Here is a 57671-nt window from a genome sequence, read left to right on the forward strand (position 1 = left end):
TTCAGATTCGCGACGAAACCGAACTGCCCCGCCTGGAATACCTGCTGGCCACCCGGATTGACGACAATCACGGCGCCCTGCGACACATCGACGTGCAAGCCGTTCTGTGGAGTCGAACCGCTGGTGGTCGGCACGCCGCCGCAATCGTTCTGGCAGAACAGCGCACCGAAATTGGTGCCGCGAATACCGATGGTCGCCGTCGGCGTATTGAAATTGACCGCCTCATGATTGCGCTTGCCGACCAGTCCGGTCACCGCACGCAAACCGCCCTTGACCAGATTGATGGCGACGTTGTCGTTCTCCGGTTTTTGCTCGTCGTAGAGATATTTCGCCACCTGGATTTCCGATCCGGGACGCAACACGATTTCCGCGTTGTCCATGAACTTGACCCGGGTGTAGGTTTCCTTCTCGGTGATCAGGGTGTCGCCTTCCAGAATCGACGACTTCAACGCCAGCACCACACGCTTGCCATCCGCATGCTTGGCCGACAAGACGCCCGACAGGTGCGTGACGGTGCCGACCACCTTCGATTGCGCGTGCGCGCTGGCGCCCGCGGCCGCCAGCAACAGCAGCATGAGGAAATGTCGCAGCAGCGCCGCTGGCGCGGCTTGTGTGCGGAGTCTGAAGAGTCGTTGCATGCTGCTTCCCAAAATGCCCGGCCGTGTAGTGGATTGCGGTTTGAATTGCGTTGCGTTCACGTTGTTCATCCTCAACTGCAATACATCTTGGCGCTGGACTTCGCCCGGCTGTCGCCGGCTTCGGTATCACCGCCAAAGGTGCCGCTGCTGCCGCCGACGGTCTGAGCCGGCGTTGCCGTCACAGGAACGACCGGAACCGGAGAGACCATCACCGTCTGCGTGACCGGATTCGAGAACAGCACCGGCGTGGTCGTGACCTGATTGGTCGATACGGCCTGCTGTTGCGATGCGTTATTGATCGCATTCACGATCACCGGCGAGGTCGCAGTCGTCGAACTACCGACCGGCACCGGGATTCTGGTGCCATTCGCGTCCGTAATCGTCACACCCTGCGCATAGGCAATCGGGATATTCGGATTGTCGACCGAGAAGATCGCGATGCCCGGCGGCGAGGTCGAGATGTTGGCGTTGATCGTCAGGCTGTTGCCGGCGCTCAGATTGATGTTGCCGCCCGCAGATTGCAGCAGGCCGTTGATCACCAGATTGTCCGAGCTGGAACCGCTGTTGCCGGCCGTCAGAGTGATATTGCCTGCCGCATCGAGACCGCCGCTGCCGATGGTCAATGGGCTATGCGTCACCAGGCTGATACTGCCGGTCTTGGACTGCACCTGGCCGGTGGTGTTGATGCCGAGCAGCGCCAGCCTGCTGGCGGCGCTGGCGCTGTTCGTCGCCGGCAGATTGCCGAGGAAGTCGGCATTCGAACCGATCGCCTGCGTGATCATGCCGCCGGTGTTGCTGATCGATACATTGCCGCCCGCATTCGTCACGCCGTTCAAGGCCACCACCGAAGTATCGGCAGTATTCAACGAATTGGTCAGCGAGATATTGCCGCTGCCGCTGTTGTTGGCGGCAAAGGCTGCGATCTGATTGCCGCTATTGTTCAGCGCGGTGCCGGTGACGGAAGAAGTGATCAGCTGCTTTTTCACGCGCAATGCAGTGCCGGACTGCTGCGCCACGGAAGCGTTCTCCGACTGCAGCACCAGATTGTTGGCGGTCACCTGCCCAACTGTCAGTGTGCCGCTGGCCTGGTTCAGGGCCGCATCATCCAGCGTCATGCTGCCGCCGGTCTGGGTGAAAGATTCGGACACGTTCAGCTTCGATCCCGTCAGGCCGGTGACCGTGCCGGAACTCAGGGACAGGCTGTCGAAACGGGCGTTGCCGGCCAAGGTCAGGCCGCCGGACAGCACGCTCACATTCAACGAGGAAAGCGCATTGGCGATGGTCACATTGGCGCTGGAGGCCTCACCAGTGCCAACGCGCAGATTGCCGCTGCCGGTGGTGCTGCCATTGAGCGTGAGCGCACCGGATGTCACATTGATTGCACCGTTGTCGGTGGTCGCCGAACTGACTGTCAGGTTGCCGCCATTCACATTCAGCGCACCGCCCGAATTGACGATCAGCTTGTCGATCGTATCGTTGCCGTCGCCATACACCGCGCTCACGCTGCTGTTGACCACCACCGTATCGATCTGGGTCGGCAGATAATTCACGACGTTGCCGTCAGCGTTTCGCCATACGTTGCGATCGCCCCAACTCCAACTGCCGTCGATGTTCCTGGCATAGAAAGTGTCCGATCCCATCAGGGCCAGCCGCACGCCAAATTCACCGTAAGTAGCCTTGACCATCTGCTTGGCGCCATCCACCGTGAGTACATCGCCGGTGACATAACGGAAGTAGCTATTACCCATCGCGCCGGTGCCCTGATTGAAACTGAAGGGCGTAAAACCGATATCGGATGCTGGTATGTAGCCATTCAACAGCTTGGTCTGCAAGGTGCCGCCAGTAGAGCCGCCAAAATTGACGGAAGCCCCTCCGAAAGTGATCCGGTCAAAACTTTCGTCACCGGCAATATCCACCATCACAATACCGCTGGCGCTCTGCGAGAAATTGCCATTGATGGTCATGCTGCCCACCGTGCCATTGCCGCCGGGCGCCAGGGTACCGCTGTTGTTGAAGCCCTCGCTGCCGGTACTGGAAATTGTGCCATTGCCGCCGATGAAGCCACCGACGTTATTACTGATGCTGCCGAACGTCATGGAGCCGCCGTTCAGCGTCACGTTGCCGCTGTTGCTGAAGCTGCCCGAGCTGCCGACGCTGGCGCCAGAGGCCACCAGCACAGTGCCGCCGCTGTCATTGACGAAAGAACCCGCCCCCTTCAACTGGCTCGCCGCGAGGAAATTGATGCTGCCGCCGTTCTTGTTGCTCAGCACCGAAGAGGAACCGGTCTCGAAAGTCCCGTTGACGCTCACGCTGCCGTAGTTGTCCCAGGCTGAATAATTGTCCAGCAGCAGCCCCAGCGTTCCGCCCTTTACCGTCACATTGTTATAGGTGCTCAGCTTGTTGGAGTGCGCTTCGTCGGCGCCTTGCAGGATCACCGCCGAACCGTTGCTGCCGTCGAGCGTCAGCGACGGGCCGTTGGCGGCCAGTGTCAGCGGCGCACTCAGGCTCATGTTGCCGGTCCAGGTCATGTTGCCGGCGCCGGTGAAGGCGGTGCCGCTGTTGAGCTGCATGTAGCTCAGCGTGACATTGGCGCTATTGGCAATGTCGACGTTGCCGCTGAGCTGCCCGCTGGTCAAGCTCAGCGCACCGCCCGTCACGCTGATATTGCCGCTGCTGTTGATCTGATCCACGCTCAGCGAACCGGCGCTCAGGCGCAGCGTGCCGGTGTTGGAAAATCCGTTGCTGTCCGTAATGGTCTGGCCGGAGCCGCCGACATTCATGGTGCCCGAATTGAGCATCGCAGATGTGCCGGAGACGCTCAGTGTGTTGCCGCTGCCGGTGATGTTGGTGGTGCCGCTATTGCTGAACCCGGCGCCGCCTTCAGACTGAACTCTCACGGTATTGCCGCTGCCGCCCAGTGCCAGCAAGCCGGCATTATCGAAGCCGTTACTGTTTTGCGCCTGCAGCGTGTTGGACGAGCCGCTGAGGTTGATCACGCCCGTGGCCGAGTTGGACAGCCCGCCGATACCGGCCGCCAGCGTGTTGCCGGTGCCGCCCAGATTGATCGTGCCGGTGTTCACAAACTGCTGGCCGCCGCTGATGCTCAAGGTGTTGCCATTGGCGCCGATGGTCAGTGTGCCGTTGTTTTCCAGAGCACGGATGTTGGCCGTGGTTTGCGCAGCGCTCTGGCTGATGTTGGCGTTGTTGACGATTTTCCCGGCGCCGTCACCTTCGCCGTAGGCATTCAGGTTCACGGTCTTGCCGGCGCTGCCGAGCACGATGGAGCCGGCGCCGTTGTTGATGATCGCCGCAGCCGTGGCCAGGTTGGTGCCATTGATCAGCAGGCTGCCGGTATTGGTGGTGGTGCCATTGAGCACCATGCTGCTGCTGGTAATGTTGAGCGTGCCCGAATTCGTCACGTTGCCGTTGACGTTGACCGTGCTGCCGTTGGCGTTGACGGTACCGGCATTGCTGAGATTGGCAGTGAGCGTGGCCAGATCATCCAGCGTCAGAACGCCGGATGCGGAATTATTCAGTCCCAGGGACGCCGTCACCGTTGCGTTGTACAAACTGAATTGCCCGCTGTTGGTGATCTGGCCGCTGGCGACGCTCACATTGCTGTTCTGCAGAGCCAGGGTGCCGGAATTGATCAGACCCAGGGCCGCGATGATGCGCGAATTGATCGCCGTGATCTGGCCGTTGCTGTTGTTGACCACCTGCCCGCTGGCGGTGGTCAGATTGCTGTTCTGCAGCGTCAGCGTTCCCGAATTGCTGAAGCCCTGCGCAGCCGAAATGCTGGAAACGTTGGTCGACAGTTGCCCGCTGTTGATGACTTGCCCGCTGCCGGCGGTCAGCACACCGTTTTGCAGCACCATCGTGCCGGCATTGTTCAGTCCGTGGGTCGCCGTCAGCGAGCCGTCGGTCAGGCGCAAGGTGCCGGTGCTGGTGACTTGCACACTGTCCGCAGTCAGACTGGCCTGCGTCACGTTCACGGTCCCGGCATTGTTGAGCGATCCGCCCAGGATGACTGAGTAGGACGTATCGCCGGTCAGCGTACCGCCGCCCAGCACCACCAGATTGCCCGCCTTCAGGGAGCCGTTCGATGCCAGGTTCACGGTCGAACCGGAACCGATGGTCAGGCCGCCGTTGCCATTCCCGTTCACACCTTCGCTGGCCGTCAGCACGCCTTTGTGCAGCATGATGGTGGCGCCGTTACCGATAGTGGCGGCATGCGATGTGCTGCTGCCGGTGCCCAGATAATTGCTGTTCAGATTCAGGCTGAGGGCGGAATCGCCATAGCCTGCATCCGTGATATCGGCATTGATGTTGATATTGTTGATGGCGTTCAGCGTCAGGCTGGTGGAGCTGTTGCCGGTCTTGACGATGGCGCTGCTGACCGTGATGTTGCCGGCGCCGGTGCCGCTCTGACCGGTTGTGAGGGTCACACCGATACCCTGATTCAGCTTGGCGGTGATGGTGTCGGCGCCGATCTTGGCGTTTTCGCCCACCGACGAAATCGCGTAATTGACCTGGCCGCCGTCATTGCTGGTCGACACGTTTGCACCGCCGGCGACGACTTCGATGTCATACGGATCGATATACCATTGGCCGCCGGAACTCAGGGTCGGTGCGTTCACCACATTCAGCGACCTGAGGCCTGAAGTTTCGACGAACCCGCCCTGGCCCGGTGCGCCGGTGGCAGAAACCGAGCCGTCGATGAAGGCGGCGTTGTCCGCATACAGCGTAATATTGCCGCCCTGCGTGGCGCCGTCGGCGCTGATGCTGGACGTGGCCGAAGTCGTCAGATTGCCGGAAGCGCGCAGGAAAATGCGACCGCCTTCCTTCACCGCACTCGAAGCGCTGATGATGCCGCTGTTGTTGATCAGACCTGCCGCAATGCCGATACGGCCGGCCGATGCCGTGATCTCGCCCAGATTGGTCACGCTGCCGGCGCTGCCGGTCACGGCCACGCTGACGCCCGGCGTTGCGGTATCCACCAGTTTCACGGTTTCGCCTGCGGCCAGCAGCACTTCGCCGTTCGGACTGCGGATGATGCCGCTGTTTTCGACACTGCTGCCGATCAGATAGACGCTGCCGCCGGTGGCGCTTTTGATGGTGCCCTGATTCTGCACCGCGCCGGCGATGTCGCCCTTGGTGAACGTAAGGCGGCCCGCCAGAAAATCGCTGTCGCTAATCGCCAGCGTGCTGGCGATGAAGCGGCCGACATCGATGCTGCCGCCGGGTCCGACCAGAATGCCGTTGGGGTTGATCAGCGCCACGGTGCCGATGGCGCCGCGCAACTGACCGTAAATCTGGGTGACGTCGCCGCCGGTCACGCGCGCCAGAAAGGCCGAGGCCGAACTGAGCTGGCTGATGTCGACGATCGCATTCGAGCCGATGCTGAAGCTCTGGAAATTGGCGATGGCTTGCGGCGTGAGCTGGTTGATGTTCAACACGTTGCCGTTCTGGCTGAAGACCACATTGCCGTTGACCACACTCCAGCCGGTCGGCAAGGTATTCGGCGCCGGCGCGGCAGCCATCACCGGCGCATTCCAGGCGCCGCACACCGCAGCAGTTGCCAATGAAACACGCAAGGTAGATGCCAGCATCGAACGCCAGGAACGGCGCAGCAGACCGCTCAGCAGATTCGGCAAGGGCTTGCGCGGACGCCAGCTCAGCGTCAGGCGGCGATTGCCGACGCGCATGGTGATCGAGGGCGGCAGCAATTCAATATTCGGAGCATACGATGTGGCCGGCCGGCGTGAAGCGTCCTGCGCTTGCATGGTGTCTTTGGCGTGTTGTTGATGTGAGTTTTGCATGTCAGAACCCCAAGGTCGCGCTGAGGTGGGCGTTCCAGTCGCCGCGATTTTCAGTCGTCGAGGCCCCCGGCAAACTGACGCGTGCGATGTCCAGCTTGATGCTGAAGGTGCGTCCCATGGTGTAGCGCGCGCCAACGCCGGCGCTGGAGACGGTGGTGCTGGAAAAGAAAGAACTGCCGGCGGTTTTGTTGTTGTAGCCGCGACCGATATCGTAGAAGGCCAGCAGGCGCAGATTGCCGGGCAAGCCGTCCTTGTTGGCCAGCTCCGGCGTATAGACTTCGGCGTTGACGATCATGCCGCTGTCGGCCGCCACCGCGCGCTCGGTGAAGCCGCGCACGGTGGTCGAACCGGCCAGGCCGAATTGCTCGGAAGAGACCAAGGGATCCGGTGCATATTGCGCACTGGCGGCCAGACGCATCTGCCAGTCGCTCTTGAAACCTTTGGCCCAGCTGCCGCCGCCGCGCAGGATCATGAAATTGTCGGTGGTGTCGCGATTGCCGGCGATATAGGAATAGCGATCGCTGCGGCCGCTGCTGCTGGTGTAGCTGGGGCCGGTGGCCCAGTTGCGCACGATGCCGATGTTGTAGTCGATGCTCTGCGCCACGCTCTGATGCTGGGCGCTGTAAGTCAGGCTCATCGGCAAGGTGGAATAGCTCTGGCAACTGCCGCTCTGGATTGCCAGGCCGACGAAATTACATGTGGAATCGATCTTCTTGTAGTCGAGGCCTGCCACCAGCTTGCTGCTGCGTTCGCCTTCGCGCGGAAAGAAATGATTCCAGCGCAGGGCATACACGTCGCCTTTGCCGGTGAAGCCGAACAGGCTGCCCAGCGTAGGCGAGGAGCCGGTGCTCACACTGGACTTACCGTAAATGAAATCCAGACTGTCGCCCAGCGCATACAGCGGCACGCGATAACCCAGCGAGTACAGATCGACCTTGGCGCCGCTGGGGCTGTCGGGCGATGTGGTGTAGGCCAGCGTCGCTACCTGATCGCGGTCGAACAGATTGCCGTATTGCACCGCGACGCCGGTGCGCCAGTTGCCGCTGTCGGCGTTGCCGGTGTTGTCCAGCGTGAGGAAGGCGCGCAGCGGATTGTTGTCGGTGACGGCGATTTTGGCATCCACCTCGCCTTCTTTTTCGCCGGACTCCAGCGTCACCGCGATCTGCTTGGCCGGGCTGTCATTGGCCAGTTGCACCGATTGTGAAATCGCGCGCAAATTGGGCGATGTACCGCTTTGCAGCGCCGGCACGCTGGCGCGGATGTTGGCTTCGCTGAAGTGTTTGTTGTCGGTCACGATGACCTTGCCGATGATGTTTTCGGTGACCTGAATCCGCACCACGCCGTTGTTCAGTTCCTGCTCCGGCACGTAGACCTGCACCGCGCTGAAACCGGCCTTGCGGTAGGCCAGCTCCAGCGCTTCCAGCGCCTTTTGCACGTCGCCATAGACGCGGCCACGGCCGGTCAGCGGCGCCACCGCCTGCTGCACGGTCTGCTCGCTGAGCAAGCTGTTGCCGTCGATCTGAAAACGAGTAATGTCGAAGCGCTCTTCGGTTGATGCCTCCGCTGTCACAGCGGTGCCCGTCTCTGGCGACGCCGGCGCCGCCATCTGCGCGCTCACGCCCAAGGACGCCGTCGCCAGCGCCATCCCCATGAAAACCTGCTGCACACCTGATTTCATTTTATGGTTCCAGGCAATGCTCGTCGGCATGCCGTTTTCTGCTTGTTGCTCCCCGCTCCTACGCCGCATTCCATCCCGCGCGGCGTTCTTGCGCCCTGAATTGTTCTTGCTGCCCGGCAGCAGCTTTTTTTCTGTTGTTCTGGCTGCCGGTTTTACTGGCCTTGTCCGATACCGCCCGCTTGATACTCCTCTTGGTTCGCAGTCGGCCGCGCGCGATCAAGCCGCTGCGCGCACAAACGGGCGCGCGCAGTACGCGCTCCGTTCTTGACAGATGCAAATGACAAAAAGAGAGAATTCCCCTGAAGCTGATGCTTGTTGCGCCGGCAAACCCCTTTGCCATGGCGCCTTCCGCATGCGAGCAAGAAAGCCGTCCGTCACCCTGAAACGAAGGCATCTTGATGGCTGTAAAGTATAGAGATTCGGCTTCTCAGCGTCGATAGAAATCCATTCCGGCACGGGTTTTAGACGCTGCGCCGAGAAAAATCACAACGAATAATTCCTCACGGGAAATATCATTCTCGCCAAACGGGAATATGACATGAACGCCCCGTGCGACGGCGCAGAGCCCGCCGCAGCACTCGCCTCCGATCATTGCCGCGCGGAAATTTATTTGGTCTCGAAAGTCGTCACGCCATCCCAGTCGGCCGGCGGCGGATCCTGACGGAAACGCGCGATGCGTTCCAGATACAAGCCATACAGACCATGCGCCTGTTGCGCCTGCAAGGCGAGAATCGCCTGTTCGGCGGCATCCCATTGCTGGCTGCGCACCATTTGCAAGGCCGCATGCCATTGCTCGCAACGCGCGCGCGTGTCGGCATCGATTTCGTCCTTGTGCGCCAGCGGTTCGTAGATCGGCACCGGTTCGTTCTTGCCCTTCACGCGCACCCGGTCGAGTTCGCGATAGATGAATTCCGGCGCGGCGTCGCGCGTGACCTGGCCCACCAGAATGCCGACGCCGTACACCTTGGTGATCGACTCCAGACGCGAGGACAGATTCACCGCATCGCCCATCACGGTGTAAGCCTTGCGGATCTTGGAGCCCATGTCGCCCACGCGCATCATGCCGGTGTTGAGGCCGATGCCGATCTTCAGCGGCGGCCAGTTGCGCTTGACGAAATCGGCGTTCAGCAAGACCGTGGTCTGCTGCATCTTGAGTGCGGTGGCGACCGCCCGTGCGGCGTGATCGGGCAGCGTCAGCGGCGCGCCCCAGAAAGCCATCACGGCGTCGCCGATGTACTTGTCGAGCGTGCCGCGGTTGCCGCGAATATCTTCCGACATGGCGGTCAGATAGGCATTCACGTATTCACGCAATTCGTTCGGCTGCAGGCCTTCCGAAATCGTGGTGAAGCCGCGCACGTCGGAGAACATCACGGTCAGTTCGCGGCTCTCGCCCTCCATGTTGTAGCTCTCCGGATTGGCCGCCATTTCCGCCACCAGCTCGGGCGCCACGTATTCGCCGAACAGATTGACGATGGCCTTGCGGTTGCGATATTCGAACAGATAGCCCCAGCCCAGATTGAAGATGAACAGCGCCGCCACCAGGATCAGCGCCATCGCCAGCGGCAGCACCAGGCCGCCGGCGTTGTACAGCCAGAAGTTGAAGGCGCCGATGGCCAAGGCCGATGCGCCGGCAAACAGAATCGCCCATAGCGGGCCCATCAGCGGCAGCAGCAAACCCAGCAGCAGACCGATCACCACAATTTGCACCAGATCGAAGCCGACCGCGAATTCGGGGCGCTGCTTGAAGTCGCCGTCGAGAATGGAGGCAATCAGATTGGCGTGAATTTCCACCCCCGGATAGTTGGGGCTGACCGGCGTCGCCCGCAAGTCGTACAGACCCGGCACGGTGGTGCCGACCAGCATGATCTGGTGCGACAACTGCCCGGGCTTGATGCGCTCCTTGAGAATATCCACCGCCGGGATATAGCGGAAGGCGCCGCCATGCGGACCGCCGCGTCCGCGATAGGTCACCAGCGCAGTCAGATGGCGCTCGACCGGAATGAACAACGGCTCCGGTTTCACATCCATGGCCAGCGAGTCAAGCGCGCCGTAGTCGCGCAATTGCGCGTCCGACATTACCGCGTCGTTTTGCAAAAACACCGGCTTGATCTGCTTGCCGTTGAGCGCCACGCGCGCGCTGGCCAGCGCCAGCGATTCGTAGAAACCGTTGCCGACCTGCGCCAGCAGCGGCACCCGGCGAATCAGGCCGTCGCTGTCGAGCAGCGGATTGAAGAAGCCGCCGGAACGCGCCGCCTGCTGCAGTTGCGGCAGATTGGCGCCATAGGCTTTCCAGCTGATCACGTCGAGCCGGCGACCGCCCAGATCGGCGGTGGTAAACACCGGCCTGGGCAACTGGCCTTTGGCGATGGCATCCTGTTCATTCGACAGGTTGTAGCCCATCACCACCGGCTGCCCCTGCAGCGCTTCGGCAAAGCGCGCGTCATAGTCCATCTGCGATTTGAGCTGCTGCAACTGGCGACCGAATTGCGGCAGCGATTTCAGTTCGCCCTGCGCCAGTTGCTCCAGCCGCGCATAGCCCGAGCTGTTGTCCGGCTCGGCAAACAAGACGTCGAAACCCACCGCCTGAGCCTGATAGGTCTGGGTCATCTTGCGCACCAGCTCGGCCACCACGTCGCGGCTCCAGGGCCAGCGGCCGATTTCATCGATGCTCTTTTCATCGATGTCGACGATGACGATGCGCGGATCAATCTCGACCTTGGCGATGCGCATGCGCATGTCGTAAAAGAACAGATCGATGCGATCGATCAGCGCCCCCACGCCCGGCAGCATGCCCACCGTCTGTGCTCCGGCCGCGCCTGTCAGCACCAATGCCAGCAACCAGCGCGCCCCGTGTTTGGCGAATATCCGACGCAATCGACCCACGTTTTCCCCCTGCAGTTTTGTTTGCAGCGATGATGCCAGCAGTCGGGGCTTCTCACAATCGTGCAGCCTGCGATGGCGAAGGGAAATGCACTATCGATCTCGGATCACCACAGAAAATTTCTCCACGGCATTTATTTCACTGCGATTTACCGGTGCTCAGTCGGCGATGGCGCAGTCGTGATCGAGCAGGACTTCGGCGCTGCCGCGTTCGCCGCGCTCGAAGTTGACCGGCATGTTGATCAGATAAAAACCTTCGCTGCCATCCTCGAAATAAGCGCCGGTCAGCAGCAGCGATTGCGCGCCCATCATGCGCGCGGCCTGTGGCGTCGTTGCTGCAGCCAGCCTGAAAGGCGACAAGCGCTCCAGCGCATCGGCCGGCAGCCGCATGATGAAATACTGATGCCCCTCAAGCATAAAGGGCATCCAGCGTTCGAGCGGGTCGGCCGCATGCGCGCGCAATTGCCCGGGCAGATCGGGGCGCATGCAATCGATATGGATATGCAGTTGCAGCTGGCTGCGCGCCGCCGCCGAGTTGATCTCAAGACCGATCTGTTCGCGCGCCAGCGAACGTCCCAGCGCTGCGCCGACGCGCGCGCGCTGTTCCCAGGCATGACGCCAGTAATTCGGAATGGTCTCGCTTTGCAGTTGCGGACTCTCGATGCCGCTCAGGCGTTGGGTAGGAATCAGCAAGAACTGGCCGCGCCCGACGATGTCTTTCAGAATGGCGAAGCCATGTTCGCGATCCACCATGCTGCAGGGCGCCGGGTGGTTATGGGCGATGCTGTTGGGCAGGCATTCCTGACTGATGATTTCCCACAGCTTGTCGGGGTTGGCCGGTTTGGCCACAGCCGATGTTGAACGACCGGCAAGGCCAATCACACAGCAGGACAGCAACAGAATGAGAATGCGGTTGTGATTGAGCATGGCATGAGCAGCAAAGACAAACAGCTGAAGACGAACGGGCGAAAATACCGGAGTCGCTCAGCATAGACAGTCCGCATGTCGGCACGATGACAAGCGGCCCGGCGGCGGCAAACAAGCAGGCCGGACTTGCGCTACAGTGCCGGACGGAAACCGGCTACCCGACTACCGCAAATGAGGAGAACGCAGATGAAAGACATTCCCCGCATCACGCTCAACAATGGCCTGCAGATGCCGCTGCTCGGTCAGGGCACCTGGAACATGGGCGACTCGGCGGCGCATGCGGCAGCCGAAGTGCGCGCACTGCAAGCCGGCATCGATCTCGGCATGACGCTGATCGACACCGCCGAAATGTACGCCGACGGTAACGCCGAACGCATCACCGGCCAGGCGATCGCCGGCCGTCGCGACGAGATTTTTCTGGTCAGCAAGGTGCTGCCGCACAATGCCTCGAAACGCGGCACGGTGGCGGCGTGTGAAGCCAGCCTGAAACGGCTGGGCACCGACCGGCTCGATCTGTATCTGCTGCACTGGCGCGGATCGCATGCGCTGGCGGCGACCGTGGAAGCCATGCAGACGCTGGTCGGGCAGGGCAAGATTCGCGGCTGGGGCGTCAGCAATCTGGATACCGATGACATGGACGAATTGCGGCAGACGCCGGACGGCGATCTGGTGCAGACCAATCAGGTTTTATACAACCTGTCGCGGCGCGGCATCGAGTTCGATCTGCTGCCCGACAGCATCGCGCGCGGTGTGCCGGTGATGGCTTATTCGCCCATCGAGCAAGGTCGCCTGCTCAAGGATGCTGCCCTGAATAGCGTCGCGCGCCGCCATGCAGCGACACCGGCGCAGATTGCGCTGGCCTGGGTGATACGCCAGCCGGGCGTGATCGCCATTCCCAAGGCCAGCACGGTGGAACACGTACAGCAGAATCGCGCCTGCCTGAACTTCACTTTGAGCGAGCAGGACTTGCAGGAACTGGACGCCGCCTTCGCGCCGCCGCGCCGCAAACAGGCCTTGCAGATGCTCTGACGATGGATTGAATCAGGCGGCCGCGCGCGGTGCCGATCCTGCCTTTAATTGGCGCAGCAGAAAACGCACCGCCGCCGGAATAGGCGCGATCACCGGCACGCTGAAACGGCGGGCCAGAGCAATCGCTGCCTGGCCCAGCGGACCGCCACCGATGATCACGGCCTGCGCGCCATCTTCTTCTATGCACAGGCGCACGGCGTCGGCCAGCGCCTCTTCCAGCGCATGCGGATCGGCCGCAAGCTGGCGCGGATCGCCCGAGGTCAGACGAATCCCGGTGTAGCGGTCCAGCAGACCCAGCTCATCGGCACGACCGTTGATGGCCTCGACCAGCTCGGGCGTGACGGTGGCGATGCCAAAACGCCGGCCGTGCTCCGCCGCCTCCAGCATCGAGGCTTCGCAAATACCCGCCACCGGCACCTTGCTGGCGGCGCGCACCCGCTCTATGCCGGGGTCGCCGAAGGCGCTGATGATCACACCGCTCCATTGCATGCCGGCCCCGGCTTCGGCCTGCTGCCAGTTGCGTTCGACCTCCGGCGCGGCGGCATCCAGCTCGCCCTGATTGACGATCATGCCGGGTCCGCGCTGGGCGCTGACGCCGTTGACCGAGAAGCCGGGCGGCAATTCTTCCGCCGCAATCTGCACCATCATGTCGGTGGTGGCGACGGAAGAATTGGGATTGATCAGCAGTATTTTCTGAAGACTCATGGCGGCTTGTGCGGTCGTTTCGTTTCGGTTTTGGGTTGGGTTGATTTCAGTATCAGGAGCGGCTGGCCGCCGCAGCCGGCGTGGCGGCCAGCGCGGCTTCGGCCTCTACCGGCAAGACCAGCGCATCGGGCGACTTGCCATAGGTTTCCGGTGCACTTTGCACGCTGACGATGAAGATCACGTACATCGCAGCGATCATGCCGAACACGCCGGCCAGACCAAAGCTGTCGAACAGACGGCCGGCCGCCAGCGGCATGAAAGCGCCGGCCGCAGTGCCGGTCGCCAGAATGAAGGCGGTGCCGAAAGCGCGCACACGGGTCGGATACAGCTCAGGCGCATAGATCCAGATAGTGGTGTTGAGCAACAGCACGAAGAACTGGAACACCGCGCCGGCAATCAGAATCAGCACGATGCTCTTGGCCAGGAAACCAATCGACAGCGCTGCCAGACAGGCACAGGCGGCGCCGATGGTAAGCACACGCTTGCGCGGCAGATGGAAGCCGAAGATCGAGGCCGCAATCGCGCCCAGCAAGCTGCCGCTCTGCATCACCATGGTGAACAGCAGGCTCTTGGACATGCTGTAGCCGAGACTGACCAGAATCGTCGGCATCAGGGTCAGCACCGAAATCTGCGCGCCGTAGGTCATCCAGATCGAGATGCACAGCGGGATGGTGCGACGCGCCAGCGCACCCCGGAAGATCTCGGTGATGCGCACCTTGACCTTGGGCTTGAGTTCTTCCGCGGCTGTTTCATTGAGGAACTGCTGCTGCGTGCCGCTGCTCTTGCCGAGCTTGCCCGAGGCCAGCTTGTTGAGCACCAGGTTGACTTCCCTGACCCGGTTCTGCGACAGCAGAAAGCGCGGCGTCTCAGGAATGTAGCGGCGATAGAAGGCACCCAGCAGGGCCGGCGCCATCAGGCAGAAGAACAGCCAGCGCCAGCTGTCTTCACCGGGGAACAGCGTGAACACCAGCAGACCGAAGGCCGGCGCCAGGAAATTGCCGAGACCGCCGGCGCCGACATTGACCAGCCCGACCGCCGTGCCGCGAAACTTGGTCGAGCAGAATTCGGACAGCATGGTCACGGCGATGGCGACTTCGCCGCCCAGACCGAAACCGACGATCGCGCGGCCGATGGCCATCACGGTCAGGTCCGGCGCCAGCCCGCAGATGCTGGCGCCCAGCGTGAACAGCAGCAGATCGACGGTCAGCATCACGCGCCGACCGTAGCGGTCGGCGATCAGCCCGGACATGATGCGGCCGACGGCGGCTGCGGCGAAGGTGACCGTATTGAGCAGACCAATCGAAGTGGCATCCAGACCCCATTGCTGTTTCAGCATGGGGCCGACCAGGCCGATGGCGTTCTGCTCGAAACTGTCGAACAGGCAGCCGATCAGCACCAGAAAGATGATGGTGTGATGCGCACGGGTTACGCCGATCTTGTCGAGCGCCTGATCCAGTTCGGCGACGCGCGCCGATTCTGGTGCGGAAGAAGGGATGGGACCACCAGCCATGAGAGACTCCTTGAATTCATTGAAACAGGAAGAAACGGAAAATTCACCTGACCCGTCCGGTCTTCGCCCTCATCGAAGAGAGCAGGTACCGGGCAAATCCTGTGTGGGCTGGCGGCACGTCGCATCACAATCTGCATCGCTTCTGCAACGTTCGCTTTCTGCGGTCCTGCTTGCAAGTCATGTCATCGCTGCAACCCTGAGCGAACGCTTCAGATCGGGGCCGGCTGCGATGAAATCACTGTACTCCGCGTTGCCACACATTGAAACCTAAATTTCAATAATTATTAATTCATGAAATTTAGATTTCACACATGACTGCAGTCTTAGCAAGCGGCGTGCCAGATTGACTTACTCATCGCCAGAGCCGGCGGCGAGCACAAAGAAGTGATTGCCGGTCCAGTCTGGACAAGGCCTGGCGGGAAATTGGCGTAGTCACATCGCGGCGGCAGGATTTACCCCGACGCAATTAGTGAATGGAAAGACAAGAGAAAAACAAGGGAAAGCACCAAAGACGGTGCATGCAAATGAAGCAGCGCGCACCTTTTGCGCGCAAAGCCTGCGCTGAAACAGGCCGTGCAGAAGGCATCAGGACTGAAATTCGGATTTCATCGCAGCGCAGCTTGCATCAGGCTGCATGCATTGCCGCCCTGCAATTCAGTCGAAATCACCCAGCTCATCGTGCGCCTGCTCCACCGCTGCCAGACGCTTGCGGCCGGCGCTGCCGGAACCTTCGATCACCATGCTTGAAATCAGATCGCACAGGGCCATCACGGCGACGTGGTTGTCCAGCACGCCGGGGCCGCGGCATTCGCATTGCAGCGACCAGGTGGCGCCGGCATAGTCGGCCGAGGTCTGGTCGCTGATATACAGCAGACGCGCGCCGGCCTTGCTGGCGGCGCTCAATACCTTGTCCATCTGCGACGTCTGGCGGCGGGTGCCGAACACGATCACGCAATCGCGCTCGCCGAGGCCGCTCAGATATTCGGCCACGGTTTCGCCGGGGCCGGGCAGCGCCGTCACGCGCGGCAGCACCTGAATGATCTGCCAGCGCAGATAGACGGCGAAGGCGTGGCTGCTGCGGCTGCCGAAGATCAGCACCTGCGGCGCGTTGACGATGGCCTTGCAGATCTCGCCCATGACGGCGTCCGACAGGCGCTCGAAGGTGCTGGCCAGATTGGCCTGAGATTGCTGGAAGTGGGTGGCGACCGGTTTGCCGCGCTTGCTGCTGGCCGGGCTGGCCTGAAACAGCGGGGAGCCGGTTTCCTGCTCTTCGCGCACATGGCGGCGGGCTTCTTCGTAGTTTTCGTAGCCGATGCGGCGGATGAAGCGGCTGACGGTAGAGGGCGAGACACCGGCCAGTTCGGCCAGCTCGTTGCCGGCATAGCTGGCCAGCTCACCGGGAAACTCCAGCAGAAAATCGGCCAGCTGGCGCTCGGTGGCGGACAACTCATCAAGCCGGCTACGCACGCGGCGCACAAAAGATTCGGTAGAAGATCCCATTAATCCTGCGTTGATCCTGTTTGGCAAGGTTGGCAAGGCTGGCGACCATCGGCTTTGGCGGCCTGAATGTCAGGTCTGGCTGAAACCGCGCTTGGTCTGCTCTTGGCCTGCCGTCCTCAATGCTGAAGAAGGCGGCCATCGCCGAATGTGCTGCATTTTATAGCAGCCCCGGCGATCTGCCTTGCGACGCCTCAAATGTGCGGTGTTTGCAGGAGCGCAATCAGCCCGCCCTCACACCCTGCCGATCCGCCAAATCTGCAGAATCAGCCGAACTTGCGCATCGCATCCAGCGCCAGGCCGCTGCCGATGGAGCCGAACAAGTCGCCTTCCACGTGCTGGGCATCGGGCACCAGCGCGCTGATCCGACGGCGCAGCAGGTTCACGCCGCTGGAGCCGCCGGTGAAAAACACGGTGTCGATGTCGGCAGGCTTGAGACCGGCGTCGCGCAGCAGACCGGTCACGGTCTGCTCCACCGAGCCGACCAGATGATCGACGCTGGCGTCGAAGTCTGTGCGGCGCAGCTCCAGCATCTCAGGCGGGCGCAGGCGTTGCAGGTCGAGCATGGTGGTCTCTTCGGACGACAGCGCGATCTTGCCGGCTTCCACCTGCAGCGCCAGCCAGTGGCCGCAACGCTGATCGACCAGATCCAGCAGACGCGCGAACTTGTCGCGCTCGCGCACTTCGCGTCCGACATCCTGCAATTGCTGCCAGACCTTGCGCGTATACAGTTGATTGATGGTGTGCCAGGTCGCCAGATTGAAGTAATAGCTGGACGGGACTTCGCTGTTGCTGCTGAGACGTCCGCCCAGGCCGAGCAAGGGCATCACGCAGGACAGGCTGAGATATTTGTCGAAGTCGGTGCCGCCGATGTGCACGCCGCCGTTGGCCAGAATGTCGTCGCGTCGCTCCACTTGCGTGGCGCGCTCGGGCGACAGGCGCACCAGCGAAAAGTCGGAGGTACCGCCGCCGATGTCGGCGATCAGCACCAGCTCTTCACGCGTGATGCGCGATTCGTAATCGAAGGCGGCGGCAATCGGTTCGTACTGGAATTCGATATCGGTGAAACCGACGCTGCGCGCGATCTCGGCCAGGGTATCCTGCGCCAGTTGATCGGCGGCGGCGTCGTCATCGACGAAATGCACAGGGCGGCCCATCACCACGCGCGAGAAGGATTGGCCGGCCGCTTTCTCGGCGCGCAGCTTCAGCTCGCCGATGAATTGCGCCAGCAAGCCGCGAAACGGCAAGGCGCGGCCCCCGACTTCGGTCTGGCCGTCAATGGCGCCGGAGCCCAGCAAGCTTTTGAGGGAGCGCATCAGGCGCCCCTCATAGCCGGCCAGATAAGCCGTCAGCGCTGCGCGGCCGTAGGTGAATTCATTATCGTCGGCGTTGAAGAACACCACCGAGGGCAAAGTCTGCTTGCCTTCTTCCAGTGGCAGCAACAGCGAGCCCGCGCCTTCCAGCCCACGCCAGCCGACGGTCGAATTTGACGTGCCGAAATCCACGCCGCAAGCCTTGGCCATGCGATCACTCCTTCAAAATGGGCCGGCAATGATATAGAAAAGTGCAGGCCTTGTCTGTAAGAGCGCCCGACGCCGTTCTGCCGGCGGCACGGCGTCGGCTTGTCGTTCTGTCGTGCACTCTGCGACCCCGTTCCGCAGCAGCGCAACCTGCAGGCCTGCGCCTGTCTATGTGCGTAGCAATTTGGATGCCGGGACTGATGTGTATTGGCCGCGCCGCGATACAGACCGCAGTAAAAGGCCGGGACGAAGGGTATCACTGGCGCGTCGCCCGAGTGGGCGGAAACTGTGAATGCCCGGCGCGCAGAGGCGTGAGCGTGACCGAAATGAAACATTCGGGCCGCCGGATCATGTGAGCCGATAGCCTGCGCGGCCAGAAAGTTGAAAAGCCGGCAAGTTCCTCACGGGAGCTTGCCGGCCGGTTTCCGATCCGCGATGGCGCCTGATTAAGCCTTGTTATCTGCGACTCAGAAATCCTGCACGGTCGGACGCAGCACGATTTCGTTGATGTCGACGTCGGCCGGCTGCTCGATGGCATAGGCCACGGCGCGCGCCACGGCATCCGAGGAAATCGCCATCTTGTAGAAATCCTTGACCATGGAGGAGCTGGCTTCGTGCGAGCTGCCGTGCTTGAGTTCGCTGTCGACCGCGCCCGGCAGAATCGTGGTGGTGCGAATGGCGCCGCCGACTTCATGCCGCAGGCCTTCGGAAATCGCGCGCACCGCAAACTTGGTGCCGCTGTAGACCGTGCCGCCCGGGCTGAACACCTTGATGCCGGCGACCGAAGCAACGTTGATGAAGTGACCGCTGCCTTGCTGCTGAAACACCGGCAGTGCGGCGGCGATGCCATACAGGACGCCCTTGATGTTGATGTCGATCATGCGATCCCACTCCTCGACCTTGGTCTCGCTCATCGGCGCAATCGCCATCAGGCCGGCATTGTTGAGCACGACATCGATGCGGCCGAAGCTGCTGATGGCGGTATCGATCAGTGCCTTGACCTGCGCCGCATTGCTGACGTCCGTCGCCGCCACCGCCACCTTGCCGCCGGCGGCGCGGATGTCGGCGGCGATGTCATTGAGCTTGTCCAGACGGCGCGCACCGAGCACGACGGAGGCGCCCAGCGCCGCCAGATGACGTGCGGTGGCTTCGCCCAGGCCGCTGCTGGCGCCGGTAATGACGACGACTTTTCCTTCGATGTGCTTGTTCATGATCTGTCCTTTGTTTGATTGCTTGCGTTGTCTGATTTGTGTGAGCGTTCCGGCGGCGTGCCATGAACCCGGCTGAGCGCCGCTGCGTGTCGGCTCTTACCGCATGCAGCGCTGAACTCTGCAGCTGTTGCGATGGAAAGAAGTATGGCGTCGGCGACTATGCCAAACAATGGAAATGATAAGATTTCAGAATTCCAAATTCTGGAACCAAGAGGAAATCCCTGCATGTTGAATCGACTGGAAATGATGCGCATCTTTTGCGCAGCGGCCGAGGCCGGCAACTTCAAGGAAGCGGCTGTACGGCTGGGCATTTCGCCGCAGGCGGTGACGCGCGCGGTGCAGGAGCTGGAACATCTGCAGGGCGAATTGCTGTTTCATCGCAATACGCGCCAGGTGCAAATTACCGCCTATGGCGAAACGCTGGCGGCGCGCGGACGCGAAGGCGTGCGCATGCTGGATGACTTGTTCGAACGCGAATCGCGCCCGGCCGATTCCGAGATGAGCGGCCTGGTGCGGCTGACCGCGCCCAGCGCGCTGGGACGCAAGATCATCGTGCCGGCGCTGGCCGAGATTGCCGGCCGTTATCCGAAACTCAACTTCGATCTGCGCTTCAGCGATCAGTTGTCCGACGTGGTGAACGACAAGATTGATATCGGCGTGCGCGTCGGTTTCCTGCATGACAACCGCTTCGTGGTGCGCAAGCTGGGCAAGGTTCGCTTTCACGTATTGGCGACGCCGCGCTTCATTCGTCAGTACGGCAGGCCGCAGAACATAGAGCAACTGCAGGATTTCCCGCTGAGCGCGCTGGTGGATCGCAGCACCGGTCGCTTCTGGCACTGGATGTTCAAGGATGGACAGCAGATCGTACCGAGCGCTCCGCGCTTCATCTGCGACGATAGCGGAGCTGAAATCGACCTGGTGCGCAGCGGCCAGGTCCTCGGCCAGATCGCCAGCTTTCTGGCCGATCAGGCCATGAGCGCGGGCAAGCTGGTGCCGCTACTGGAAGATGTTGAGCCCGAGCCATGGGATATGTACATCTACCGTCCGCAGCGCGGCCCGCTGCCGGCCCGGCTGCGGATGGTGTACGACCACCTGGTGCAGACGCTGTCGGCAGACTGAGCACGACCTTGTTGATGCATCATTCCGCAAGCATCGCCGCAACAGCCTGAGCGCCGATATTTACATTAAATCTAATTTTAGATAATATGTCTTCATGAAAAAACGCGCGCCTACGGAACAGGAAATACTGGTCGATCAGCTGCGGCAGATTGCCGATGGCCTGGGTCGTACTTTTGCGCCCTTCTGCGAAGTGGTGGTGCACGACCTGCGCGATGCCGATCACTCGATTGTGGCGATCCACAATAATCTTTCCGGACGCGAGATCGGCGACGCCACCACCGAACTCGGGCTGGCGCGCATCGCCGACCCGGCCTATCCGGAAATCATCGCCAACTACGCCAATCGTTTCCCCGATGGGCGACAGGCCAAGAGCACCTCGATCGGCATCAAGGATTCCAGCGGCCAGTTTGTGGCGGCGCTGTGCATGAATATCGATCTGACGCTGTTCGGCGCGCTGCACAGCATGCTGGGACAATTCGGCGGCACCGACGATGCGGCCGGCATCCGCGAGACGCTGGAGCCGACCGGCGCCGAAGCGATACGCTCGCGCATTGATCAGTTTGCAGCGCGGCTGTCGACCACGCCGCGCGCGCTGAAGGCGGAAGAACGCCGGCTGCTGATGCGCGAGCTGCGGCAATCGGGCTGCCTGGAGATACGCCGCGCAGCGGAAATCGTTGCGCTGCATCTAGGGGTATCGCGCGCCACGGTTTACAACGACGAGAAGTAAGCAGCATTAACCGGAATCAACGATAGACAGCCATGCGCCGAGGAGGCGCCCAGCACCAGGTTTCATCATTCTTCACTGACATCTCCGCCAGAGGACCAAGCCCATGAGCAAGCCAACTCCCTCCGATCTGCCCACCTATGACGATGTCGTTGCCGCGGCCGGCCGCATTGCCGGCCTGGCGCACAAGACGCCGGTGCGCACCTCGCGCACCATCGATACCGAAATGGAGGCGCAGCTGTTCTTCAAATGCGAGAACTTCCAGCGCATGGGCGCCTTCAAGTTTCGCGGAGCGATGAATGCCTTGTCGCAGTTCGACACGCGCCAGCGCGCCGCCGGCGTGATCGCGTTTTCTTCCGGCAATCACGCGCAGGCGGTGGCCTTGTCGGCCCGGTTCCTGGGCATTCCCGCCACCATCGTGATGCCGCTCGATGCCCCTGCGGCCAAGGTGGAAGCCACACGCGGCTACGGCGGCAACGTGGTGACCTATGACCGCTACACCGAAGACCGCGAAGAGATTTCCACCCGGCTGGCGCGCGAGCAGGGCCTGACGCTGATCCCGCCATACGACCATCCGCATGTGCTGGCCGGCCAGGGCACCGCCGTCAAGGAACTGATAGAAGAAACCGGCCCGCTGGATGCGCTGTTCGTCTGCCTCGGCGGGGGCGGTCTGTTGTCCGGCTCGGCATTGGCGGCGCGCGCCCTGTCGCCGGACTGCAAGATTTACGGCGTCGAACCGGAAGCCGGCAACGATGGCCAGCAATCCTTCCGCAGCGGCTCTATCGTGCATATCGATACCCCCAAGACCATTGCCGACGGCGCCCAGACCCAGCATCTAGGCCAATATACGTTTGAGATCATCAAGCGCGATGTGGATGACATCGACACGGTAAGCGATGCGCAGTTGATCGAAAGCATGAGGTTCTTTGCCGAGCGCATGAAGATGGTCGTGGAGCCGACCGGCTGCCTGGCCTTTGCCGCGGCACGCGCACGCAAGGAAGAGCTGAAAGGCAAGCGCGTCGGCATCGTGGTCAGCGGCGGCAACGTCGATCTGGCAAAATTCGCAGGCTTTCTGGCGAGCTGAGCGCGCTCCGCCGGCGCGCGCCATTGTTCACAGCATTAGACTCAAGCGTTTCCCACACACCGTTCACGAAAGACATTTCGCCATGCCGCATCTGTTCCTCGAATACACCGACAACCTGCCGCAATTCAACGCCGCAGAAACCTTGTTCAAGCTGAATGAAACCTTGCTGGGTTCCGGCCAGTTCGGTCCGACTGACATCAAGGCGCGCGCCACCAGGCTCGATCTCTATCAGGTGGGCGTGCAGGACATGAGCAAGGCGAACCAGACTCAGCACGCCTTCCTGCATGTGCGGCTGGCGCTGCTGAGCGGGCGCACGCCGGAGGTGAAGAAGGAATTGTCGGACAGCCTGATGGCCGTGTTGAAAGCCTCCTGCACCTGGCCGGACACCACCCTGATGCAGATGACAGTGGAAATGCTGGACATGGACAGGCCGTCTTACGGCAAACAGGTGTTTGCGGCCAAGGAACAGGCAAGCTGAGACGCCGGGGATCCCGAACGGCGAAGCGATGTTCCGGATCCTCTGCGCTTTCAGACGCTGGTGCTGGCGGCAGTAAATACGGCTTCCATGCCGCTTGATACGCCCCCCCCCCTGCAGATGAGCGGTTTGCTCAGGCAGATGATCAGGGCTCAATGCAAGAACAGCCGGGATCAGGGGAAAATACCGCCGCCATTGCCATAAGGCCAGTTGCACGCGCACCACATGCTTCAGCACCAACACAGCCGGGCCGTATTGCACTCACTTGCCATGGGGCAAGCCCGCTACCGCCGTTTAAGGGCTTGCCCAACTGCAAATTCAGTCCGCTATCGGCAGCGCGTCATAGGGAGAAGTCAGGGATGGCGCCCCTCATCTCCACGACTTGCCGCGCTCTTTGTGCACGCAAATCCGGCGCACGTCTCGCAGATCTCGGGACAGCCGCCCCTCCGCCAACACCTTCATACATAAAACTTTTGCGTTGAAGACTGCCTGCATACCCCATGCACGCATGTTTCTTGCTAAAGTACCAACTGCGTCTCGAAATACTTCATAAATCAAGCAAAATGAAATGTATGGAGTATCTTTCTTGGTAGGGGCCGAGAAAGCGGCGATGCGAATGATTCCGGCCGCCGCTCCTTCCCGATCTGCGCGCAAACACAAACAATGCAGTTATGACTAATACCGGGGCGGCCCCGCCAGCAAGGGCTACGCCTCCATGACGGGTTTAGATGCAGTGCAATATCAGACATTCCTTACACGCGTTACAGCCACTGTCCTATCCCTGCCGACTCAGCTTACGAACTATCTTCTAGTCTCCGGAGCCAAGTTCTGCAGCTTTGTTTTGCAATCCGACAATTGTCATCATGATCAGCTAACACCGTCGATTGTGATAGGAATTGCATCGTTTTCACTCAAAACACCATCTAAATTGTAAGCGGATGTACTAATTGGATGAACTTCGGAACCGCTTCTGTTAATTTAATGTCGCAGGGCAATATTTTATAAAACGCGGTTGTCCGCAGCTGCGTCGGAGTTGTCCATACGCTCCTTGCCGTTAATGCAACGGGAAATGCAACGCGAACAGATTTGTTCCATCCGATTATCTATCTGACACGAGCACACACCATCATGAACGACATGCAAACCGAATATCACCCAGGCCTGTTCCTGACCACGGACACAGCCAATACACGCATCCAGATGGCACACCGCAGCGGCGACTCCGATGCCTGGTTGCCTACGATGCTGGCAGATTTCGTGTCGCTGGCGAGCAGCCTGTGCGAAGTGCCTATCGGTATGGTCTCGCAATTGCACGAAGACATCGGCCTGCAACACCCTTTCCTGTCGTTTCTGACGAATGGCGAAATCGACCGTCGCAACCAGTGGTGGCGCTTTCCGGGCCAGACCGGCGTGATCCGCAGCTCCTGCGATTTCACGCTGTGCGAATTTGCCGCCCAGCGTCCTCGCGAAGTGACGGAGATCAGTGATCTGCGCGCCGACAGTCGGTTCAGTGAAACCGTACTGACCACCACGCCGCCGCAAATTCGCTTTTACGCCAGCGTGCCGCTGGTGGCGAGCAACGGCGATGTGATGGGCACCCTGTGCGTGATGGACAGCAAGCCGAACTCACTCACGCCGACCCAACGTGAAGCGCTGCGCGTGCTGGCCCGTCAACTGGAAGCCCAGCTGGAAAGCCGCCGTACCGTACAGAAGCTGGAAGAACAGACCCTGACCGACGCCCTGACCGGCATCGGTAATCGCCGCAATTTCGATCTGCGTCTGCGTGAAGAATGGACCCGCCATCTGCGCAACGCCAAGCCGTTGTCGATGCTGATGGTGGATGTCGACTACTTCAAGCAATACAACGACACTTACGGCCACCCGGCCGGCGACGCGCTGCTGACGCAACTGGCCCGCGTATTGCGCTCGCCGCTGCGTGCCAGCGATTTCGTTGCGCGCTACGGCGGCGACGAATTTGCGCTGATCCTGCCGGATACGGAAGAGAACGGTGCGCATCTGGTGCGCGAGCGCATTCATGCAGCAGTTGAAATCGCCAAGTGGCCGCATTCGGAAATCGAAATCAGCGTCGGCGCCGCCACACTGACTCCTTCTGAAATGTGCGACTTCCATGCGCTGCTGCAAGCGGCTGACACCGCCATGTATTCGCGCAAGAAGAATCGCAGCACTACGGCTCACAACTGAGGCCATTGCGCCTCGGTGGCATCCCGGGAATCCTGGGAAATCAGCGGAAGATAAAGAAGTAGCAAGGAAGGTAGGGCAATCGCAGGAGCACAGCAGCGCTGCATCCTGTGCCCGGCATTGATGCCGGCCTCGCACGGTGCACGGCGCAGGCGGATCGGATGGCTGAAACGGAAGCCTACTTCAGCCAAGCGCTGTCAAATGCAGTGAAATGACCTAGTCTCGTCTGGTCCCATCTCAATGACTGCCCCATCAGGTCTTCGCCATGCCGAAGACTGTGGGCGCAAGAAAATTCAGCAATATAGACAAGCAGCCCGCACATCGGCCCGCATTTTCAGGCGCCCGATGTCCGGGCTGTTTGTCTATCGCAGGTTTACGCTGCTTCCTATTTCGACGGCACGTCCGGAATCACCGCCGTGGCATCCACTTCCACCAGATATTCCGGCCGGGCGAACGCGCTCACCACGATGCCGGTCGAAACCGGGAACACGCCCTTGAGCCAGCGCCCGACCACGCGATACACGTCTTCGCGATAGCGCGGGTCGGAAATGTAGATCGTGACCTTGCAGATGTCTTCCAGCTTGCCGCCGGCTTCCTTGAGCAACATATCGATGTTGTACATGGCTTGTTCGGTCTGACCCTTGGCATCGCCGATGCACACGCTTTCGGAGGTGTCGAGATTCTGGCCGATCTGGCCACGCAGGAAAATCGTGGTGCCGCGGGCGACCACGGCCTGGCACAGATCATTGTCGATCGCCTGTTCCGGGTAAGTGTCTTTGGTGTTGAAGCAACGAATGCGGGTGTGTTCCATGTGGGCCTCGATTGAGTATCTGGGTGAGTGGAAAGCGTTTGAAAAATTCGATATAAAAAAAAAAGGGATACGAGCGGCGGATCCGATATCGCGGATACCGCCCTGCCACGATTATTTCTTGTCGAAATAACCTGCCCGGATTGAAGCGCCGATCAGGTTGACGATCAGGCGACCGGCAGTCACGCAGGTCAGCTTGCTGGCATTGTCCTTGGCCGGCTGGATCTCTACGATATCCATGCCGACCACGCGGCCCTTCTTCACCAGTCCGTGGATCAGCTTGCGCGCCTGCAGGAAAGTCACGCCGCCCGGCGCCGGGCCGTCGACTGCCGGCATGATGGTCGGATCCAGACCGTCGGCATCGATGGTCAGGTAATAGTTGCCGCCATCCGGGATACGCGCCAGCACCGCATCCATGCCGATGTCGTGCAATTCATAAGCACTGATCAGATCCGAACCCCAGGCCTTGGCCGCCTCGAAATCCGCCGGCCGACCGCTGCCCTGCGCGCGCAGACCGATCTGCACGATGTGCTTGATGAACGGCAGTTCGGAAGCACGGCGGATCACGCTCGACAAACCGTCGCGCACGCCGTTGACTTCATCGCGCCAGTCCAGATGCGCATCGATATGCACCAGCGTCACCGGGCCGACTTCATCGAAACCGCGCAGGATGGGATTGGTAATGCCATGATCGCCGCCCAGCACGATGGGCATGCCGCCGCCGCGCACGATCTGGCGAATCGCGATTTCGGCGCGCCGCTTGTGATCGTCGGGCTTGTTCAGATCGGGCAAGACATCGCCGCAATCGACGAAACGAATATCGGTGCGCCCCTGCAACAGCGGACCATCGATATCGAAGTCGTAATGTTCGGGCGCGCGCACCATGCGATCGGTCAGATCGCGAATCGCCTGCGGTGCATTGATCTGATCGTTGCTGTAAGAGCGCGGACCGTAAGCAGCACCGAAAGGCATGCCGAGCACGGCGATATCGGCCTTGAGATCGGTCATGTCGGTGACCAGCTCGGAATACAAAAGCGTTTTGTGGCCGGTGCGCGGCGGGACCGTCAGTTGTTCCATGCGGGCTGCTCCTTGGAGGCGAGTGCGTTAAAGAAAGAATTCTGTTGCCAGCAGCAATGCAGGGCCGCCATGGCGCGCAGAAACTGCTGAGACGGCGTCGACTTTAGCCATCAACACGGATAATAAAAACTGATTGTTTTGCAGGTATAGTCTCGGAAAATGAAACCTTTGCCAAAGCAGGTTTTTGCACTATCAAGGCCCGCTCAGACCATGGAAATGCGCCTCCACGGTGCAGAACGCCAATGCAACCCGGATCATTCACGGCGCAGGCAAACACAGGCGCAAGTTCTTTCTCTTTATATAGATAACAGCCGTCACCATGATCAGACTCGATTTCGATGAACGCGATCTGCGCTCGCTGCGCGTATTCTGCAGCGTGGCGCAAGCCGGCGGCTTCGCTGCCGCCGAGAAACAGTTGCACATGTCCAAGGCCTCCATCAGCCGCCACGTGCGCGAGGTCGAAGAACGCCTGGGCGTACGCCTGTGCGAGCGTGGCCCGGCCGGCTTCAAGCTCACGCCGGAAGGCACGGTGGCGCTCAATCTGGCCACCAGCGCGCTGCGTTCGCTGGAGCGCATCCGGCCCGAGATCGATGCCGTGCATGGCGTGCTGTCCGGCCCGCTGGCGATCGGCATCGTCGAGCATGCGCTGACGCATCCCGACTGCGAGATTCCGCAAGCCATCGCCACGCTGCGCCAGCGTGCGCCCAATGTGCAGCCGCAGATCACCATCATGACCTTCCCCGAACTGAATCAGGCGCTGCGCGAACACAGTCTGGACGTGGCGATTCGCGGCCGTTATCCGGGCGAAGGCGAATTCAATTTCCTGCCGCTGTTTTCCGAGACCCACAAGGTCTATGCCGCCGTACGCAAACAGGGTCAGGCGACTGCGCGCGATCTGCCGCTGGTGTATCGCTCCCATCCTTACGTCGACCAGGCGCTGGCCAGCGAAGGCTATCCGCGCGGGCCGGATGCCGGCGGGCTGGAGGCGATCGCCTTGCTGGTGGCGACCGGCCACTATCTCGGCATCCTGCCAACCCATTATGCGCAGTTGATCGGCAAACGCTATGCCCTGCGCGCGCGCCCCAACAGTCCCTCCTATCAGCATCAGATCTGCGCCGTGACAGAAGTCTCGCGCCCGTCCACCCATCGGGCCGAACTGTTCCTCAACATCCTGCGCGAACTGCATCCGGAGCCGGCCTAGCGATCACCCCGGCAGCAAGCGCGATCCGGCTTGCTGCCGGGCTCAAGCTTGCCGCATCTGATTCCCGCCTGTTGATTTTGCATTCCCGAAACGGCGGGCGGCATCATTTCCTCTTCACCCGGCGCCATCACCAAAGCAGGGCACGCGAGCGCATTCTGCTGCCCGCCTCAGCCCATCGCAGAGCGTTTTCCAACGCTGGACTTGCCGCCCGGCAGCTTGCCAGGACCATCGCTTGCACGCGCCTGCATTGATTTTTGAATCACGCCAATCGCCCCTCCTCGTTGGCAAACTCATCCATACGATTTTCAGAATCGACTCAATGATTCAATAAATGATTCATTTGAATCATTTACAAATCGGATTGGCACACATGTTGCTGAATAGCCTGTATCCCCAAGAATCGCGGAGCAGGCACGTGAACCAACAAGCACTCATCTTGCTGATCAAGCAACGCTACGACAGCCTGCCGCGACAGGTGCGTCTGGCGGCCAGCTTCGTGCTCGATCATCCGCACGAAGTCGCCGTGATGTCGATGCGCGAACAGGCGCGACTGGCGGAAGTGCCGCCTTCGACCATGACGCGCCTGGCCAAGGCGCTCGACCTGCCCGGCTACGACGACGTACGCGATGTGTTCAAGAACAATCTGCGGGCGCGCGGCAATGAATTCGGCCAGCGCGCGCACGGTCTGGTGGAACTGAATCAGAAGATCGGCGAAAACGCGCTGGCGCTGGATGTCGCCAACAATGCCATCGCCCACATTCAGACCTTGTGCAGCGGCGATAACCTGGCGACCGTGGTGCGCGCAGCCAAGCTGCTGTCGTCGGCGCGCCATATCTATTGCCTGGGACTGCGCGGATCGTTTCCGGTGGCGTTCCAGTTTTCGCATGTGTCGGAATATTTCGCGCGCAACGTCACGCTGATCGACGGCGCCGGCGAAAGCGGCGTGATGAAGATCATGCATCAGCTCAGTTCACGCGATGCGCTGCTGGTGTGCAGCATGGCGCCGCACTCGCGCCGCGCCATGTCGATCTCCAGCCATCTGGCCAAGGCCGGCGTCAAGCTGGTGGTGATTACCGACAGCGCCAGCAGCCCGATTGCGCGCATGGCGAGCGAAACGATTCTGGTCAGCAAGAAGAGCTCTTCCTTCTTCGACAGCCTGGTGCCGGCATTTCTGGTGAGCGAGATTCTGGTGGCGCTGATGGCGGCCACCGCCAAGGTCGACGTCAAAGCGCTGGTGTCGGACACCGAGAAAAAACTCTGGGGCATGGCCGAATGGTGGGGCGCGCAGGAAGAGGAAACGCCGGCGCCGAAAGTCCGCACCCGCAAGAAGAGCTGAACCTGAGGCATCAACGCAAGCCCGCCCGACCTTATCGCCCGTCTTTGCATCAACCACGCAGTTTTCAATCCGCTCTTGCACAACACGTATCTCTGAAAGGATATCGAAATGAAACGCCGCTCCCTCCTGCTCAGCCTGATCGCCACGCTCGGCACGGCCGCTCTGTTTTCCGGCAACGCCATGGCCGATGAAGTCTATACCGCCATCATGGCGCGCAAGTCGATCCGCATCGCGGTGCCGGTCGATTACCCGCCGTATGGTTCGGTCGACACCGACATGACGCCGCGCGGCTACGATATCGACATGGCCAACCTGATCGCCAAAAAGATGGGCGTCAAGCTGGAACTGGTGCCGGTCAGCGGCCCCAACCGCGTGGCCTATCTGCAGACCCGCAAATCCGATCTGACCATTTCCTCGCTGGGCAAGACGCCGGAGCGCGCCAAGGTGATCGACTTCAGCATCGCCTACGCGCCCTTCTTCGATGCCGTGTTCGGCGTCAAGAACGTGCAGGCCAAGACCTATGCAGAACTGGCCGGCAAGACCATCTCGGTGACACGCGGTTCGATGCAGGATCAGGAACTGGAAAAGCTGGCGCCGGGCGCCATCGTCAAGCGCTTTGAAGACAACAACTCGACCATCGCCTCCTTCATGGCGGGCCAGACCCAGATGTTCGCAACCGGCACCGCCGTCGCCGCCGCCATCCTGAAAAAGGATCCGTCGATCAACATGGATCTGAAGGTGATCCTGGCCAATGCGCCCTGTTATGTGGGCGTGCTCAAGGGTGAAAGCACCTTGCTCGCCAAGGTCAACATGATCGTGCGTGAAGCGCGCAACGACGGCACCGTGGATGCGCTGTCGAAGAAGTGGCTGGGCGCACCGGCCGGCGAATTGCCGGAATAAGTCATGTAAGCAACCGCCGTTGTCGCCCGCCTGCATCGCTGACGGCAAGGACGACCACGGTGGACTCCGGGCGATGGCCGCCGCAGATGCGGCGCCATCGCCCTGTTTTCATTTGTAGCGACCACTTCATCCACGTTCAGGATCGCGCGGCTACCCACCTTCACTACTTCAGGAATGACTGTGTCTATACCCCCCAGCGACAACACCACTGCCATCGACAAACTCGCAGACTGGATCGTAGGGCTGCAGCCGGAACAAGTACCGGCCAGCGTGCAGCACATTGCGATTACCTGCCTGATCGATACGCTGGGCGTGATGATCGCCGGCGCCGCCAGCCGCGTGGCCGCCATCGCGCGCGCCGCGGCAGCCGATGAAAGCGGCAGCAATTCGGGTACCTGCACGGTATTCGGCGCCAGCCGCTACATGGTCGCCAGCGCGGCGGCGTTCGCCAACGGCACGGCTGCCCACGCGCTGGATTTCGACGACAACTGTTACGCCGGTTTCGTGCACGGCTCGGCGGTGATCGCCCCGGCGGCATTGGCGGTGGCGCAACACATCGATGCTTCCGGGCGCGACCTGCTGACCGCTTTCATCGTCGGCAGCGAATGTGAATATGCAGTCGGCGCCGCCAGCCGCAGCGTCCTGTACGAAACCGGCTGGTGGACCACCGGCGTGCTCGGCCCGATCGGCGCCTGCGCCGCTGCCGCCTGGCTGTTGCGCCTGAACCGGATGCAGACGGCGGCGGCATTGGGTCTGGCGGTGGCAGCGGCCGGCGGTCTGAAAGCCGGCTTCGGCACCGATGCCAAAGCGCTGATGGCGGGTCGCGCGGCACAGGCCGGCGTCAACGCCGCGATGCTGGCGCGTCATGGCGCCACCGGGCCGGCACATGCCTTTGAACACCATAACGGCTTTGCGCGCCTGTTCAATCAGGGAGTGTTCGACGTCAACAAGCTGGATCGCCTCGGCCGCGAATGGTCTCTGGAAAGCCCCGGCGTCGATATCAAACGCATTCCGGTGTGCCTGTCATCGCACGCAGCGGTGGATGCGGCCTTGGAACTGCTGCATGAGAACGGCTTCAGCCTCGATGAGATTGCGTCCATCACTTGCGACGTGCCGCCCATCGTCATCGCCAATCTGGTGTACCAGCAACCGGCCACGCGCCAGGAGGCGCAGTTCAGCATGCAGTTCGCCATCGCGATTTCACTGCTCTACGGCACGCTGGGGCTGGAACATCTGAATCCGACCGCGCTGAAAGACGAACGCGTGATCGGGCTGATGCAGATCATCGACATGCATCAGGGCGCGCAATGGGAATCGCGCGAACTGCTCGCGATTGCACCCGAGGGCGCGCAGGTAGTCATCACGCTGAAGAATGGCCGCCGCTACGAACGCTTCCGCGCAGCGGCGCGTGGAACAGCGGCAGACCCACTGTCGCGTGAAGAGATCGAAGAAAAATTCTTGCGCTGCCTGGCGGCTGGCGAGCGGCAGGACGGGCCGATCTTGCTGGCCAATCTGCACGCGCTGAGCATGCTGGCTTCCTGCCGGGCGCTGGTGCCGGCGCGGGGACGTTGATCTGCAGCGCGCTTCATATTTACGCCTTCGATGCACACATGCATGGATGAAAAGGCACTGAGTCATTGGCAACAGCGCCGTCCGTTGGCTCAGGCCAGCGTCAGCGCAATGCCCATGTCGAGATAGGGCTGCATCAACTCCGGCGAGGTCGTGGCCGGTAACACAATGCCGCTGATCTCGGACATGCCGACGATCCGGTAAGGCGACGCCGTCGCCAGTTTTTCCGAAGAAGCCAATACGATGGTGTCGGCCGCCGCCTGGCACATTGCGCGCTTCACACCTGCCTCTTCGAAATCCCCTGTCGCAAGCCCGGCTTCCGGATGGACGCTGGTCACCCCCATGAAATAAGTATCTGCACGGATCTGCGCGATGGCCTCCAGCGTGGCGGCCCCGACATTGACGATAGAGTGCCGGAATAGCCGGCCGCCCAGCATGATCACCTCGATTTCCGGATGCGCCATCAGCTCCATCGCAATCGACGGACTGTGGGTAACAACCGTCGCGCGCAACTGGCGCGGCAGTGCGCGTATCAGCTGGGTGCAGGTCGTGCCGCCGTCGACGAATACCACCTGCCCCGGCTGCACCATCGCGGCGGCTGCGCGGCCGATGGCAGCCTTGTCGTCCGGCGTTATCTGCTGGCGCGCGGCGAAATCCGCAAGCGCCGGGCTGGTCGGCAATGCTCCGCCATGGACCCGCTGCAACAGGCCTTCTTTGGCCAGCTCCCGCAAATCGCGCCGGATCGTATCTTCGGACACGCCTAGCTCAACGCTCATTTGCGTCGCGACAATCCGTCCATCGCGACGCAGTACATCCATCAATTCTCGTTTCCGTTGGCTTGTGAGCATGTTTTCATGCCTCCTTCATTTTTTCTTGACCATGCATCATATTGCACGATAGTTTACACAAAATCACTTTCAAAGAGATATATCATGCAAGATCGTGTAAAAATAAAAGATGTGCAATTGCTATCCGATGACTGGGGCACGCTCAAGAAGACCAGGTATGCGCTGCGCAGAAGCGATGGCATCTGGGACGAACAGACGCGCGAAACCTATGATCGCGGTAACGGCGCAACGCTGCTGCTGTACAACCGGAAGCAGGGTACGGTGGTGTTGACGCGGCAGTTCCGCTTGCCGGCCTATGTCAATGGCCACGATGGATTCCTGATGGAGACGGCGGCCGGCTTGTTGGACGGCGCCGAACCGGAACAGCGCATTCGCGCAGAAGTGGAAGAAGAAACCGGCTATCGGGTCGGCGTTGTGCGCCGTCTGTGGGACGTCTTCATGAGCCCGGGGAGTGTGACCGAACGCCTGCATTTTTTCGTCGCCGAATATGAACCGGACCATCGCGTGGGCAAAGGCGGCGGCCTGGTCGAAGAAGGCGAGGACCTGGAAGTGCTGGAACTCGGCATCGAGGAAGCACTGGCAATGATCGGCACCGGCATCGTCGACGGCAAGACCATCATCTTGCTGCAATATGCACAGCGGCACCTGTTCGCGCCACGCAGCATGATGATCCTGATTGCCGGGCCCTATCGATCGGGTACGGATGGCGCCCCCGGCCGCATCGCGCATAACGTCGCCGTCATGGAGGCCTGCGTGCTGCCCTTGTATCAGGCCGGCCACCTTCCGGTACTGGGTGAATGGCTGGCATTGCCGACGGCACGTCTGGCCGGCTCGACACGTGCCGGCGATGCCGTATTCGATGCAGTGTTTCACCCGCATGCGCTGCGCCTGCTTGAACGTTGCGATGCCGTGCTGCGCATTGGCGGCGCCTCCGCTGGCGCCGACCTGATGGTGAAACAAGCCCTGCAGGCCGGCAAGCAGGTCTTCGAAAGTCTGGATCAGATACCACACGCATGAAGCGCGGGCAGTCGTCGAGCGGCCGCGATGTCCTTCAGTCTGCTTGCGGCAGAGCCCATGGAAGACGCAGAACGATTCAGAGCAGATGTGCTTTTGAAAATTGCCGCGCCACGTCAAAGGCCGCAGGAGCAAGGAGTGACGGGTTTCGCCTCGGCGTTAGGCCCGCAAAGCGACAGCGAGGAGAGACCTGATCATGAGCTTGGTCACAAAGCGCTCGGCGAATTGAAGCCAAGTGGCACGACAAATGAGATTGCTACCTTTCTTGCCATAGAGAGGGAGACTTTATTGGATGCTTTTCCTGCAGCAGGAGCCGCTCAGCAAAAATCCGCTCGTCGCACCCGGCATCAGAAAAATAGCGGGCGACCTGTTTCCCAGGCTGCCCGCCAAAGCATTTGCACGCTCTCCCGAAAATTTATTTCAACCACTCCTTGATGCGTTTGCTCAGCATTTCGCAACTGATGCCATAACGGTCGTGCAGCGTGGGTAACGCGCCGGCATCAAGGAATGCGTCAGGCAGGCCGGCCATCTCGAAGCCCGCCGGATGCACGCGATGACGCATCAGAGTGGTGGCCACGATCTCGCCCAGGCCGCCGATCACCGAATGGTTTTCGGCCACGACGACCAGACGGTTTTTACGCTTGACCTGCTCAAGCACCGTGGCTTCGTCGAAGGGCTTGATGGTCGGGCAATGCAATACGCCGACACTGACATTGTCCGCTTCGAGCGCCTTTGCCACTTCCAGCGCGCGCATGGTCATGAAGCCGCTGGAGATGATCAGCACGTCGTTGCCGTCGCGCAGTTCCTTGGCTTTGCCCAATTCAAACGTGTAGTCGTATTCGTCCAGCACCAGCGGTACATTGCCGCGCGCCAGGCGCATGTAGACCGGGCCCTGGTGCGCAGCGATCTGCGGCACGGCCTGTTCCAGATCCAGCGCGTCGCATGGATCGACGATGGTCATGCCGGGAATCGCGCGCATCATCGCGAGATCTTCCGTTGCCTGGTGACTGGGGCCATAGCCGGTGGTCAGGCCGGGCAGCGCGCAGCAGATTTTCACATTCAGATTTTCTTCGGCGATGACCTGGTGAATGAAATCGTAGGCGCGGCGCGTGGCGAAGACTGCATAAGTCGTGGCGAACGGCACCAGACCTTCCTTGGCCATGCCGCCGGCGGCGGCCATCAGCAACTGCTCGGCCATGCCCATCTGGAAGAAACGTTCCGGATAGGCTTTCTGGAACAGGTGCAGGTCGGTGTACTTTGCCAGATCGGCGGTCAGGCCGACGATCTCCGGCCGACCGGCGGCGTATTCGACCAGCGCCTTGCCGAAGGGAGCGGCCTGGACGCGCTGCCCTTCGCCGGCGATCGAGGCGATCATGGCCGAAGTGGTGAGACGCGGCTTTTTTTCGGCTACGGTATTCATGCTTGGCTTCCTTCTTGATGAGACTGGTCGAGGATGGACAGTGCCTGTTGCCACTCCGGCGGATCGACACGGATGAAGTGATTCTTCTCGCGCTCTTCCAGGAAAGGGACGCCCTTGCCCATCAGCGTATCGAACAGGATGACGCGCGGTTTCGGCTCAGCCAGCTGGCGCGCCGTATCGAAGGCCTTGATCACCGCCGGCAGATCGTTGCCGTCGACACGTTGTACATGCCAGCCGAATGCCGCCCATTTGTCTGCCAGCGGCTCGAAGCCCATGATCTTCGACGATGGGCCGTCGGCTTGCTGGTTGTTGATGTCGATCAGACAGATCAGATTGCCGAGCTGGTGATGGGCCGCCCCCATGGCGGCTTCCCAGGTGGCGCCTTCGTCGAGCTCGCCGTCCGACATGGAGTTGTAGATGAAGGCGGCATTGTTCTGGTAACGCAGCGCCAGCGCCATGCCGACCGCAATCGCGAGTCCCTGGCCCAGCGAGCCGCCCGATATTTCCATGCCGGGCGTGTAAGTCGCCATGCCGGACATGGGCAGGCGGCTGTCGTCGCTGCCGTAGCTCTCCAGTTCTGCTTCCGGCACGATGCCGGCTTCGATCAGGGCGGCGTAGAGCGCGATCGCATAGTGTCCGTGCGACAGCAGGAAACGGTCGCGGCCATGCCATTCCGGCTCGCCGGGGCGTAGCTTCATGGCGTGCTTGTAGGCCACTGCAAGCACGTCGGCCCAGCCCAGCGCTTGACCGATGTAACCCTGCCCCTGCACTTCGCCCATGCGCAAGGCGAAGCGGCGGATCCGATATGCGCTGCTGCGCAGATTTGCCAGATTGTCAGACATGAAAATTCCTTCGCGGATGAAGACTTGATAAATACGGGATGGATCAGAGGAAGCCGATGGAGAACCAGGGCACGAAGGCCACGATCAAGAGGCCCACGACCAGCGCGCCGAGATAGGGCCAGATGCGTTTGACGGCGACGTCCGGATGTACGCGGCCGATGGTGCAGGCGGCGTAATAGCCCAGTCCGAATGGCGGTGCAAACAGGCCGACGCCCATCGACAGGATGATCACCATCGCGTAATGCACTTCGTGGACGCCGATGGCCTTGGCCACCGGGAACAGCAGCGGCGCGAACAGCACCATGGCAGGAATGCCTTCCAGGACACTGCCCAGCACCACGAAGGCGGCGATCGACACCAGCAGGAAGCCGTACTTGCCTCCGGGGACACCGGTCATCGCTTCGGCCAGGCTGTGCGAGAAGCCGGATTGCGTCAGCGCCCATGACATGCCGGTGGCGGTACCGATGATGAACAGGATAGCGCCGGACAAGGCCGCAGTGTCCACCAGCATCGGATACAGGCGTTTCCAGTCGAACTGGCGATAGACCAGCAAGCCGGCCACCACCGCGTAGACGATGCCGATGGTCGATACTTCGGTGGCGGTCGCCACGCCTTCAACCACGGCGGTGCGGATCAGCATCGGCAGCAGCAGCGCCGGCAAGGCGATCACCAGCGTGCGCATCACCACTTTGCCCGGAGCGCGCTTGAAGCCTTCTGTGATCTCGGCGCTGCGCCAGCGCGCCAGGATCGCCAGCAGCGCAGCCAGCACGATGCCGGGCATGATGCCGCCGGTGAACAGGGCGGCGATGGACACCCCGGCCACCGAGCCTATCGTGATCAGCACCAGCGAGGGCGGAATCGTTTCGGCCATCGCGCCCGAAGCGGCCAGCAGCGAAATGAGTTCGCCCTCGTGATTGCCGCGGCGCTTCATCTCCGGCAACAGCACCGGCGCCACGGCCGCCATGTCGGCGGTCTTGGCGCCGGAAATTCCCGACACCAGCAGCATCGCGCCCAGCAGCACGTAGTTCAGGCCGCCCCGCACGTGACCCAGCAAGGAAGCCAGGAAATCCACCATGGCCTTGGCCATGCCGGTCATCTCCACCAGATGGCCGAGCAAGATGAACAACGGCACCGCCAGCAGGATCAGCGAACTCATGCCTTCGTCGAAGCGCCCGGCCACCACGGCGAGCGGACTGGTGGTCACGGTCAGCATGAATGCCACCGTCGCCAGGCCGAAGCAAAAGGCAATCGGAATGCCAAGCAAGACCGACACGCCCAGCACCAGTCCGAAGAAAATCACGAGATTCCAGTTGCCCACGCTTTGCAGCCAGCCTGAGCCCAGATACATCGCACCGGCAATCACAGCGATGGTGACGGCCACGCCGATGAAATCGACCAGCCGCTGGCGCGAGATGCGCAGCAGGCTGATGGCGATCATCAGTGCCGCTCCCGTTGCCACTGCGGCCGCACGCACCGTGTTGGGCCAGCCCAGTGCAGGTGTCTGCACGAACATTTCGTCTTCTGCGTATTCCCACATCGGCACTATCAGGATCAGCAGCATGAGGCAAGGCGCGATGATGGCCAGGGCTTCGGCCCAGGCCTTGCCGCGCTCGCTCATGAAGCCGACCAGCACCGTAGTGCGCATATGGGTGCCGCGCCGCAGCGCCACTGCAGCGCCCAGGTTGGCCAGCCACAGAAACAGGATGGAAGCCAGTTCATCGGCCCAGGGAATCGGGCTGTTGAACACAAAGCGCATCACTACGCCGGCCAGCAGCACTGCGACTTCGCCCACCACCAGCGCGGCGGCGGGGATCTCGATGGCGTGGCCCAGCCAGTGCTCCAGGCGCGCCGGCAGCGAGCTGTCGGCGACAGCAGGCTGCTCGAGCGAGAGCGCGCTCATCCCAGGCTCCCTACGCTGTTTTGCAGTAGCTTCCAGGCTTCATCACCGAACTTGGCGCGCATGTCCTTGTAGAAGTTGGCCTTCGCCAGGGTTTCCTTGAAGGAGTCTTTGTCCGGTTCGACGATTTGCAAGCCTTTGCTGGCCAGATCGTTGCGGGCGAAGCCGGAGAAGGCTGCGATATCGGCGCGCTCATCGCTGGCCGCCTTATCCAGTTCACGGCGGACGATTTCCTGGATGTCTTTGGGCAGGCGCTCGAAGGCGCGGCGGTTGCCGAGGATCCAATAGGCATCCCATACATGATTGGACATCGTGCAGAACTTCTGGACTTCATACAGGCGCGCGGTGCTGATGATGGCCAGCGGGTTTTCCTGACCTTCCACCAGCCTGGTCTGCAGCGAGGAGTACACCTCATTGAAATTGATCGGCGTCGGGCTGGCGCCGAGAGCGGTAAACAAAGACGTCAGCATCGGCGCTGCCGGAACCCGCAGCTTGAGACCCTTCACATCGGCCGCGTTCTTGATCGGCTTGGTGGACGTGGTGATCTGACGGAAACCGTTATCCCAGGGCTTGGACATGGTCAGCAGACCGACCTTTTCAATCTGCGCGCGCACATAGGCGCCCAGTTGCCCGTCCATCGCCGACCAGACCGCCGGGTAGTCGTGAAATGCGAAACCGGTATTGACGATGCCGGCGGCCGGCACCAGCGTCGACAGCACGGTATTGGCCTGGTTGAAAAATTCGACGCCGCCGTTACGGATCTGCGACATCAGATCGGTATCGGAGCCCAACTGGTTGGCCGGAAACAATTTGATTTCCATGCGACCGCCGGTCGCCTCGCGGATACGATCGATCGCCTGCTGTGCGCGCTTGTTGACGGGGTGCGAAGGGTCCTGCCCGGTCGCGAACTTGTAGGTGAATTCAGCGGCATTGGCCGGACGCGTCATGATGGAAAACAGTGGCAGCGCCGCTCCGGCTGCGCCGACTTTCAACAGCTGGCGACGGGTGATACCTTTCCTGGCATTTTCGTTGGTCATGTCTTGTCTCCTGTTATTTTCTGATGGGATGAACCCGGGGCCGGCCGGCGCACTGCACTTGCGCATCGCGCGATGCAGCTTGCGGCCGGTGGCAGCGGTTTAGTGAATCAACATGCCGCCGTTCACATCGAGCGTGATGCCGGTGCAGTATTGAGAGAGATCACTGGCCAGAAAAACGCAGACGCCTGCCACATCGTCCGGGCCGCCGAGACGCCCCAGGGGAATGGTCTCGGCAATTTCCGCCTTCTTTTCGGCGCTCAGAATGTTCTTGTTGATGTCGGTCGAGATCAGGCCCGGCGTGACGCAATTGACGCGTATGCCTTCCGCGCCGAATTCACGGGCCATGGCGCGGGCCAGACCCAGCACGCCTGCCTTGGCCGCCGAATAGTGCGGGCCACCCAGAATGCCGCCGCCGCGCTGCGCCGACACGGAAGAGATGCAGACGATGGCGCCGCTCCTCTGCTTGCGCATCGCAGGCAAGGCCGCCTGCGACATGTACAAGGTGCCGCGCAGGCTCACATCGAGAATGCGGTCGTAGTCCTTGCCGGTAATGTCGAGAAATTTCACCGGCTGGGTAATGCCGGCGTTGTTGACCAGGATGTCGATGCGGCCGAATTTTTCCAGCACGGCGGCAGCCGCGGCGTCGCAAGAGGATTTGTCTGTGACGTCCGCGACCAGTCCCAGATGACCTTCGCCAAGACGCGCGGCAGCCGCTGCCGGATCGGCTTGTGTCAGATCAAGAATCACCACGCGGGCGCCTTGCGACGCCATCATGCGTGCAGTTGAAAATCCGAGTCCGTTGATACCTGCACCGCCAGTGATGACGGCGACTTTGTCCTTGAGCAGCATGAAATAGTTCTCCAGTGAGTTGGCGTTCGAGTCAGGAACACTGGAGACAATGCGGGCGAGTGCGGGCCATTGTGCGCTGCAACGGCTCTTTGACGGCCGCTCACATCTGTCTCCTTATTGTTCTGGCGCTGATGTTCAACCTTTCCGGACCCGACGACAAGTGAAGGTTTGTCATGGAAAAGTGATGAACCATCATCTGCCCGCGCGTGCTGTAAACGGCCGTGGCAGAGCGCCGTTTTCAAGCATTGCCGCCGCTCGGAAAATGAAGTCAGCAGCATCAGGACGGCGCCGTCACAAGATCAGAATGGCGCGGAAATCGTTGACGTTGGTGTAGGTCGGTCCGGTCACGCACAGATCGTCTATCGCCTGGAAGAAGCTGTATGAATCATTGCGTGCGACATGGTCCGGCAATGTGCATCCGACGACACTGGCGCGCGCCAGCGTATCCGGCGTGACGAAGGCGCCGGCGTTGTCTTCGACGCCGTCTATGCCATCGGTGTCCGCCGCCAGCGCCCATATATCCGGGTGCGCCTGCAACGCCCCGGCCAAGCCAAGGCAGAATTCACCGGCGCGGCCGCCTTTGCCCTGCGGCATGCCCGGCATGCGCGGCCGTATGGTCACGGTCGTTTCGCCGCCCGACAGCAGCACGCAAGGCCGGCTCAGAGGCGTTCCGCCGCGGGCGATGTAGCGCGCCAAAGCCGCATGCACCTTGCCGACCTCGCGCGATTCACCCTCGATTTCATCCGACAAAATATGCGCCTCGACGCCTGCTGCGCGTGCCGTCGCGGCGGCCGCCTCAAGCGAGCGTTGCGGCGTGGCGATCAGGTGGGCTTCGTTTGACATGAAGCAGGCATCGGCGGACTTCGGCGTCTCAAGCGCACCCGCTTCGAGCGCAGCGATGAGCGGCGCCGGCACTGCGATGCCGTAACGACGAATGATGTCCAGAGCATCCGCGCATGTGCTGTCATCGGCGACCGTGGGCCCGCTGGCGATGACCGACACATCGTCGCCCGGCACATCGCTGATGGCCAGCGTAATGAGCGGCGCCGGTGCGCAGGCAAGCGCAAGCCGTCCCCCCTTGATGCGCGACAGGTGCTTGCGCAGACAATTCATCTCGCCGATGCCGGCGCCGCTGTCGAGCAGCTGCTGATTGATTGTCTGCTTTTGCGCCAGCGTCAGTCCTTCGGCCGGCAAGGTCAGTAAAGCCGATCCGCCTCCGGAGATCAGGCAGATCACCAGATCGTCTTCAGTCAGATCGCGCACCAGCGCCAGCATCCGCTGCGATGCCGCCAGACCGGCAGCGTCGGGCACCGGATGCGCTGCCTCGACCACTTCGATGCGCACGTCGCGCGCATCCGGGCGCGCAGGCGTATGCCCATAGCGGGTCACCACCAGTCCTTCCAATGGCGCAGTGGCCGGCCATAGCGCCTCAAACGCGTGCGCCATGGCAGCGCTGGCTTTGCCCGCGCCGACCACAATGGTGCGCCCCTTGGGCGGTCTGGGCATGAATCCTGACAACACGTCCGCGGCCTGGGCGTAACTGACGGCGCTGTCGAACAGCATTTTCAAAAAGGATTTCGGGTCGTCCATGATGCTCGGCAAGAAGTTGGGGGAAGAGAAATACGTGGGATCATTGATGTGCAAAGCGAATTTTGCTGCTATTGCAAATGAGGGGGCAAACGATAAAATCTCAGCAATACTTCGAGCCAGCGCATGTTGCAGCGCATTAGAAAAGAACAATACGTCGAGACGCCATGATTCCCCCGTTGACCTCCCTGATGGCTTTCGAAGCCATCGCCCGTCGCAAGAGTTTCAATCTGGCGGCGGCAGAACTTCACCTCACGCCCTCGGCCATCAGCCACCAGGTCGCGCGTCTTGAAAAATTGCTCGGTCTGCGCCTGTTTGAGCGTTCCACCAAGGGCGTGGAGCTGACGCCAGCCGGTCAGTCTTACCTCAAGCGCGTGGCGGGGGCTCTGGGAGCGATCAATTCTGCAACCGACGATCTCCGGCACGGCGTGGAAAATTCCCTGCATATCCATTCCAGCCCAAGCTTCGCCAGTTTGTGGCTGATGCCCAGAATCGGCCGCTTCACGCAAATGCATCCGGATATCTCACTGGGCCTGTCCGCTTCGCCGGAGGTCTCCGATTTTGAGATCGGCCAGGTCGATCTCGATATCCGTTGCGGGGTGCCGCACTGGCCGGACCTGGAAATCGAACCGGTCCTGACGGAGCGCATCATTCCGATGGCCAGCCCCGATTTCCTGGCAAAACACCGCATCGACGGTCCTGCCGATCTGGTTCAGGCGCCCTTGATCCAGTCGCGCGGAAGTCTGCTGCAATGGCCCGAATGGTTCGCCAGATATGCGCCGGAGATGCGTCCGGAGCGCATCGCATTGAGATTCGATCGCGCCATGATGAGCATCGAGGCCGCGGTGCAAGGTTTGGGCGTTGTTTTTGAGAGCGACGCTTTCGGGGCCGATCACCTTAAAGCCGGTCGTCTCCGCCCGGTCTTCAGAACCGGCATGACGCTGGACATCACCCAGCATTTCGCCGTGTGCCCGGCACGCAATAAGTCGCGCCCGGAGGTCATCTGCTTTCTGCACTGGCTACGCGAAGAGAGCAGCCGGCCCGCCGGTTAGCAGCGGCTAGATGACGGGGATTCAGTCATCCCTGAATTTTCATCGCTTGCCTCCGGAGGGACCCTCGAAAAGAATGAAGGTCCTTTAAGAAAAAACGGAGACAAGCGCTCGGGCCGGATGGCCCGGTCGCGTCATTGCCATGACCGAACACAAACTGCAGCCCTTGGCGCATGCCATTCGCTTCCTGTCGATCGATGCCATCGTTCGCGCGACGGAAGGTCATCAAGGTGTCCCCCTGGGCATGGCGGAGATTGCTACCGCCCTCTACGCCGGACATCTCAGATTCAATCCCGATGAGCCTACCTGGTGGGATCGCGACCGGATTGTGCTGTCGAACGGACACGGCTCCATGCTCCTGTATTCGTTGTTGTACCTGACCGGCTACCAACACATCACGCTCGACCAGATCAAGGGCTTCCGCGAATTCGGATCGCATTGCGCCGGCCACCCGGAATACGATCCCGAGCTGGGTATCGAAGTGACCACCGGGCCGTTGGGGCAAGGCATCGCCAATGCCTTTGGCATGGCCGTGGCCGAGGCCTATCTGAATGCGCGTTTCGGCGATGGCCTGGTCAACCATCGCACCTACGCTTTTGTCGGCGACGGCTGTCTGCAGGAAGGTATCGGCCAGGAAATGATTTCCCTGGCCGGACATCTGAGGCTGTCCAAACTGACGCTGCTGTGGGACGACAATCAGATCACCGATGACGGCAAGACCGAACTCTCGATTACTGAAAACGTCGCTGAACGTTTTCGCGTGGCCGGATGGAATGTGATCGAAGTGGACGGCCACGATATCGATGCGGTCAGCCAGGCGCTCAATGCCGTGCAGACCGCAGACAGGCCGTCGATGATCGCCTGCCGCACCATCATCGGTCGTGGCATTCCGCGCGTGCAGGGTCAACGCGGCGGACACAGCGCGCGCCTGTTCGACGAGGACGCGAAGGCCGCACGGGAATTGTTGAAGTGGCCGCACGGCGAGTTCGACGTGCCGGCGGAAATCCTCTCGCCCTGGCGCGAATTCGGCCGGCGCAACAATTCGGCCTGCAGCGACTGGAAACAGCGGGTCGCAGCACTGCCCGCGGCGGACAAGGCTGAATTCGAACGCGTCATGCGCGGCGAGCTGCCGGCCGGCTGGCAGGACGTGCTGCAAGCGTTCAAGCGAGACGCTTTGAAGCCGGAACATGCACAGGGCGGCATTCTGATCTCGGCGGCGATCAATAAACTGCTGTCGGACATCATTCCCGAACGCATGGTCGGATGCGCCGACCTGGAAGCGCCGACCGCGCACAAGGGCCCGCTGGCAGCGTTCACCGCCGCCAATCGCGGCGGCGCCTATGTCCATTGCGGCGTGCGCGAACATCTGATGGGCGCCATGGCCAACGGCATGGCCGCGCATGGCGGCGTCATCCCGCTCAGCGTGACCTATCTTGCGTTCTCGGACTATGAACGGCCGGCCATGCGCATGGCTGCGCTCATGGGCTTGCCGGTGAAATATGTCTTCAGCCACGACTCCATCGGCATCGGCAAGAACGGGCCAACGCATCAGCCGGTCGAAATTCTGGCGTCGCTGCGCGCGATGCCCAACATGCTGGTGATGCGTCCGGCTGACGCGACCGAGGCGGTCGAATGCTGGGAAGTCGCGATGCAGCACCAGTCCGGTCCCGTCAGCATGGTCTTTGCGCGCCAGATGCTCGCTCCGGTACGCGAAGTCTTCAGCGAGGACAACCTCAGTGCCAGAGGCGGCTATGTACTGCGCGAGGCACAGTGCGGTCAACGCCAGGTCACGCTGCTGGCAACCGGCTCCGAGGTCGTCATCGCCAAAGAGGCGCGTGAGAAGCTGGAGGCGCAAGGTATTGCGACAGCGGTCGTTTCGCTGCCTTGCTGGGAGTTGTTCGATGCGCAGGACGCGTCATACAAAGAGACCGTGCTCGGCAGCGATGTGGTGCGCGTGGGCGTCGAAGCTGCCGTGCGCTTCGGCTGGGATCAATATCTGGGCAGCCGCGGCGGCTTCATCGGGATGCCGGGCTTCGGAGCGCCAGGCCCGGCCGACGTTTTGTACCGCCACTTCAATATCACCTCCGAGGCCGTCGTGCTTGAAGCGACGCGGCTCCTCGCGACAACCGGAATTCACTCAGCATGAAAATCGTATTTCTCGACCGCGCCACGCTGCCGCCGCAAACCAGTCTGCGCCAACCGTACTTCGATCATCAGCTTGAGGTGTACGACCACACCTTGCCGGAAGAAGTCGCCGCGCGCATTGCCGATGCCGACATTGTGGTTCTCAACAAATCGCGCCTGAGCGCGCAGGCCATTGCAGGCGCCGCCAGACTCAAGATGGTTGCCGTCGCAGCCACCGGCACCGACAACGTTGACATTGCCGTTTGCCGCTCGCGCGGCATCGTCGTCAGCAATATTCGCAACTATGCGATCCATACGGTGCCCGAACACACGTTCGCGCTGATCTTCGCACTGCGCCGCAGCATCACGGCCTACCAGCATGCAGTTCGCCAGGGCCGCTGGCAGGAGTCCGGTCAATTCTGCTTTTTCGACTATCCCATCAAGGATCTGGCCGGTTCGACGCTGGGCGTGATCGGCGACGGCGTACTGGGCCAGGCAGTGGCAAGCATGGGTCGCGCGCTGGGGATGAACGTGCTGTTCGCCGCCTACAAGGGGCGTGAGGACATGGGGCCGCTCTATACCCGCTTCGATGAGGTGTTAAGCCGCTCGGACATTCTGAGCCTGCACTGCCCCTTGACGGCGGACACCAAGGGCATGATCGGTGCCGCCGAGTTTGAAAAAATGACGCGCCGGCCCTTGCTGATCAATACCGCGCGCGGTGGCCTGGTTGACGAGGCAGCCCTCGGCCCGGCGCTGGATGCCGGCCAAATCAGCGGGGCCGGTTTCGACGTGGTGAGCGTCGAGCCGCCTCCGGGCGATCATCCCTTTATTGGATTGCTGGAGCGGCCGAATTTCCTGCTGACGCCTCATGTCGCCTGGGCCAGCGATGAAGCAACGCAAGGGCTTGCGGATCAGCTGATAGACAATATCGAGGCGTACGTCAAAGGAAAGCCGGTCAATCTCGTCGGCTAGATTTTCACGACAAAATGAAAACCGCTCAGGGATTGCACGGCCCCATGGAGAGCCGCCCCGGGCCTTGGTCCCATGGCAAAAATTTCAAGGTCTCTTTCACCTTGCGTTACTCAAGCCGAACCAGGCCGATCAGGAAAACCGGCTGAAATCCGGTTTGCGCTTTTCGAAGAAGGCGGTGAAGGCTTCCTTGGCTTCCGGCGCCGTCAGCATGGCGGCGAAGTGTTCGATCTCGGCCGTCATCTGCGCTTCGGTGGCGCTGACGCGATTCTTCTTCATCAATTGCTTGGTGACGCGGATGGAGCTGGCCGGCAAGGCAGCCAGTTTGGCGGCCTGCTTCTGGGCGAAGAACAGCAATTCATCGGCCGGCAGGATGCGATTGACCAGGCCCATGTCGCGCGCTTCTTCGACGTTGAAGGCTTCGCCCAGCAACAGCTTTTCGGCGGCGCGCTGGTAGCCGGACAACTCCGGCAGCAGCATGGAGGAAGCGGCTTCCGGGCACAAACCCAGCTGCGTGAACGGCATCGAGAATCTGGCATTGTCGGCCGCATACACCAGATCGCAATGCAAGAGCATGGTGGTGCCGATGCCAACCGCGACGCCCGACACTGCTGCAACAATCGGCTTGGCGGCATGGCTGATCTGCCACAGGAACTGGAATACCGGCGCGTCCTTGCTGTTGGGCGGATTCTTGAGAAAATCCTCCAGATCGTTGCCGGCACTGAAGGCTTGCGGCTTGCCGGTGAACAGGATGACGCGCACCGCGTCGTCGCTCTGCGCGTCTTTCAATGCATCGGCCAGTTGCTGATACATGGCGGCGGTGAGTGCGTTCTTCTTGCTTTCGCGGTCGAATGCGATGCTCAGGATGCCGTTCTCTTTGCTGATCTGGATGTCCATAGGTCTCCGATGTCTCTCATGTAAAAAAGCCGCACGGCGTGAGCAGTGCGGCTTTGTTTTTTTATCGATGTGCCGCAAACCCGTTCATGATCTGTAGCGGGAAGCTAGCAGCGGGTGACGCCCGCTCGCGGCCTCGCAGCAAGATCATGAGCGGTTTTTACATGCGCTCGAAAATGCCGGCCGCGCCCATGCCGGTACCGACGCACATGGTCACCATGCCGTACTTCAGATTCTTGCGGCGCAGTGCGTGGATGGTGGTCGCGGCGCGGATGGCGCCGGTTGCCCCCAGCGGATGGCCGAGTGCGATCGCGCCGCCCATGGGATTGACCTTGGACGGATCCAGGCCGAGATCATTGATCACTGCCAGCGCCTGAGCGGCGAAGGCTTCGTTCAGTTCGATCCAGTCCATCTGATCCTGCGTCAGACCGGCCGCGCGCAAGGCGGCGGGAATCGCTTCCTTGGGACCGATGCCCATGATTTCCGGCGGCACGCCGCGCACGGCGAAGGACACAAAACGGGCCAGCGGCGTCAGGTTGAATTGCTTGAGAATTTTTTCGCTGACGATGATCAGCGCACCGGCGCCGTCCGAAGTTTGTGAGCTATTGCCGGCGGTGACGCTGCCCTTGGCGGCGAACACCGGCTTGAGCTTGGTCAGCGCGGCGAGGCTGGAATCGGCGCGCGGGCCTTCATCCAGATTGACGGTGCGGGTCTTGATATCGATCTGGCCGGTGGCCAGATTCGGGAAGCGCTCGATGATCTCGAACGGCGTGATTTCATCGTTGAATTCGCCGGCCTGCTGCGCAGCAATCGCCTTCTGATGCGACGCCAGCGCGAACTCGTCCTGCGCTTCGCGCGAAACCTTCCACTGCGCCGCGACCTTCTCGGCGGTCAGCCCCATGCCATAGGCCATGCCGACGTTTTCATCCTTAAAGGCGTCGATGTTAATTGATGGATGGAAACCCATCATCGGCACCATCGACATCGACTCGGCGCCGGCCGCGATCATCACATCGGCTTCGCCGACGCGGATGCGATCCGCCGCCATCGCCACCGCGGTGATGCCCGAAGCGCAATAGCGGTTGATGGTGACGCCGCCTATGGTATTCGGCAGGCCGGCCAGCAGCACAGCATTACGCGCCATGTTCAGGCCTTGCGCGCCTTCCGGAAATGAACAGCCGACGATGGCGTCCTCGATCAGTTTCGGATCAAGCCCCGGCACCTGCGCCAGCGCCGACTGCATGGCGCGCACCAGCAGATCATCCGGACGCGTGTTCTTGAACATCCCGCGCGGCGCCTTGCCGATCGGAGTGCGGGTAGCGGCGACGATGTATGCGTCTTGCAATTGTTTGCTCATTCTGTTGCTCCTGTATTAGGGCTTGCTTCTTTTGTCTGTCTCTTCAGGTATTCGTTAAGGAGTGAGGAAGCGTAGCGAGCGGGCCGAGGTCAGTGTGAGAAGCGCAGCCGTACGAAGGTACGGTGAGCATCGCAGCGCTGGCATCGGTTCGCGCAGTAGCTTCATCACCCTTAATTGCGCACTGGTTTGCCGGTCTGCATCATGCCCATGATGCGTTCCTGCGTTTTGGGATGATTCAGCAGTTCCATGAACGCTTTGCGCTCCAGATCGAGCAGCCATTGTTCGTTGACCACGCTGCCTTCTTCCACCAGACCGCCGCTGACGATTTCCGCGATCATCTGGCCCAGCTTGAAATCGTGCGCCGAGATGAAACCGCCGTCGCGCATGTTGACCAGCTGCGCCATGATGGTGGCGACGCCGTTGCGGCCGATGACCGGCACTTGCGGCGGCAGCGGCGCGCGATAGCCGGCGTCGAACAGCGCGCGCGCTTCGACCTTGGCCACATGCAGCAATTCGTAAGGATTGAAGACGATCACGTCGTCGTCCTTGAGGTAGCCCAGCTTCTTCGCTTCCAGCGCCGACTTCGACACATTGGCAGTGGCCGCCGCCAGCATGTATTCCTTCAGGAATTGCAGGATGTCGTTGCCCTTGGCTTCCTTGGCGGCCCGCACCGCCGCTTCCTTCAGACCGCCGCCGGCCGGGATCAGGCCGACGCCGACTTCCACCAGACCGATATAGGACTCGATCGAGGCCACCCGCTTGCTGGCGTGCAACAGCAATTCGCAGCCGCCGCCCAGCGCCATGCCGGCCACCGCGGCGATCACCGGCACGTTGGCGTACTTCAGACGCTGATGCGCCTGCTGCAACTGATGCACCACCGGTTCGATGGCCTTGACGCCGCCCGACATGAACAGCGGCAGCATCGACTGCAGATCGGCGCCGGCCGAGAAGGCGCCGCCTTCAGCCGCATCCGCATGCCACAGCACCAGACCCTTGAAATTCTTTTCGGCTTCGTCGAGGGCCTTGTTCATGCCGTCGATCACGCCCTGGCCGATCACATGCATCTTGGTCTTGAAGGACAGGATCAGCACGTCGTCGTTCTGATGCCAGATGCGGACCGATTCGTCTTCGAAGAAGGTGGTGCCGGCGGTCTTGCCGTCGGCCACGCCTTCGCCCACCAGCGGTGCACGGAAAGCCTGGCGCTGATACACCGGCAACTCGGAGCGGGCAACGTTGGCCTTCTTCGACGGCGAGTACGAACCTTGCGCGCTGTGCACGCCTTCACGGCCGTCGAACACCCAGGCCGGCAGCGGTGCGTTCGAGAGTGCCTTGCCGGCGTCGATATCTTCCTTGACCCAGGTGGCGATCTGCTGCCAGCCTGCGGCCTGCCATGTTTCGAAGGGGCCGACGCTCCAGCCGAAGCCCCAGCGCATCGCGAAGTCGAGATCGCGCGCATTGTCGGCGACGGTTTCCAGATGCACGGCGATGTAGTGGAAGGCGTCACGGAAAATCGCCCACAGGAACTGGCCTTGCGGATTGGTCGAATCGTGCAGCGCCTTCATGCGCTTGACCGGATCCTTTTCTTTCAGGATGCGGCCGATGATTTCGTCGGCCTTGCCGCCGCCCGGGACGTAATCGCCCTTGGCCGGATCGATGCGCAGAATGTCCTTGCCGACCTTCTTGTAGAAGCCGGCGCCGCTCTTCTGGCCCAGCGCGCCCTGCTCGACCAGCTTGGCCAGCAAGGGCGGCGTCGCATACGAGGAGAAGAAAGGATCGTCCTTGAGATTGTCCTGCATGGTCTTGATGACGTGGCCCATGGTGTCCAGACCGACCACGTCCGCGGTGCGGAAGGTGCCGGACTTGGCGCGACCCAGCTTGGCGCCGGTCAGGTCATCCACGACGTCGACCGACAGACCGTATTTTTCAGCTTCGATCACGGTCGCCAGAATGCCGAACACGCCGACGCGGTTGGCCACGAAGTTGGGGGTGTCGAAAGCGCGCACCACGCCCTTGCCCAGCGTGGTGGTCAGGAAGGCTTCCAGCTTGTTCAGGATGTCCGGATGGGTGGTGGCGGTCGGGATCAGCTCGACCAGATGCATGTAGCGCGGCGGGTTGAAGAAGTGCACGCCGCAGAAACGCGCTTTCAGTTCGGCGTCGAAACCCTCCGACAGTGCGGTGATCGACAGGCCTGAGGTGTTGGAGGCGAAGATGGCGTTCGGCGCAATGTGCGGCGCAACCTTCTTGTACAGATCATGCTTCCAGTCCATGCGCTCGGCGATGGCTTCGATGATCAGGTCGCAGCCTTGCAGCAGGTCCAGATTGTCTTCGTAATTGGCGACCTGGATCAGTGCCGCGTCGTCCTTGTTGGCCAGCGGCGCCGGGCTGAGCTTTTTGAGATTGTCGATGGCGCGCTGGACGATGCCGTTCTTCGGGCCTTCCTTGGCGGGCAGATCGAACAGGATGACCGGAACGCGGGCGTTGATGCAGTGGGCGGCGATTTGCGCCCCCATCACGCCGGCACCGAGCACAGCCACTTTTTTGACGATGAAATTGGACACGCAAGTCTCCTTCTATAGGCAAAGCAAAATCGAAAAATTTGGATGCAGCGCGACAGTCAGACAGCGAAACGACACTCTACGCTTTATTGATGCCCGACGGCGCTTTTTGCCGGCCGGCAAGCATGTCCGCCGGCGCTGATCGCCTGGGATGCTGCGCCCAGGCTGATATATAACTTGTGGTCATGACTGGCCGGTGACGCCGGCCCGACTACGAATGCGGCCGGCCTCGCCGGTTCCCGATGCAGATCGGGGCCGGCGAGCTATTCTGCAGATCAGAACAATTCAGCATCCAGCGCCATCAGACTGGCCGAGCCGGAACGCGCCTGACGGATCAGCATCGCGGTTTCCGGCAGCAGACGCGCGAAATAGAAACGCGCGGTGGCCAGCTTGGCAGTGTAGAAGCTATCGCCGGAGCCTTGTTTTTCCAGCGCGATCTTGGCCATGCGTGCAAACAGATAGGCGTAGACCAGATGGCCGACCACACGCAGGTAAGGCACGGCGGCGGCGCCGGCTTCATCCTGATTGGCGAAGGACTTCATGCCGATTTCCATGGTCAGCTTGGTGACCTTGTCGCCGATGTCGGCCAGCGGCGAGATGAATTCGGACAGCGCTTCATCGGTGCCGTTGTCTTCGACGAAGGCCTGGATCAGGGCGCCGAATTTCTTCAGCTTGGCGCCGTTGTCCATCAGAATCTTGCGGCCCAGCAGGTCCAGCGACTGGATGGTGTTGGTGCCTTCGTAGATCATGTTGATGCGGGCATCGCGCACGTATTGCTCCATGCCCCATTCGGCGATGTAGCCGTGGCCGCCGTAGACCTGCAGGCATTCGGAAGTGGAGATCCAGGCGTTGTCGGTGATGAAGGCCTTGACCACCGGCGTCAGCAGCGCCACCAGATCGGCCGAGTCCTTGCGCACCTGCTCGTCCGGATGAGTCAGCTCCTTGTCCAGCTCCAGCGCGACGTAGGAACAGAAGGCGCGGCCGCCTTCGGCATAGGCCTTGGCGGTGAGCAGCATGCGGCGCACGTCGGGGTGGACGATGATAGGATCGGCCGGCTTGTCGGCGGCCTTGATGCCGGACAGGCTGCGCATCTGCAGACGGTCCTTGGCGTACACCAGCGCATTCTGATAGGCCACTTCGGTCAGACCCAGGCCTTGCATGCCGACGCCCAGACGCGCTGCGTTCATGAACACGAACATGGCCTGCAGACCCTTGTGCGGTCCGCCGATCAGCCAGCCGGTGGCGCCGTCCAGATTCATCTGGCAGGTGGCGTTGCCGTGGATGCCCATCTTTTCTTCGATGGCGCCGCAGAAAATCGGATTGCGCACGCCCAGAGAACCATCCGCGTTCGGCATGAACTTCGGTACGATGAACAGCGAAATGCCCTTGGAGCCCTGCGGCGCATCCGGCAGACGCGCCAGCACCAGGTGCACGATGTTGTCGGACATGTCGTGATCGCCGGCCGAGATGAAAATCTTGTTGCCGGTGATCTTGTAGGAGCCGTCGGCTTGCGGCTCGGCCTTCGAGCGCAGCAGGCCGAGGTCGGTGCCGCAATGCGATTCGGTCAGGCACATGGTGCCGGTCCATTCGCCGGAAATCAGCTTGGGCAGATACAGCGCCTTCTGCTCATCGGAACCGTGCGCGTGGATGCATTCGTAAGCGCCGTGCGACAGGCCGGGATACATGGTCCAGGCCTGGTTCGACGAGTTCAGCATTTCGTAGAAGGAATTGTTCATCACCAGCGGCAAGCCCTGACCGCCGTATTCGGCATCACAGGCCAGCGCCGGCCAGCCCGCTTCGATGTATTGCTTGTAGGCTTCCTTGAAACCCTTGGGCGGCGTGACGCTCTTGGTTTCACGATCGTAGTGGCAGCCTTCGCGGTCGCCCGAATGATTCAGCGGGAACAGCACTTGCGATGTAAATTTTCCGCCCTCTTCCAGTACCTGGTCGATCAGCTCGCGATTGGTGTCGGCGTGCGGCGGCAGGTCTTTCAGTACGTCTTCGACTTGCAGCAGTTCGTGCAGCACGAATTGCATGTCGCGAAGCGGGGCATTGTATTGGGGCATGTTGTGTCTCCGGCTGGGCTGGGTGAATCAGAACGAAAATCAGGGCTGAACATCGTTGCGCAGCGATCAGAACGACGATGCGCAAGCACATTCAAACTGCGTTTTAAGCTTTGCTTCAGGCTGCTTTCTTGGCAGCGCTTTTTGAATTCTTGGCGGCCTTGTCGGCGGCGGCTTCTTCTTGCAATGGCGAACTGCGATAGCTTTCGATCAGACGGTCGAAGCTGGCCTGCGCGCGCTCCACACTGCCCGGAATATTCAGGAAGCGAGCGTCATGATGCAAAGCCAGGATCAGACCGTAAATCTCGTAGACCATCTGGCCGACATCGATGTCGCTGCGCAGATGCTGCAGCTCCATGGCCTGCTTGATGCTGCGCTCCAGCGCATTGCGCCAGGCCTGCACCATCGCCACCAGATGATCGCGGATCGCGCCCGGGCGGTCGTCGTACTCCACGGCGCCGCTGATGTAGATACAGCCCAGCGCGATTTCAACCGTGACCAGTTTCACCCAGCGCGAGAACATGCTGTGCAGACGCGGCAGACCGCGCGCTTCCTTGATGCTGGGATAGAACACTTCCTGCTCGAAACGGGTGTGATACAGGCGCACCACCTCGATCTGCAGATCCTCGCGCGAGCCGAAGTGGGCGAACACGCCGGACTTGCTCATCTTCATCTTTTCGGCGAGCAGCCCGATCGTCAGGCCTTCCATGCCATCGCGGCTGGCCAGTTCGAGCGCCACATCAAGAATCGCGGCGCGCGTCTGTTCGCCCTTGCGCAGAAATTTGGGACGGCTACCCGTCGCAGTGCTTGTCTCTATCATCGTTATCTCTTTGGCGTCGGCTTTTTGAAGCTATGTGCTCTGAGGCACAATCGCAAACTTTATGTTGCATCAACATTATGCGAGGTTGATGCAGCAGTTTGTCGAGAAGTCCCGAGAATTATATTCGAACGATCGTACTATTATTCATCCGCACTTAAATGTCAAACAAAAAACTGAGTGAGGCGCAAAGGAATATTAGTTTTTATGCGGAAGCTGTTCGCGGCATTTCCAGGGAGAAAATCTGTCGCAATCCTGCACAGCGAATCCGCAACAGCAACTCTTCGGCTCAGCGCCGACGGGCCATTTCACCCTGCACAGGAAAACTCTCGGCCAGCCAATCGATGAATACGCGCAGCCGGTTGCTGAGATGACGATTGGGCGGATAGACCACGTAGAAGGGATAAGGCGGCGGCTGCCATTCGCGCAAGATTTCCTGCAGCTGCCCTGTCGCCAGCGCCGCCCGCGCAGCGTAGGCAAAGGTCTGGATGATGCCGAGTCCGGCCAGGCCGGCGGCCAGATGTGCGTTGCTCTCATTGACGCCGATCCTGTGCGCCACCGCGATTTCGCTGGGCTCGCCATCGCGTTCAAAGCGTAAAGGCATAGCGCGACCGTTCTGCGCCGACAGATAGCTGACGATGCGATGACCGTTCTTCAGTTCGGCCGGATACGCCGGCACCCCGAATTGCTTCAGATACCCGGGCGTGGCGCAGGTCACCATCGCCGCGTGGCCGATGGCGCGCGCCACCAGCGACTGCTCGCTCAACACGCCGCCGCGGATCACGCAATCGACCTTGTCGCTGATCAGATCGACCGCCCGGTCGCTGACGCCGAGATCGATGCGGATGTCCGGATAACGCGCCATGAAATCCGGCAATGCCGGAATCAGAACCGCGCTGGCGGTGGAAGAACCGATGTCGATGCGCAGATGGCCGCGCGGATTCGACTGCGCGGCATTGAAGCTGCCGTCGATGTCCTCCAGATCCTTGAGCAGCCGCCCGGCCTTGCCGTAATAGGCGGCGCCCTCGGCCGTCACCGATACCCGGCGCGTGGTCCGCTGCAGCAGCTTGACGCCCAGATGCTGCTCAAGCTGCTGGATCAGCTTGCTGAGCGTGGCGTTCGGCATGTTGAGCGAATCGGCGGCATGCGTGAAGGTGCCGGCCTCCACCACCCGCGCAAATGCGCGCATTGCCAACAGTTGATCCATGTCTTTGCTCCCGTTTTCCTGTTCCGTGCTGCGACTGTGCCGGCGCCCTCGAGCCGGAGGCGGGCGGATCAGACCTCCCCCGCAACGCCAGATTATCCACATACATGAATAATGTATTAAATATTAGCCACTTTATTCAATAATCGGGCGCCCGTACAGTAGCTCCCATGCCAACACGAAAGCACGGCCGGCCAGGATCAGAGCAAGGCCGCTGCGGCATGAAGCTTTTCCACCACTCAACATCATCTGTTACGGAGCACATCATGAATCAGCAACTCGCAGGAAAAATCGCATTGATCACCGGCGCCACCAGCGGCATCGGCCTGGCCTCGGCCCAGGAATTTGCAGCGCAGGGCGCACGCGTGTTCATCACCGGACGGCGTCAGGCCGAACTCGATGCGGCCGTTGCCGCCATCGGCAAGAACGCCACCGGCATCCGCGCCGATGTCTCCAGGCTCGATCAGCTCGACGCCGTCTACGCGCAGATTGCCGCCAGCGCCGGCCATCTGGATGTGGTGTTCGCCAATGCCGGCGGCGGCGACATGATGCCGCTGGGCGCGATCACCGAAGCCCATTTCGACAGCATCTTCGACACCAATGTGCGCGGCACGCTGTTCACCGTGCAAAAGGCCCTGCCGCTGCTGAGAGACGGCGGCGCCATTATCCTGACCTCATCGACCACCTCGATTCAAGGCACGGCCAACTTCAGCGTCTACAGCGCGAGCAAGGCAGCGGTGCGCAACTTTGCCCGTTCCTGGCTGCTGGATCTGAAGGAGCGCGCCATCCGCGTCAATGTGATCAGCCCCGGCCCGATCCGCACGCCAGGTCTTGGCGGTCTGGTGCCGGACGAACATCGTCAGGGCTTGTTCGATCACCTGTCGTCGCTGGTGCCCATGGGACGGCTGGGCGAAGCCTCGGAAATCGGCAAGGCAGCCGCCTTCCTGGCCTCGGATGCAGCCAGCTTCGTCAATGGCGTGGAATTGTTCGTGGACGGCGGTAGCGCCCAGATCTGAGGCTGCAGCCAGCAACGCCGGCGCCGGCCTCAGGAAGAGGAGCGATCCAGCAAACGGCGGTCGCGCTTGGTCGGCCGCCCCTTGAGTTCGGCGGCCGGTTCATGGAACAGGCGATGGCGCTCGGCGGCCTCGATGCGCTTGCGCACGCTGTCTTCGGTCTCGCCGTATAGCGCCTGCGCAATCGCCGCCGAAGCGCGCTTGTCGGCGATGCCCTTGATCAGCACTTCCCACACGGTCGAACCATTGTCGATATCGAGCCGGTCGCCGATCCTGACGCTGTGCGACGGCTTGGTGCGCTCGCCATTGAGCCGCACCTTACCGTGCTCCACGGCGTCGGTGGCCAGCGAGCGCGTCTTGAAGAAGCGTGCGGCCCAGAGCCATTTGTCGATTCGGGTGGTGTCCAATTGAGGGAAAGCGTCGTGAATTAATAAAGTGAACTGCAAATTCTAAAGCAGCGCACGAAGTCCTGCTGCGGGCCTGATCTGCAAAGCCGAAGCTGCAGCCGCAGCAGATCAGGCGGCAAAAGAAAACGCCGGCAATGGCCGGCGTTCCTTATGCTACTGAAGACTCAGGCTGGCATCAGCGCTCAATCGCCAGCGCCACACCCATGCCGCCGCCGATACAAAGGCTGGCCAGCCCCTTCTTGGCATCGCGGCGGATCATTTCGTGCAGCAGCGTGACCAGCACGCGGCAGCCGGATGCGCCGATCGGGTGACCGATGGCGATCGCGCCGCCGTTGACGTTGATCTTGCTGGTGTCCCAGCCCATCTGCTTGTTGACCGCGATGGCCTGCGCTGCGAAGGCTTCGTTGATTTCCATCAGGTCCAGATCCTGCGCCGTCCAGCCGGCCTTCTTCAGGGTCAGCTGCGAGGCCGGCACCGGGCCCATGCCCATGATGCTCGGATCGAGACCGGCCGAGGAATACGACTTGATCCTGGCCAGCACCGGCAAGCCGAGCTCGGCCGCCAGCTTGGCGGAAGTGACGATCACCGCAGCCGCGCCGTCATTGATGCCGGATGCATTGCCGGCGGTGACGGTGCCGTTCTTGTCGAAGGCCGGACGCAAGGTGCCCAGCGCTTCGGCAGTCACGCCCGGCTTGATGAATTCGTCGGTGTCGAACAGCACGGTTTCTTTCTTGACCTTGATTTCGATCGGCAGAATTTCGTCCTTGAACTTGCCGGCCTTCTGCGCGGCTTCCGCCTTGTTCTGCGAAGCGGCGGCGAATTCGTCCTGCTCCTGACGCGAGATGTCGAATTTCTTGGCGACATTCTCGGCGGTAATGCCCATGTGATATTGGTTGTAGACGTCCCACAGGCCGTCGACGATCATGGTGTCGGTCAGCTTGGCGTCGCCCATGCGGAAGCCGTCGCGCGAATTGTTCAGCACGTGCGGCGAAGCGCTCATGTTTTCCTGGCCGCCGGCGATGACGATCTGGGCGTCGCCGCACTTGATCGCCTGCGCCGCCAGATGAATCGCCTTGAGGCCGCTGCCGCAGACTTTGCCGACCACGAAAGCCGGCACCATGTCGGGCAGACCGGAACGGATCGCAGCCTGGCGCGCCGGATTCTGGCCGACGCCTGCGGTCAGCACCTGACCGAGGATGACTTCGCTGATGAGCTCCGGCTTGATGCCCGTCTTCGCCAGCAAACCCTTGATTACCTGTGCGCCGAGATCGGACGCGGCGATTTTCGACAATGAACCGCCGAATTTACCGACCGCTGTTCGTTGGGCTGCGACAATGACGACATCATCCATTTTCTTGCTCCTCTTTGTTGAAATAGCCGAAAGCTGATGCAGCTCGCCCGCATCACTTCCGTTGAAACAGGGACGACCATCTTAGTCCATTTCAACCGCGAAGGCGATACGGTGATATTTCTGTATCAGAGTGTCATGATTACGCGCGCCGGCGCCGCGCCGGGCAGTTTGTCTTTGTCCGCTTCATGTGCACATATGCGCGCTTGTCTGTGCAAGCGGACGACATTCCGCAGCCAACTCCGGATGAAGCAGCCGAAACACTGAGGCAGAAGTCTGACGCCTTGTCGGCACCGTCGATGCGCTCAGGCGTCCTTGCCCAGCGTGATGATGTGAATCACGGTACGGTACATCAGGAAAGCCGTGCCATGCCAGAGCCGTTTGTACCAGGGCACATTGGCAAAATCGGAGAGATGCACCACCCGTCCTTCGGCGGCGCCGATCTCGATTTCGGCGCGCAGGTATTCCGAA

Annotated in this window: 44 protein-coding genes and 1 pseudogene (2 of these 45 running past the window's edge); 16 read left to right on the top strand and 29 right to left on the bottom strand. The window is 61.3% G+C overall.

Going from position 1 to position 57671, the window contains the following annotated elements; genetic code table 11:
• From PQR62_RS10940 to PQR62_RS10965, 6 genes are all read right to left on the bottom strand, one after another.
• Positions 1-638: the 5' portion of a FecR family protein gene (locus PQR62_RS10940; RefSeq protein ID WP_408157737.1), read on the bottom strand. The gene continues 124 nt to the left of window position 1, outside the view; the window shows 638 of its 762 coding nt (coding positions 1-638); it begins with the start codon at positions 636-638; the stop codon falls past the left edge of the window.
• A gap of 71 nt (positions 639-709) precedes the next feature.
• The gene (locus PQR62_RS10945; protein ID WP_408157739.1) at positions 710-6457 is read right to left on the bottom strand and encodes a two-partner secretion domain-containing protein; all 5748 of its coding nucleotides are present in this window, start codon (positions 6455-6457) and stop codon (positions 710-712) included.
• Position 6458: 1 nt separating this feature from the next.
• The gene (locus PQR62_RS10950; protein ID WP_408157741.1) at positions 6459-8135 is read right to left on the bottom strand and encodes a ShlB/FhaC/HecB family hemolysin secretion/activation protein; all 1677 of its coding nucleotides are present in this window, start codon (positions 8133-8135) and stop codon (positions 6459-6461) included.
• A gap of 58 nt (positions 8136-8193) precedes the next feature.
• On the bottom strand, positions 8194-8475 hold the full coding sequence (locus PQR62_RS10955) for a hypothetical protein (RefSeq protein ID WP_408157743.1): 282 nt from the start codon (positions 8473-8475) through the stop codon (positions 8194-8196).
• A 266-nt stretch (positions 8476-8741) separates the two neighbouring features.
• Positions 8742-10925, bottom strand: a complete 2184-nt coding sequence (locus PQR62_RS10960) for a CHASE2 domain-containing protein (RefSeq protein WP_408157893.1) — start codon at positions 10923-10925, stop codon at positions 8742-8744.
• 249 nt (positions 10926-11174) lie between these two features.
• Positions 11175-11942 carry a CDP-diacylglycerol diphosphatase gene (locus tag PQR62_RS10965; RefSeq protein ID WP_408157745.1) on the bottom strand — a complete coding sequence of 256 codons (768 nt, stop codon included), beginning with the start codon at positions 11940-11942 and terminating at the stop codon, positions 11175-11177.
• A 186-nt stretch (positions 11943-12128) separates the two neighbouring features.
• On the opposite strand from PQR62_RS10965, the gene PQR62_RS10970 reads away from it, so the two are divergent.
• A complete protein-coding gene (locus tag PQR62_RS10970; protein ID WP_408157747.1) occupies positions 12129-12971 on the top strand; it encodes an aldo/keto reductase in 843 nt (280 codons plus the stop codon).
• Between the two features lie 12 nt (positions 12972-12983).
• Here PQR62_RS10970 and PQR62_RS10975 read toward each other — a convergent pair whose 3' ends face one another.
• The 5 genes from PQR62_RS10975 to PQR62_RS10995 all read right to left on the bottom strand — a co-directional run bounded on the left by PQR62_RS10975 (position 12984) and on the right by PQR62_RS10995 (position 19414).
• Positions 12984-13676, bottom strand: coding sequence for an aspartate/glutamate racemase family protein (locus tag PQR62_RS10975; RefSeq protein WP_408157748.1), 693 nt, complete (start codon positions 13674-13676; stop codon positions 12984-12986).
• Positions 13677-13728: 52 nt separating this feature from the next.
• A complete protein-coding gene (locus PQR62_RS10980; protein ID WP_408157750.1) occupies positions 13729-15186 on the bottom strand; it encodes an MFS transporter in 1458 nt (485 codons plus the stop codon).
• A gap of 654 nt (positions 15187-15840) precedes the next feature.
• On the bottom strand, positions 15841-16686 hold the full coding sequence (locus PQR62_RS10985) for a MurR/RpiR family transcriptional regulator (protein ID WP_408157752.1): 846 nt from the start codon (positions 16684-16686) through the stop codon (positions 15841-15843).
• A 263-nt stretch (positions 16687-16949) separates the two neighbouring features.
• Positions 16950-18206, bottom strand: coding sequence for an Hsp70 family protein (locus tag PQR62_RS10990; protein ID WP_408157754.1), 1257 nt, complete (start codon positions 18204-18206; stop codon positions 16950-16952).
• Positions 18207-18670: 464 nt separating this feature from the next.
• Positions 18671-19414 (bottom strand): SDR family oxidoreductase, encoded by a 744-nt coding sequence (locus tag PQR62_RS10995; RefSeq protein WP_408157756.1) that lies wholly within the window; start codon positions 19412-19414, stop codon positions 18671-18673.
• A 225-nt stretch (positions 19415-19639) separates the two neighbouring features.
• Between PQR62_RS10995 and PQR62_RS11000 the strand changes: the two genes are divergently transcribed.
• From PQR62_RS11000 to PQR62_RS11020, 5 genes are all read left to right on the top strand, one after another.
• The gene (locus PQR62_RS11000; RefSeq protein ID WP_408157758.1) at positions 19640-20533 is read left to right on the top strand and encodes a LysR family transcriptional regulator; all 894 of its coding nucleotides are present in this window, start codon (positions 19640-19642) and stop codon (positions 20531-20533) included.
• Positions 20534-20627: 94 nt separating this feature from the next.
• The gene (locus PQR62_RS11005) at positions 20628-21260 is read left to right on the top strand and encodes a helix-turn-helix transcriptional regulator (RefSeq protein WP_408157760.1); all 633 of its coding nucleotides are present in this window, start codon (positions 20628-20630) and stop codon (positions 21258-21260) included.
• Positions 21261-21363: 103 nt separating this feature from the next.
• A complete protein-coding gene (locus PQR62_RS11010; RefSeq protein WP_408157762.1) occupies positions 21364-22341 on the top strand; it encodes a threo-3-hydroxy-L-aspartate ammonia-lyase in 978 nt (325 codons plus the stop codon).
• An 82-nt stretch (positions 22342-22423) separates the two neighbouring features.
• On the top strand, positions 22424-22819 hold the full coding sequence (locus PQR62_RS11015) for a 5-carboxymethyl-2-hydroxymuconate Delta-isomerase (RefSeq protein ID WP_408157764.1): 396 nt from the start codon (positions 22424-22426) through the stop codon (positions 22817-22819).
• A gap of 1125 nt (positions 22820-23944) precedes the next feature.
• Entirely contained in the window at positions 23945-25018 is a 1074-nt protein-coding gene (locus PQR62_RS11020; protein ID WP_408157766.1) for a sensor domain-containing diguanylate cyclase, read from the top strand.
• Between the two features lie 382 nt (positions 25019-25400).
• On the opposite strand, the gene PQR62_RS11025 is transcribed toward PQR62_RS11020, so the two are convergent.
• Both PQR62_RS11025 and PQR62_RS11030 read right to left on the bottom strand, forming a co-directional pair.
• Positions 25401-25826 (bottom strand): RidA family protein, encoded by a 426-nt coding sequence (locus PQR62_RS11025; protein ID WP_408157768.1) that lies wholly within the window; start codon positions 25824-25826, stop codon positions 25401-25403.
• A gap of 111 nt (positions 25827-25937) precedes the next feature.
• Entirely contained in the window at positions 25938-26900 is a 963-nt protein-coding gene (locus PQR62_RS11030; protein WP_408157770.1) for an agmatinase, read from the bottom strand.
• A 319-nt stretch (positions 26901-27219) separates the two neighbouring features.
• Between PQR62_RS11030 and PQR62_RS11035 the strand changes: the two genes are divergently transcribed.
• From PQR62_RS11035 to PQR62_RS11050, 4 genes are all read left to right on the top strand, one after another.
• Positions 27220-28101 carry a LysR family transcriptional regulator gene (locus PQR62_RS11035; RefSeq protein ID WP_408157772.1) on the top strand — a complete coding sequence of 294 codons (882 nt, stop codon included), beginning with the start codon at positions 27220-27222 and terminating at the stop codon, positions 28099-28101.
• 415 nt (positions 28102-28516) lie between these two features.
• On the top strand, positions 28517-29437 hold the full coding sequence (locus PQR62_RS11040; RefSeq protein WP_408157773.1) for a MurR/RpiR family transcriptional regulator: 921 nt from the start codon (positions 28517-28519) through the stop codon (positions 29435-29437).
• 108 nt (positions 29438-29545) lie between these two features.
• Positions 29546-30337: a transporter substrate-binding domain-containing protein gene (locus tag PQR62_RS11045; protein WP_408157775.1), complete on the top strand. Its 792-nt coding sequence runs from the start codon at positions 29546-29548 to the stop codon at positions 30335-30337.
• A gap of 180 nt (positions 30338-30517) precedes the next feature.
• Complete coding sequence (locus tag PQR62_RS11050) at positions 30518-31909, top strand: MmgE/PrpD family protein (protein WP_408157777.1); 1392 nt, start codon at positions 30518-30520, stop codon at positions 31907-31909.
• Between the two features lie 89 nt (positions 31910-31998).
• Here PQR62_RS11050 and PQR62_RS11055 read toward each other — a convergent pair whose 3' ends face one another.
• Positions 31999-32754 carry a DeoR/GlpR family DNA-binding transcription regulator gene (locus PQR62_RS11055; RefSeq protein ID WP_408157779.1) on the bottom strand — a complete coding sequence of 252 codons (756 nt, stop codon included), beginning with the start codon at positions 32752-32754 and terminating at the stop codon, positions 31999-32001.
• An 84-nt stretch (positions 32755-32838) separates the two neighbouring features.
• Here PQR62_RS11055 and PQR62_RS11060 point away from each other — a divergent pair.
• Both PQR62_RS11060 and PQR62_RS11065 read left to right on the top strand, forming a co-directional pair.
• Positions 32839-33405 (top strand): annotated as a pseudogene (locus PQR62_RS11060) (NUDIX domain-containing protein); the annotation flags it as partial.
• 423 nt (positions 33406-33828) lie between these two features.
• The gene (locus PQR62_RS11065) at positions 33829-34203 is read left to right on the top strand and encodes a hypothetical protein (RefSeq protein ID WP_408157781.1); all 375 of its coding nucleotides are present in this window, start codon (positions 33829-33831) and stop codon (positions 34201-34203) included.
• Here the strand turns inward: PQR62_RS11065 and PQR62_RS11070 are convergent.
• The 6 genes from PQR62_RS11070 to PQR62_RS11095 form a co-directional block, all read right to left on the bottom strand.
• Positions 34184-35188, bottom strand: a complete 1005-nt coding sequence (locus PQR62_RS11070) for a transketolase family protein (protein WP_408157783.1) — start codon at positions 35186-35188, stop codon at positions 34184-34186. The two genes, PQR62_RS11065 and PQR62_RS11070, sit on opposite strands and share 20 nt — an antisense overlap.
• Positions 35185-36030, bottom strand: coding sequence for a transketolase (locus PQR62_RS11075; protein ID WP_408157785.1), 846 nt, complete (start codon positions 36028-36030; stop codon positions 35185-35187). The genes PQR62_RS11070 and PQR62_RS11075 overlap by 4 nt, the downstream gene beginning before the upstream one ends.
• Positions 36031-36073: 43 nt before the next feature.
• Positions 36074-37930: a TRAP transporter large permease gene (locus tag PQR62_RS11080; protein ID WP_408157787.1), complete on the bottom strand. Its 1857-nt coding sequence runs from the start codon at positions 37928-37930 to the stop codon at positions 36074-36076.
• Positions 37927-38964, bottom strand: coding sequence for a TRAP transporter substrate-binding protein (locus PQR62_RS11085; RefSeq protein WP_408157788.1), 1038 nt, complete (start codon positions 38962-38964; stop codon positions 37927-37929). The genes PQR62_RS11080 and PQR62_RS11085 overlap by 4 nt, the downstream gene beginning before the upstream one ends.
• A 99-nt stretch (positions 38965-39063) precedes the next feature.
• Entirely contained in the window at positions 39064-39813 is a 750-nt protein-coding gene (locus PQR62_RS11090) for an SDR family NAD(P)-dependent oxidoreductase (RefSeq protein WP_408157790.1), read from the bottom strand.
• Positions 39814-40104: 291 nt separating this feature from the next.
• A complete protein-coding gene (locus PQR62_RS11095) occupies positions 40105-41403 on the bottom strand; it encodes a glycerate kinase type-2 family protein (protein WP_408157792.1) in 1299 nt (432 codons plus the stop codon).
• A 164-nt stretch (positions 41404-41567) separates the two neighbouring features.
• On the opposite strand from PQR62_RS11095, the gene PQR62_RS11100 reads away from it, so the two are divergent.
• From PQR62_RS11100 to PQR62_RS11110, 3 genes are all read left to right on the top strand, one after another.
• The gene (locus tag PQR62_RS11100) at positions 41568-42452 is read left to right on the top strand and encodes a LysR substrate-binding domain-containing protein (protein ID WP_408157794.1); all 885 of its coding nucleotides are present in this window, start codon (positions 41568-41570) and stop codon (positions 42450-42452) included.
• A gap of 139 nt (positions 42453-42591) precedes the next feature.
• On the top strand, positions 42592-44595 hold the full coding sequence (tkt, locus tag PQR62_RS11105) for a transketolase (protein WP_408157796.1): 2004 nt from the start codon (positions 42592-42594) through the stop codon (positions 44593-44595).
• Positions 44592-45545, top strand: a complete 954-nt coding sequence (locus tag PQR62_RS11110; protein WP_408157798.1) for a D-2-hydroxyacid dehydrogenase — start codon at positions 44592-44594, stop codon at positions 45543-45545. Before tkt ends, PQR62_RS11110 begins: the two co-directional genes overlap by 4 nt.
• Before the next feature lie 129 nt (positions 45546-45674).
• Here the strand turns inward: PQR62_RS11110 and PQR62_RS11115 are convergent, their stop codons facing one another.
• The 6 genes from PQR62_RS11115 to PQR62_RS11140 all read right to left on the bottom strand — a co-directional run bounded on the left by PQR62_RS11115 (position 45675) and on the right by PQR62_RS11140 (position 54435).
• Complete coding sequence (locus PQR62_RS11115; RefSeq protein ID WP_408157800.1) at positions 45675-46439, bottom strand: enoyl-CoA hydratase; 765 nt, start codon at positions 46437-46439, stop codon at positions 45675-45677.
• Positions 46440-46596: 157 nt separating this feature from the next.
• On the bottom strand, positions 46597-47793 hold the full coding sequence (locus PQR62_RS11120) for an acetyl-CoA C-acyltransferase (RefSeq protein WP_408157802.1): 1197 nt from the start codon (positions 47791-47793) through the stop codon (positions 46597-46599).
• 170 nt (positions 47794-47963) lie between these two features.
• Positions 47964-50351, bottom strand: a complete 2388-nt coding sequence (locus PQR62_RS11125) for a 3-hydroxyacyl-CoA dehydrogenase/enoyl-CoA hydratase family protein (RefSeq protein ID WP_408157804.1) — start codon at positions 50349-50351, stop codon at positions 47964-47966.
• A gap of 272 nt (positions 50352-50623) precedes the next feature.
• Positions 50624-52414: an acyl-CoA dehydrogenase C-terminal domain-containing protein gene (locus tag PQR62_RS11130; RefSeq protein WP_408157806.1), complete on the bottom strand. Its 1791-nt coding sequence runs from the start codon at positions 52412-52414 to the stop codon at positions 50624-50626.
• Between the two features lie 115 nt (positions 52415-52529).
• The gene (locus PQR62_RS11135; RefSeq protein WP_408157808.1) at positions 52530-53231 is read right to left on the bottom strand and encodes a TetR/AcrR family transcriptional regulator; all 702 of its coding nucleotides are present in this window, start codon (positions 53229-53231) and stop codon (positions 52530-52532) included.
• A 286-nt stretch (positions 53232-53517) separates the two neighbouring features.
• Complete coding sequence (locus tag PQR62_RS11140; RefSeq protein ID WP_408157810.1) at positions 53518-54435, bottom strand: LysR family transcriptional regulator; 918 nt, start codon at positions 54433-54435, stop codon at positions 53518-53520.
• Between the two features lie 263 nt (positions 54436-54698).
• Between PQR62_RS11140 and PQR62_RS11145 the strand changes: the two genes are divergently transcribed.
• A complete protein-coding gene (locus tag PQR62_RS11145) occupies positions 54699-55448 on the top strand; it encodes an SDR family NAD(P)-dependent oxidoreductase (RefSeq protein WP_408157812.1) in 750 nt (249 codons plus the stop codon).
• A 29-nt stretch (positions 55449-55477) separates the two neighbouring features.
• Here the strand turns inward: PQR62_RS11145 and PQR62_RS11150 are convergent, their stop codons facing one another.
• From PQR62_RS11150 to PQR62_RS11160, 3 genes are all read right to left on the bottom strand, one after another.
• Positions 55478-55852, bottom strand: coding sequence for an RNA-binding S4 domain-containing protein (locus PQR62_RS11150; RefSeq protein WP_408157814.1), 375 nt, complete (start codon positions 55850-55852; stop codon positions 55478-55480).
• 175 nt (positions 55853-56027) lie between these two features.
• Entirely contained in the window at positions 56028-57203 is a 1176-nt protein-coding gene (locus PQR62_RS11155; RefSeq protein ID WP_408157816.1) for an acetyl-CoA C-acetyltransferase, read from the bottom strand.
• 302 nt (positions 57204-57505) lie between these two features.
• Positions 57506-57671, bottom strand: partial view of a phospholipase D-like domain-containing protein gene (locus tag PQR62_RS11160; RefSeq protein ID WP_408157818.1) — the 3' end only. Its footprint extends 998 nt past the window's final position; the window shows 166 of its 1164 coding nt (coding positions 999-1164); its start codon lies beyond the right edge, outside the window; it ends in the stop codon at positions 57506-57508.

It is taken from the genome of Herbaspirillum lusitanum (genome assembly GCF_046025995.1).
Taxonomy (GTDB): domain Bacteria; phylum Pseudomonadota; class Gammaproteobacteria; order Burkholderiales; family Burkholderiaceae_D; genus Herbaspirillum; species Herbaspirillum lusitanum_A.

Coding starts and splice junctions, on each gene's coding strand:
- PQR62_RS11110 (WP_408157798.1), top strand. CDS start 44,592: ATGAAAATCGTATTTCTCGACCGCGCCACGCTGCCGCCGCAAACCAGT.
- PQR62_RS11130 (WP_408157806.1), bottom strand. CDS start 52,414: ATGCCCCAATACAATGCCCCGCTTCGCGACATGCAATTCGTGCTGCAC.
- PQR62_RS10965 (WP_408157745.1), bottom strand. CDS start 11,942: ATGCTCAATCACAACCGCATTCTCATTCTGTTGCTGTCCTGCTGTGTG.
- PQR62_RS11065 (WP_408157781.1), top strand. CDS start 33,829: ATGGAAGACGCAGAACGATTCAGAGCAGATGTGCTTTTGAAAATTGCC.
- PQR62_RS11155 (WP_408157816.1), bottom strand. CDS start 57,203: ATGGATGATGTCGTCATTGTCGCAGCCCAACGAACAGCGGTCGGTAAA.
- PQR62_RS11010 (WP_408157762.1), top strand. CDS start 21,364: ATGAGCAAGCCAACTCCCTCCGATCTGCCCACCTATGACGATGTCGTT.
- PQR62_RS11000 (WP_408157758.1), top strand. CDS start 19,640: ATGTTGAATCGACTGGAAATGATGCGCATCTTTTGCGCAGCGGCCGAG.
- PQR62_RS10970 (WP_408157747.1), top strand. CDS start 12,129: ATGAAAGACATTCCCCGCATCACGCTCAACAATGGCCTGCAGATGCCG.
- PQR62_RS11030 (WP_408157770.1), bottom strand. CDS start 26,900: ATGGAACAACTGACGGTCCCGCCGCGCACCGGCCACAAAACGCTTTTG.
- PQR62_RS11085 (WP_408157788.1), bottom strand. CDS start 38,964: ATGACCAACGAAAATGCCAGGAAAGGTATCACCCGTCGCCAGCTGTTG.
- PQR62_RS11135 (WP_408157808.1), bottom strand. CDS start 53,231: ATGATAGAGACAAGCACTGCGACGGGTAGCCGTCCCAAATTTCTGCGC.
- PQR62_RS11115 (WP_408157800.1), bottom strand. CDS start 46,439: ATGGACATCCAGATCAGCAAAGAGAACGGCATCCTGAGCATCGCATTC.
- PQR62_RS10995 (WP_408157756.1), bottom strand. CDS start 19,414: ATGAACAAGCACATCGAAGGAAAAGTCGTCGTCATTACCGGCGCCAGC.
- PQR62_RS11045 (WP_408157775.1), top strand. CDS start 29,546: ATGAAACGCCGCTCCCTCCTGCTCAGCCTGATCGCCACGCTCGGCACG.
- tkt (WP_408157796.1), top strand. CDS start 42,592: ATGACCGAACACAAACTGCAGCCCTTGGCGCATGCCATTCGCTTCCTG.
- PQR62_RS11020 (WP_408157766.1), top strand. CDS start 23,945: ATGAACGACATGCAAACCGAATATCACCCAGGCCTGTTCCTGACCACG.
- PQR62_RS11015 (WP_408157764.1), top strand. CDS start 22,424: ATGCCGCATCTGTTCCTCGAATACACCGACAACCTGCCGCAATTCAAC.
- PQR62_RS11035 (WP_408157772.1), top strand. CDS start 27,220: ATGATCAGACTCGATTTCGATGAACGCGATCTGCGCTCGCTGCGCGTA.
- PQR62_RS11055 (WP_408157779.1), bottom strand. CDS start 32,754: ATGCTCACAAGCCAACGGAAACGAGAATTGATGGATGTACTGCGTCGC.
- PQR62_RS11120 (WP_408157802.1), bottom strand. CDS start 47,793: ATGAGCAAACAATTGCAAGACGCATACATCGTCGCCGCTACCCGCACT.
- PQR62_RS11095 (WP_408157792.1), bottom strand. CDS start 41,403: ATGGACGACCCGAAATCCTTTTTGAAAATGCTGTTCGACAGCGCCGTC.
- PQR62_RS10945 (WP_408157739.1), bottom strand. CDS start 6,457: ATGCAAAACTCACATCAACAACACGCCAAAGACACCATGCAAGCGCAG.
- PQR62_RS11025 (WP_408157768.1), bottom strand. CDS start 25,826: ATGGAACACACCCGCATTCGTTGCTTCAACACCAAAGACACTTACCCG.
- PQR62_RS10960 (WP_408157893.1), bottom strand. CDS start 10,925: ATGCTGCCGGGCGTGGGGGCGCTGATCGATCGCATCGATCTGTTCTTT.
- PQR62_RS10975 (WP_408157748.1), bottom strand. CDS start 13,676: ATGAGTCTTCAGAAAATACTGCTGATCAATCCCAATTCTTCCGTCGCC.
- PQR62_RS11090 (WP_408157790.1), bottom strand. CDS start 39,813: ATGCTGCTCAAGGACAAAGTCGCCGTCATCACTGGCGGTGCAGGTATC.
- PQR62_RS11075 (WP_408157785.1), bottom strand. CDS start 36,030: ATGTCTGACAATCTGGCAAATCTGCGCAGCAGCGCATATCGGATCCGC.
- PQR62_RS10990 (WP_408157754.1), bottom strand. CDS start 18,206: ATGGCCAAGGCTTGCGGCGTGGATTTCGGCACGTCAAATTCGACCGTC.
- PQR62_RS11005 (WP_408157760.1), top strand. CDS start 20,628: ATGAAAAAACGCGCGCCTACGGAACAGGAAATACTGGTCGATCAGCTG.
- PQR62_RS11145 (WP_408157812.1), top strand. CDS start 54,699: ATGAATCAGCAACTCGCAGGAAAAATCGCATTGATCACCGGCGCCACC.
- PQR62_RS11080 (WP_408157787.1), bottom strand. CDS start 37,930: ATGAGCGCGCTCTCGCTCGAGCAGCCTGCTGTCGCCGACAGCTCGCTG.
- PQR62_RS10980 (WP_408157750.1), bottom strand. CDS start 15,186: ATGGCTGGTGGTCCCATCCCTTCTTCCGCACCAGAATCGGCGCGCGTC.
- PQR62_RS11100 (WP_408157794.1), top strand. CDS start 41,568: ATGATTCCCCCGTTGACCTCCCTGATGGCTTTCGAAGCCATCGCCCGT.
- PQR62_RS11140 (WP_408157810.1), bottom strand. CDS start 54,435: ATGGATCAACTGTTGGCAATGCGCGCATTTGCGCGGGTGGTGGAGGCC.
- PQR62_RS10950 (WP_408157741.1), bottom strand. CDS start 8,135: ATGAAATCAGGTGTGCAGCAGGTTTTCATGGGGATGGCGCTGGCGACG.
- PQR62_RS11070 (WP_408157783.1), bottom strand. CDS start 35,188: ATGAATACCGTAGCCGAAAAAAAGCCGCGTCTCACCACTTCGGCCATG.
- PQR62_RS10985 (WP_408157752.1), bottom strand. CDS start 16,686: ATGGGATCTTCTACCGAATCTTTTGTGCGCCGCGTGCGTAGCCGGCTT.
- PQR62_RS10955 (WP_408157743.1), bottom strand. CDS start 8,475: ATGGCAAAGGGGTTTGCCGGCGCAACAAGCATCAGCTTCAGGGGAATT.